The 48,581-nt window shown below is 41.0% G+C and carries 46 protein-coding genes and 1 tRNA gene (1 of these 47 cut by a window edge); 11 read left to right on the top strand and 36 right to left on the bottom strand.

The genetic code is table 11. From position 1 onward, the window contains the following. Positions 1 to 1,149 precede the first annotated feature (1,149 nt). The 7 genes from ED605_RS10980 to ykzS form a co-directional block, all read right to left on the bottom strand. On the bottom strand, positions 1,150 to 3,213 hold the full coding sequence (locus ED605_RS10980; protein ID WP_121978927.1) for an LTA synthase family protein: 2,064 nt from the start codon (positions 3,211 to 3,213) through the stop codon (positions 1,150 to 1,152). 130 nt (positions 3,214 to 3,343) lie between these two features. Further along, on the bottom strand, positions 3,344 to 4,384 hold the full coding sequence (locus ED605_RS10975) for a lysylphosphatidylglycerol synthase transmembrane domain-containing protein (protein WP_121978926.1): 1,041 nt from the start codon (positions 4,382 to 4,384) through the stop codon (positions 3,344 to 3,346). A 2-nt stretch (positions 4,385 to 4,386) separates the two neighbouring features. Next, positions 4,387 to 5,409: a glycosyltransferase family 4 protein gene (locus tag ED605_RS10970; protein WP_121978925.1), complete on the bottom strand. Its 1,023-nt coding sequence runs from the start codon at positions 5,407 to 5,409 to the stop codon at positions 4,387 to 4,389. A 20-nt stretch (positions 5,410 to 5,429) separates the two neighbouring features. Beyond that, positions 5,430 to 6,617, bottom strand: a complete 1,188-nt coding sequence (locus ED605_RS10965; RefSeq protein ID WP_121978924.1) for a glycosyltransferase family 4 protein — start codon at positions 6,615 to 6,617, stop codon at positions 5,430 to 5,432. A gap of 248 nt (positions 6,618 to 6,865) precedes the next feature. Further along, positions 6,866 to 8,587: a phosphoenolpyruvate--protein phosphotransferase gene (gene ptsP, locus ED605_RS10960; protein ID WP_121978923.1), complete on the bottom strand. Its 1,722-nt coding sequence runs from the start codon at positions 8,585 to 8,587 to the stop codon at positions 6,866 to 6,868. A 4-nt stretch (positions 8,588 to 8,591) separates the two neighbouring features. Then, positions 8,592 to 8,858 (bottom strand): phosphocarrier protein HPr, encoded by a 267-nt coding sequence (locus ED605_RS10955; protein ID WP_121978922.1) that lies wholly within the window; start codon positions 8,856 to 8,858, stop codon positions 8,592 to 8,594. Positions 8,859 to 9,029: 171 nt separating this feature from the next. Then, positions 9,030 to 9,245 carry a protein YkzS gene (ykzS, locus tag ED605_RS10950; protein ID WP_370824996.1) on the bottom strand — a complete coding sequence of 72 codons (216 nt, stop codon included), beginning with the start codon at positions 9,243 to 9,245 and terminating at the stop codon, positions 9,030 to 9,032. 449 nt (positions 9,246 to 9,694) lie between these two features. On the opposite strand from ykzS, the gene ED605_RS10945 reads away from it, so the two are divergent. After that, positions 9,695 to 11,929, top strand: a complete 2,235-nt coding sequence (locus ED605_RS10945) for an ATP-dependent Clp protease ATP-binding subunit (protein ID WP_121978920.1) — start codon at positions 9,695 to 9,697, stop codon at positions 11,927 to 11,929. Positions 11,930 to 12,097: 168 nt separating this feature from the next. Then, positions 12,098 to 13,216 carry a MucBP domain-containing protein gene (locus tag ED605_RS10940; RefSeq protein WP_121978919.1) on the top strand — a complete coding sequence of 373 codons (1,119 nt, stop codon included), beginning with the start codon at positions 12,098 to 12,100 and terminating at the stop codon, positions 13,214 to 13,216. Positions 13,217 to 13,253: 37 nt separating this feature from the next. Here ED605_RS10940 and ED605_RS10935 read toward each other — a convergent pair whose 3' ends face one another. The 8 genes from ED605_RS10935 to recX all read right to left on the bottom strand — a co-directional run bounded on the left by ED605_RS10935 (position 13,254) and on the right by recX (position 22,768). Further along, positions 13,254 to 14,681: a C69 family dipeptidase gene (locus ED605_RS10935; RefSeq protein ID WP_121978918.1), complete on the bottom strand. Its 1,428-nt coding sequence runs from the start codon at positions 14,679 to 14,681 to the stop codon at positions 13,254 to 13,256. A 29-nt stretch (positions 14,682 to 14,710) separates the two neighbouring features. Further along, the gene (locus ED605_RS10930; RefSeq protein ID WP_121978917.1) at positions 14,711 to 16,285 is read right to left on the bottom strand and encodes a peptide chain release factor 3; all 1,575 of its coding nucleotides are present in this window, start codon (positions 16,283 to 16,285) and stop codon (positions 14,711 to 14,713) included. 105 nt (positions 16,286 to 16,390) lie between these two features. Then, positions 16,391 to 18,415 (bottom strand): CDP-glycerol glycerophosphotransferase family protein, encoded by a 2,025-nt coding sequence (locus ED605_RS10925; protein WP_121978916.1) that lies wholly within the window; start codon positions 18,413 to 18,415, stop codon positions 16,391 to 16,393. 13 nt (positions 18,416 to 18,428) lie between these two features. After that, a complete protein-coding gene (locus ED605_RS10920; RefSeq protein WP_121978915.1) occupies positions 18,429 to 19,277 on the bottom strand; it encodes a hypothetical protein in 849 nt (282 codons plus the stop codon). A gap of 89 nt (positions 19,278 to 19,366) precedes the next feature. Further along, on the bottom strand, positions 19,367 to 19,777 hold the full coding sequence (gene tagD, locus ED605_RS10915; protein WP_035179120.1) for a glycerol-3-phosphate cytidylyltransferase: 411 nt from the start codon (positions 19,775 to 19,777) through the stop codon (positions 19,367 to 19,369). A 108-nt stretch (positions 19,778 to 19,885) separates the two neighbouring features. Continuing rightward, positions 19,886 to 20,995 (bottom strand): AI-2E family transporter, encoded by a 1,110-nt coding sequence (locus ED605_RS10910; protein ID WP_370824990.1) that lies wholly within the window; start codon positions 20,993 to 20,995, stop codon positions 19,886 to 19,888. Between the two features lie 123 nt (positions 20,996 to 21,118). Next, complete coding sequence (gene ntdP / locus ED605_RS10905; protein ID WP_121978914.1) at positions 21,119 to 21,670, bottom strand: nucleoside tri-diphosphate phosphatase; 552 nt, start codon at positions 21,668 to 21,670, stop codon at positions 21,119 to 21,121. Positions 21,671 to 21,964: 294 nt separating this feature from the next. Then, positions 21,965 to 22,768, bottom strand: coding sequence for a recombination regulator RecX (gene recX / locus ED605_RS10900; protein ID WP_121978913.1), 804 nt, complete (start codon positions 22,766 to 22,768; stop codon positions 21,965 to 21,967). Positions 22,769 to 22,912: 144 nt separating this feature from the next. Between recX and ED605_RS10895 the strand changes: the two genes are divergently transcribed. Next, positions 22,913 to 23,368 carry a flavodoxin gene (locus ED605_RS10895; RefSeq protein ID WP_162919797.1) on the top strand — a complete coding sequence of 152 codons (456 nt, stop codon included), beginning with the start codon at positions 22,913 to 22,915 and terminating at the stop codon, positions 23,366 to 23,368. 70 nt (positions 23,369 to 23,438) lie between these two features. Here the strand turns inward: ED605_RS10895 and ED605_RS10890 are convergent, their stop codons facing one another. Next, positions 23,439 to 24,338 (bottom strand): YihY/virulence factor BrkB family protein, encoded by a 900-nt coding sequence (locus tag ED605_RS10890; protein WP_121978911.1) that lies wholly within the window; start codon positions 24,336 to 24,338, stop codon positions 23,439 to 23,441. 21 nt (positions 24,339 to 24,359) lie between these two features. After that, positions 24,360 to 25,457: a non-hydrolyzing UDP-N-acetylglucosamine 2-epimerase gene (wecB, locus tag ED605_RS10885; RefSeq protein WP_121978936.1), complete on the bottom strand. Its 1,098-nt coding sequence runs from the start codon at positions 25,455 to 25,457 to the stop codon at positions 24,360 to 24,362. A gap of 428 nt (positions 25,458 to 25,885) precedes the next feature. Between wecB and ED605_RS10880 the strand changes: the two genes are divergently transcribed. After that, positions 25,886 to 26,833, top strand: a complete 948-nt coding sequence (locus tag ED605_RS10880) for a glycosyltransferase family 2 protein (RefSeq protein ID WP_121978910.1) — start codon at positions 25,886 to 25,888, stop codon at positions 26,831 to 26,833. A 142-nt stretch (positions 26,834 to 26,975) separates the two neighbouring features. Here ED605_RS10880 and ED605_RS10875 read toward each other — a convergent pair whose 3' ends face one another. Further along, entirely contained in the window at positions 26,976 to 28,154 is a 1,179-nt protein-coding gene (locus ED605_RS10875) for an RNA-guided endonuclease TnpB family protein (RefSeq protein WP_306419371.1), read from the bottom strand. 157 nt (positions 28,155 to 28,311) lie between these two features. Between ED605_RS10875 and ED605_RS10870 the strand changes: the two genes are divergently transcribed. The 4 genes from ED605_RS10870 to ED605_RS10860 all read left to right on the top strand — a co-directional run bounded on the left by ED605_RS10870 (position 28,312) and on the right by ED605_RS10860 (position 29,737). Beyond that, positions 28,312 to 28,737 carry a GtrA family protein gene (locus tag ED605_RS10870; protein ID WP_121978909.1) on the top strand — a complete coding sequence of 142 codons (426 nt, stop codon included), beginning with the start codon at positions 28,312 to 28,314 and terminating at the stop codon, positions 28,735 to 28,737. Between the two features lie 30 nt (positions 28,738 to 28,767). Then, positions 28,768 to 28,920: a hypothetical protein gene (locus ED605_RS14645; RefSeq protein WP_162919795.1), complete on the top strand. Its 153-nt coding sequence runs from the start codon at positions 28,768 to 28,770 to the stop codon at positions 28,918 to 28,920. A 248-nt stretch (positions 28,921 to 29,168) separates the two neighbouring features. After that, positions 29,169 to 29,390 (top strand): type II toxin-antitoxin system PemI/MazE family antitoxin, encoded by a 222-nt coding sequence (gene mazE, locus ED605_RS10865; protein ID WP_121978908.1) that lies wholly within the window; start codon positions 29,169 to 29,171, stop codon positions 29,388 to 29,390. Further along, on the top strand, positions 29,390 to 29,737 hold the full coding sequence (locus ED605_RS10860; protein WP_121978907.1) for a type II toxin-antitoxin system PemK/MazF family toxin: 348 nt from the start codon (positions 29,390 to 29,392) through the stop codon (positions 29,735 to 29,737). The genes mazE and ED605_RS10860 overlap by 1 nt, the downstream gene beginning before the upstream one ends. Before the next feature lie 293 nt (positions 29,738 to 30,030). On the opposite strand, the gene ED605_RS10855 is transcribed toward ED605_RS10860, so the two are convergent. The 3 genes from ED605_RS10855 to ED605_RS10845 form a co-directional block, all read right to left on the bottom strand. Beyond that, positions 30,031 to 30,103 (bottom strand) — tRNA-Arg (locus ED605_RS10855). 113 nt (positions 30,104 to 30,216) lie between these two features. Then, the gene (locus ED605_RS10850) at positions 30,217 to 31,506 is read right to left on the bottom strand and encodes a DEAD/DEAH box helicase (protein ID WP_121978906.1); all 1,290 of its coding nucleotides are present in this window, start codon (positions 31,504 to 31,506) and stop codon (positions 30,217 to 30,219) included. Between the two features lie 18 nt (positions 31,507 to 31,524). Then, entirely contained in the window at positions 31,525 to 32,526 is a 1,002-nt protein-coding gene (locus ED605_RS10845) for a Gfo/Idh/MocA family protein (protein ID WP_121978905.1), read from the bottom strand. Between the two features lie 169 nt (positions 32,527 to 32,695). Here ED605_RS10845 and ED605_RS10840 point away from each other — a divergent pair, with 169 nt between their 5' ends. After that, entirely contained in the window at positions 32,696 to 33,073 is a 378-nt protein-coding gene (locus ED605_RS10840; RefSeq protein ID WP_121978904.1) for a DUF4828 domain-containing protein, read from the top strand. Between the two features lie 31 nt (positions 33,074 to 33,104). Here the strand turns inward: ED605_RS10840 and ED605_RS10835 are convergent, their stop codons facing one another. After that, positions 33,105 to 33,866: a GH25 family lysozyme gene (locus tag ED605_RS10835; protein ID WP_121978903.1), complete on the bottom strand. Its 762-nt coding sequence runs from the start codon at positions 33,864 to 33,866 to the stop codon at positions 33,105 to 33,107. Between the two features lie 34 nt (positions 33,867 to 33,900). Further along, positions 33,901 to 34,746: a MurR/RpiR family transcriptional regulator gene (locus ED605_RS10830; protein WP_121978902.1), complete on the bottom strand. Its 846-nt coding sequence runs from the start codon at positions 34,744 to 34,746 to the stop codon at positions 33,901 to 33,903. A gap of 314 nt (positions 34,747 to 35,060) precedes the next feature. On the opposite strand from ED605_RS10830, the gene gntK reads away from it, so the two are divergent. Then, positions 35,061 to 36,617, top strand: a complete 1,557-nt coding sequence (gene gntK / locus ED605_RS10825) for a gluconokinase (protein WP_121978901.1) — start codon at positions 35,061 to 35,063, stop codon at positions 36,615 to 36,617. Between the two features lie 70 nt (positions 36,618 to 36,687). Beyond that, positions 36,688 to 38,043, top strand: coding sequence for a gluconate:H+ symporter (locus ED605_RS10820; protein ID WP_121978900.1), 1,356 nt, complete (start codon positions 36,688 to 36,690; stop codon positions 38,041 to 38,043). A 96-nt stretch (positions 38,044 to 38,139) separates the two neighbouring features. On the opposite strand, the gene ED605_RS10815 is transcribed toward ED605_RS10820, so the two are convergent. The 13 genes from ED605_RS10815 to ED605_RS10755 form a co-directional block, all read right to left on the bottom strand. Then, on the bottom strand, positions 38,140 to 38,676 hold the full coding sequence (locus tag ED605_RS10815; RefSeq protein WP_121978899.1) for a biotin transporter BioY: 537 nt from the start codon (positions 38,674 to 38,676) through the stop codon (positions 38,140 to 38,142). Between the two features lie 73 nt (positions 38,677 to 38,749). Further along, the gene (locus tag ED605_RS10810) at positions 38,750 to 39,742 is read right to left on the bottom strand and encodes a biotin--[acetyl-CoA-carboxylase] ligase (protein ID WP_121978898.1); all 993 of its coding nucleotides are present in this window, start codon (positions 39,740 to 39,742) and stop codon (positions 38,750 to 38,752) included. Positions 39,743 to 39,823: 81 nt separating this feature from the next. Next, entirely contained in the window at positions 39,824 to 40,582 is a 759-nt protein-coding gene (gene fabI / locus ED605_RS10805) for an enoyl-ACP reductase FabI (RefSeq protein WP_121978897.1), read from the bottom strand. Positions 40,583 to 40,609: 27 nt separating this feature from the next. Then, positions 40,610 to 41,380 (bottom strand): carboxyltransferase subunit alpha, encoded by a 771-nt coding sequence (accA, locus tag ED605_RS10800; RefSeq protein ID WP_121978896.1) that lies wholly within the window; start codon positions 41,378 to 41,380, stop codon positions 40,610 to 40,612. Further along, complete coding sequence (locus ED605_RS10795) at positions 41,373 to 42,215, bottom strand: acetyl-CoA carboxylase carboxyltransferase subunit beta (protein ID WP_121978895.1); 843 nt, start codon at positions 42,213 to 42,215, stop codon at positions 41,373 to 41,375. The genes accA and ED605_RS10795 overlap by 8 nt, the downstream gene beginning before the upstream one ends. Further along, positions 42,196 to 43,575 carry an acetyl-CoA carboxylase biotin carboxylase subunit gene (gene accC, locus ED605_RS10790; protein WP_121978894.1) on the bottom strand — a complete coding sequence of 460 codons (1,380 nt, stop codon included), beginning with the start codon at positions 43,573 to 43,575 and terminating at the stop codon, positions 42,196 to 42,198. The genes ED605_RS10795 and accC overlap by 20 nt, the downstream gene beginning before the upstream one ends. A 40-nt stretch (positions 43,576 to 43,615) precedes the next feature. After that, positions 43,616 to 44,032 carry a 3-hydroxyacyl-ACP dehydratase FabZ family protein gene (locus tag ED605_RS10785; protein WP_121978893.1) on the bottom strand — a complete coding sequence of 139 codons (417 nt, stop codon included), beginning with the start codon at positions 44,030 to 44,032 and terminating at the stop codon, positions 43,616 to 43,618. A 5-nt stretch (positions 44,033 to 44,037) separates the two neighbouring features. After that, on the bottom strand, positions 44,038 to 44,532 hold the full coding sequence (gene accB / locus ED605_RS10780; protein WP_121978934.1) for an acetyl-CoA carboxylase biotin carboxyl carrier protein: 495 nt from the start codon (positions 44,530 to 44,532) through the stop codon (positions 44,038 to 44,040). A gap of 4 nt (positions 44,533 to 44,536) precedes the next feature. Continuing rightward, positions 44,537 to 45,766, bottom strand: coding sequence for a beta-ketoacyl-ACP synthase II (fabF, locus tag ED605_RS10775; RefSeq protein WP_121978892.1), 1,230 nt, complete (start codon positions 45,764 to 45,766; stop codon positions 44,537 to 44,539). Positions 45,767 to 45,785: 19 nt separating this feature from the next. Next, positions 45,786 to 46,517, bottom strand: coding sequence for a 3-oxoacyl-ACP reductase FabG (gene fabG, locus ED605_RS10770; RefSeq protein WP_121978891.1), 732 nt, complete (start codon positions 46,515 to 46,517; stop codon positions 45,786 to 45,788). Between the two features lie 4 nt (positions 46,518 to 46,521). Continuing rightward, the gene (locus tag ED605_RS10765) at positions 46,522 to 47,439 is read right to left on the bottom strand and encodes an ACP S-malonyltransferase (protein WP_121978890.1); all 918 of its coding nucleotides are present in this window, start codon (positions 47,437 to 47,439) and stop codon (positions 46,522 to 46,524) included. A gap of 13 nt (positions 47,440 to 47,452) precedes the next feature. After that, positions 47,453 to 47,692 (bottom strand): acyl carrier protein, encoded by a 240-nt coding sequence (locus ED605_RS10760; protein WP_121978889.1) that lies wholly within the window; start codon positions 47,690 to 47,692, stop codon positions 47,453 to 47,455. 69 nt (positions 47,693 to 47,761) lie between these two features. Then, positions 47,762 to 48,581: the 3' portion of a beta-ketoacyl-ACP synthase III gene (locus ED605_RS10755; protein WP_121978888.1), read on the bottom strand. 164 nt of this gene lie beyond the right edge of the window; only the last 820 of its 984 coding nucleotides appear in the window; the start codon falls outside the window, past its right edge; the stop codon is at positions 47,762 to 47,764.

The following is a 48,581-nucleotide window of genomic DNA, read 5'->3' as shown; positions in this document are numbered from 1 at the left end:
ACGCCGCCAGCGTTCGTCCTGAGCCAGGATCAAACTCTCATCTTAAAATGAGTAATTTGTGACTCATTGATTGTTGTTCTTAATTTACTAGCGAATTGACTTCGCAATTTGTTAATTGGCTCCGATTAAGATCGAAGCACCCTACACAATTGTTTGTCGAAAATTTTGTTCAGTTTTCAAAGGTCTACCTGTGTTATCCGCAACGATCACTCGCTGTCGACAACTATTTAATATTACCATGCTGCTCAATCAGTGTCAACTACTTTTTTAACTACCGAAGCGGCAGTGGCAATCGCAACCGATCACTCTCTGAAACAGCATAAATAAATATACCCGATAAACCGCAATTCGTCAAGCGATAATCTCAAAATAATCGGGCATTTTTTGTTTTGAATTAAAAAACTATTTTCTAAAAACAATTTTAACAATTAAAACACAAACAATTTTTATTCTTAACATAAAATAGTTCGCATATAAAACTGGTATAGTCTAAAAAAGCTGGATTATCCGATACTGAAGTTCGTTTTTATATTTGACCGCGTCTCAAAATGATTAAATGATTAAAAAATAAATATTTACCAAAAAATCAATTTCATTCTGGCAAGTCAGTGCTTTTAACAATAACCTACACATCGATTAAGCTTAAACTTTTGAAAATTTCTGATAATATTTAAGACTTATCAACTCTTATCAACTGGTAGAAACAATCCTTTCACCAATGCCAATCATAAATCCGTAGTGTTGATCCCCTAAGACAGCCTTTAGGGGGATATAATTGCTACTGTCCGTAAAGAAGGCCTGACATTAAAAGCGAGCCCTCTCACGATGGGCCGGGACTTTCAACTGATTTTGGAAACCCATACCACAGATACTGCTGACTTGGCAGCGGGGATTAATAATGATCGATTGCCACATTAGGCACATCTCTGAGCCAACAATCAACGAAAATGCCACTCCAGCATTAAAATTAGCAAAACAAAAACGCCCAATGAGACCTAATGGACTCTGTAGGGCGTTAATCAATCCTTATGCAAATTACCAATTTAGATACCGGCCAAAAAAGATTGAATTCAGATACGTAACCGATTCTCCTAAAATACCACTAACCTTTCAGTTACTAAAATTAACCAGCTTTTTATTCAAACCAATTTACTTTAACTCGGGTGCATCAGTTTTATAAAAGTTCATGGTCGATTTACCATTATTCTTATCTTCAATACTCGTTGGGTGTTTCTGGTTAGCTTTCTTTAAATTCTCCAATCCCTTGGTTGGCTGATACGTAAACGCTTTTTTATTAACTTTTTGGAAGCCTTTGGGTGTGTAGAACCGAAGCAGATCCCCATAGATCACCCGATCTGAAAGAGTTAATTCTGTCGTGACATGGTTCTGAATGGCTGCTATTTCCTTCTTTTGAGTTGCATTGGGCGTGATTTCTTTACCAGTTTTAGTTAAATAAACGGTGCTGCCAACCTTGGTATATTTTGGTGTGACGAAATCACCATCTCTAAATGCTACCCGCTGATCATGCTGCTTAGATAATAAATCTGTTCCAAACTGAATCGTATTATTATCTTTAATTCCTAAAAGATGAAGTAGGGTTGGCAAGACGTCAATTTCACCGCCATATGTGTGGCGAATCCCGCCTTTTAAGCCTGGTGCATGAATCATAAACGGAACTTTTTGGAACTGGGCTAAATCATAGCTATTGACACTCTTTTTATGAAGCAACTGAGCAATGGCCGGTCGATGATTATTCGAAATACCGTAATGATCGCCATAGAGGACGATCATACTGTTTTTGTATAGACCAGTCTTCTTAAGATAATTCAAAAATTCCGCAAATGCCTGATCCAGATAATGCGCTGTTTGAACATAAGGATCCACCGTCTTATCACCCGTTGTTGTTGCCGGGAAATCCTTATTCTGCTTATCCAAAAGATACGGATAATGGTTAGTCAATGTAATTAATTTTGCATAGAACGGCTGGGGCAGCTGTTGAATATAATTGGCAGCATCTTTAAAAAAGATTTTATCCTTCATACCATAGCCAACGTTATATGACGGCTTTGTTTTATAGTACTCGGAACTGAAGAAATACTGATATCCCCAAGATTTATAGGTGCTATCCCGATTCCAAAAACTCGGGACATCCCCATGGAACGCTGCCGTCGTATAGCCATGCTGGTCAAGAATTGCTGGGGCAGCTTGGAAAGTATTTTGGCCCCCGTAAGTGACCATCGCCGATCCCTGTGGCAATCCATATAGCGAATTTTCAAGCATCATTTCAGCATCTGAGGTTTTTCCTTGTGCAACTTGATGATAAAAGTTATCAAAACTAAGGGTGTGTTTATTCTTATAAAAAGCGTTCAAATGTGGTGTAACTGCTTTACCATCTACTTTATAGTTAATCAGGAATTGCTGAAAACTCTCCAAGTGGATAATAAAAACATTCTTACCCTTTTCTTTGCCAAAATACTCAGGATTGGCTGCTGCCCGATTATTTTTTAAGTATTTTAAAATTGAATCCATATCACTGGCTTTAGCATGGGAACGCGTTGCCGATTCTTTATGTGTTTGGTAAGCGTTAAAAGCCGCATATTCGTTTAACCCCAAATACTTAACAATGTAATTATTATCAAACGTTCGAGTCAACAAACCTGATCGGTCAGTGTTAGCCAAGCCATATTCTCCCACCATTAAAATAAGAGATAAGCCGGAAATAGCGATTGCATACCGTTTCTTAAACGGTTTAGCATCAATGCGAATCACTTTAAAAATCAGTAGTAGAATTAACACGACGATATCCAAGAAAGCAAAGAAATCCGTAAAATGAATGATTTCCATCAAACTCTTGCCCAAATTATTTTGAACGTTACCGCTGCCTTTAATAATCCCCATCGATAGGAAATCTGAAAATTCACGATAGTAAACGATATTGGCAAAAATCCAAATACTTTCAAGAAAATCAATGATCAGCATTAACCAGTAAGATAGCCGACCACTGAAATACAGTGCAATTCCCAAAGTCAATAATGCTGCGGGAATGGGATTTACTGCCAAAAGAAATTGCTGCATGCCACCCTTGGCGCCAAGCGTAAATTTAGTTTGATAAATAATATATGTTTTAAGACAAAACAGGATAACAACCAGAAGAAAGAAGCCCAATCTGGTGTTAAAGAAATTTAAAATACGAGATTTCTTTGTCGACATCATTTTTGTTCCTCCAAATTTTCCCACAATCGTTTTTTAAGTTGGCCCCAATTCTGCAAGTTTATTATACGTGCTAGTTTTTAATCCTTTTTCAGGGATAACAACCACCCGCGTTAATAATGAAATCATCGGATTATTTTTTTGGACTAACTTTATTGTGAGAATCATTCACTTTGTCTGGTTTAATTAATAATGCAGCAGCGCCAACTACCATTCCAAAATAATACGTTAAAATCCGCCATAAAATCATCGCTAAAACCAGTTTACTGTTACTGGTAATGTAACTCTTAAATAATGACTCAAAGCTGAACTCGGCACCACCTGAACCACCGGGGATTGGGAATAATGAAATAATCATCACAATCATGATATGCAAACTTGTCACCATAAAAATGTTCGCATTATCGTAGCCAAGGGCTAACATGATAAAATATGGGATTAGGTAGTAAAAGCCAAGTTGAAAAAATGTTAATAAGACAACCTTTAGCATTAGCTTAGGCTGTCGGCCAATCCGAATGCTTTCCTCATACAAATTGTCAATTTTTTCGAGCAATGTCACCCGCAGCCGGTCATATCTTTCATCCTTTACAAACCATTTTACCGGACGAAACAATATTTGAGTAATTCTTTTTGTAAAAGAAGGCCAGTACATAATCATCAATAGCCCAACAATAACGAAAAAATGGATTAAGAAGCCAAACAAGACAAACAACGATAGGTAATGCATTTTAGTCGCCACATAGTGAAACCCAATCAACAGGCTAATAAAAAAATTGACAACGATCATGGCTTGATATACCACAAACTTCATCAACAAAACAGAGCTTGCCCGCCCACCGTCAACGCCTGTTTGTAACATGACAACCAGTTGACCGGGCTGTCCACCTGACGAAAACGGCGTAATCCCATTGAATAGTTGCTCAACCAGCGGCACCCTTAGGGCATCCTTAAAAGTAAATGCCGCAACCCGGTTTGAAACCAATACTTTTGTGATAATGGCTTCAATCAGCAGATACACACAAATACAAGCAAATGCGATGATTAACCAAAAGGGATTTAGTGAAAAAAAATCATGGATCAAAACACTAAGCTTAACATTTCTCATTGAATACCAGATGATGCCAATTCCAATCAATACCATCAGCATAAAGGTAAATTTATTTTTCCGTGACATATTTAACCTTTCCTTGCTTGTTGATTATAAAAGTCGTGCCAAATCTTGGCTAGTCGACTTTCTGAATAACGTTCGCTGGCTTCCTCAGCTTTTCTGGTGAGTTTAGCCAGCTCATCTGGGTGATGAACTAATAGAGCCAGTTTCTGATTCATCTCCTCAACGTTTGCAGCTGCCAAATAATCACCATCAATAATTGATTTATAAAGATCCAAGTCCCGCAGCATGACCGGTGTTTGAGTCGAAAACGCTTCAAGGACCGACATTGGAAATAGCTCATTGTACGATGGTAAAATGAATAAATCTGCCATATTGTAGTACTCAACCATCTTAGCTCGATCAATAATCCCAGGAAAGCTTAAATTGCTCGGCGGATCCTTCACAATTCTTTCAAGTTCAGCATATCCTTCCGTCATCTTTCCAAAAGAAAAGCCACCGGTCCAAATAAATTGAAGCGTCGGATTTTGCTTAGCCAATGTGACAAAATCCAAAACTCCTTTCCGTGTTTGAATTTGGCCGCTTCCTAAAACCGTAAACCGATCAGGATCATAACCCCGCTTTTTTCTTAAAGATCGTTTGACATCACGATTGGCAGGATGAAACTCATCACGATTCACAAAGTTTGGAATATAAGTAATTGTTTGACGATCAATGCCGTATTTTTCAAGTTTTGGAATGAACGATGGATTCACAACCACAATATGGTCCATTCGCTTATAAAAAGCAATCACATAGCGATAAACCAATCCCTTAACCAACTTGGGAATCTTTAAGCTACCCTCCAAAGTTTCCGGTAAAAAATGGACATAGCCAATTTTCCGTCCTCTTTTTTTAAAAAAGGTCGACACAAAAAAAGTGGGATTAATTGTATGATAATGGCTAATATCCGATTGTGAATAGTCGTTAATTTTAATATCAAATTCTTCTGGAAAGTACCTTTTCAACATATTAATCAGTTCAGAATAAGCACTCCCAACGCCTTGGCCTTTAACTTTAGTCGCCGTTGAAAACATATTGATCTTAAGCATACAATCTCCTTCAAGCATCATTATTCAATATTGGTTGCAGTTGGATCCTTTTGCAGCTGCTGTTCAACAGTCACACTGCGGTAAAAATCAATTACCCGATTAGCAAACGTTTCAGCGGAAATTTCTTTTAATTTCTGGGCCAGAACTCGTTTAGCCTGACTGGTTCCAACATCAATCGATCTAGTGAGGTACTGAGTAATAATATCCACAAATTGTTCTGGCTCTTTAAACGTTTGACCAAGGGTGACACTGCTTAACAAACCATCCGTATAATCACTTGAAGTCACAACCACAGGTAATCCGGCTGCCATCGCCTCAATATAAGTTAGTCCCTGAGATTCAGAATTGGAAGTTGAAGCAAAAACATCGGCAGCTCGATAAAATGCATTAACGTGATCATTATCGACTTCTCCAGTAAAAATAACGTGATCAGCAATTCCAAGCTCATCAACTTGGTTCATCAGATCGTCCTTAGCGGGACCATCCCCAACAATCATCAATTTCACTTCCGGCACCCGTTTAATAATGGCCGGTAAAGCGGCAAGCATCTCTGAGATATTCTTTTCATAAGCCAGCCGACTGACTGACAGCATGAGCGGTGTTTGTTTTGAAAGATGATATTTTTGCCGAATATCTGTCGTTATTTTTTCAGTGTACAGCCCAACATCGACGCCGGTTGGAATAATTCGCATCTGACATTTAACGCCATACTCAGTCAACTTATCAAGAACCCGATCAGACGGCGCAATCACCCCAGCTAAGTGATAACAAAAAGCCAAAGTCCCCTCTTTAACATGAACCGGTTTAAGCAGCTTGCCATTCGCAACGTAGTGAAGGTAATCCTCATACATTGTGTGGTACGTGTGGATGCAAGGAATGTTCAAATTCTTAGCCACAAACTTTCCAATCATCCCCATTGAAAATTCCGTCTGCGTATGAACAATATCCAGATTAAGTTCCTTGGCGATTTCGTATGCTTGAAATAAACCTCTCACTGCAATTCGCCGATCCGTAAACGAAATAAACGGAATACTGGAAAATCGGAAAATGTTTCGTTCATATGTATCCTTATCAACATGGGGATCGGTTGTCGTGAAAATATAAACCTGATTACCTTGACGTTCCAATTCATTTCGCAATGTTTTGATGGAAGTCGCAACACCACTTACTTGTGGAAAATAGGTATCCGTAAAAATTCCGACATTCATGAATAGTCCCTCCTCTCCGTGGAAAATGCAAATTTAACTTTCCAAAATGTTAGCGATTATTTTTCATCTTTTATTAACCCCCGATTAACCATGCTAGTCGGGGGAAACCGTTCTACTGACGGCTTTGACAATCATTGTAATTATATTTGTTTATACAAATGAATGCAAACCGATGACATTAGTAAAACAAGCTGTCAAAAGGCACCCAATCGCCATTGACAGCTTGTTTTTAAGTTATTTATAAGACTTTAAGGTTCTGCAAGTGCCTGATGGACATACTTAAGAACTTGATTGCTGGTACTTGCCAAACTAACAGTTTTGTTTGCCAATGTCACCATTTTTCTTGAATCCAACTGTTTAATCAATGCTCTGGATTTTAAAATTGATGTCGCACTCATTGAAAATTCATCCAGACCCATCCCAACCAAAATTGGAATGGCTCTTTGATCGCCAGCCATTTCGCCGCACATATAAGCCGGCTTACCACTTGAATGGCAGGCATCGATCACTGACTTGATTAACCTCAGCACCGAAGGGTTATAAGGCTGATATAGATAGGAAATTCGTCGATTACCACGATCTGCAGCCATAACATATTGGATTAAATCATTGGTCCCAATACTCATAAAATCAACTACATTGACAAATTGATCAGCCAATAACGCAGCTGCCGGAACCTCGACCATAATGCCCAGTCGAATCCGGCCAACCGAAACGCCAGCTGCAATTAACTTTGCTCGTTCATCTTCATAAATTTGTTTTGCATGTTCAAATTCGGTAATTGTGGCAATCATTGGAAACATAATTGACAGGTTTCCATAAGCAGATGCCCGAATCATCGCTCGGAGTTGTGTTCGGAAAATGCCGGGCTGATCCAGACTCATCCGAATGGCTCGGTACCCTAAAAACGGATTTGCTTCATGGGGGGTGTGTAAATAGGGCAATTCTTTATCACCACCAATATCGGCTGTCCGAAAAATGACTGGCTTAGACCCCATCTTTTTAACAACTGTTTTATAAATATTAAATTGTGCCTGCTCTGAAGGAAGCTGTTGGGCATCCATGTAAATAAATTCAGTTCGAAATAAGCCAATGCCCTCGGCACCATTATCAACAGCTGCCTGCAGGTCGGCCAACGTGCCAATGTTGGCAGCCAAAATTGGATGCTTACCATCTGACGAGGCAGTCGCAACATTTTTAAGCGACGTCAGATGAGCATTTTGCTGCTGGTAATCATGTAATTTTCTCAGATAAACATTTCTTTCGTCAGCCGTCGGATTCACAATCACATTGCCGGTTAACCCGTCAACGATGACTTCGTCCCCATCCTTAATTTCGGACAAAGAACCTTGAAAACCAACGACAGCCGGAATTTCCATTGTTCTGGACATAATCGCCGAATGAGATGTCCGACCACCCATATCCGAAACAATGCCCTTTACGAAATTAGGGACAAACTGTGCCGTATCACTAGGTGTTAAATCATGCGCAATTACGATTACTTGGTGATCAATCAACGCCGGATCAGTTAATGTAACGCCTAATAAGTGACTCAACACCCGCTTCGTCACATCCTTAATGTCCGTCGACCGTTGCTTAAGATAATCATTATCAGTCATTGAATTAAAAATTTGGATATAACCGTCTGAAACAGCTTTCAATGCATACTCTGCATTCACATGTTGCGTTTTAATCATCGTTTCGATTCGTTTCAACAATTCCGGGTCCGATAAAATGGCAATATGTGCTCTAAAGACCTCAGCTTCATGTCTACCGAGGTCTTTAAAGGTTCTTTGTTGGATGACACGAAGCTCTTGCTTTGAAACGTCAATTGAGTGTCTCAATCGCTCAATTTCCGCATCGGTGTTCGTGATCGTTTTTTTGTTGAAACTCAGATCAGGTTCAGTCAACCGAAATGCAGATGCAATGGCAATTCCGTCACTTGCGGCGATCCCCTTAAACTTTGTCATGAACTTAGTCAGTCAATCCTTCTGTCTTCATAGTTTCAGTAATGGCATCAAGCGCTTCTTTTTCATCATCGCCATCTGCAGTAATCGTCACAGATGCACTTTGACCAACACCTAATGACATCACACCCATAATTGATTTTAAATTAACGGATTTTTCTTGATACTCGAGGGTGATGTCCGAGTTGAATTTGCTTGCTGTTTGAACTAATAAAGTCGCCGGGCGAGCATGAATCCCTGTTTCTGCAGTGATATTGTACTGACGTTTTTCCATTTCAATCATTCTCCTCTGGTCATATTATAAGAAGATAAGTCAAACCATTCGCAGTCTAAATGCAAATTCAATCATTACCTGTCTGACTTTCTAAAATTATTCCTTACTCATCTAAGAATAGCAATATATCAGCGAAAATACAAGCTTTACCTTAACCGCTTACAGGATTTCTTAAGATTTTTTAGTCTGTTCATCCCGTTCAAAAACATAAGTCACGACACCACCCTGTCCAGCAGTCCCGATAAGTCGCTTCCGCTTATCAAAATTCATATAAGCCGCCTGAAAGGTCATAAATTCCTCAGGGTGAATTACAATCTTGTCAATTTCACCAGCTTCTAATTGAGCCAATTGTTTCTCATAATTAGGAGCCGCTTTTTCATCTGCCAAACACACATCCCCAGTCTACCAAAATTATTACAATATCAAGTGGTACCTTGATATTGTAACTCAAAACAAAAAATTCTCAATCTCATAATTAACACTTTTCTTTTCTTTTACCACACTTTTTAAAAATTAAGTCGACTTACTTGAAGAAACTTGGGTTCATACGTCGTCTACTTTTCGAAATTGAATTCAAAAGATCAATTCAACTATTGTTAGCACGCGAATGATGACTTACTCAATTACTTTTTCCAAGGAGTAAGTTGGACGAACCTAAATGTAAAAAGCTTTTGACCAATATTGTTTGACAACAATAAGTGACCCTACCACTGAGTTCAATTACTTGATTCAAACTCAGCTTGTTGTATAATTACAGTCAAAGGTCAAAGTTGGTCAGTGTTTAAGCTATTAAATTTTGTCCTTTTACTTTCAATAATTAAGGAGGAAAGCAATTAATGCTATGTCAGAATTGCCATAAGAATCCAGCAACCATTCATCTTTACACAAATGTGAATGGTCGAAAGCAAACCATTAATCTTTGCCAAAATTGCTATCAACTCCTCTCAAACAAACAACGTAACACAGGAGGTGCTCAAGATATGGCTCAAGATCCATTCGGTTTTGGTGGGTTGGATGATATTTTCCGTGCAATGCAAGGCGGAAATATGAATCCAAATCCACAGCAGCAAATTCCACCAACCCAACCACAAGGCCCGGGAAATGGCCGCGGTAATGGAAACCGTCAAGGCGGCAATACACTACTTGGTCAATACGGCATTAACATGACACAAATGGCTAAGGACGGTAAAATTGATCCAGTCATTGGCCGTGATAATGAAATTCAACGGGTCATTGAAATCCTAAACCGGCGAACCAAGAACAATCCAGTTTTAATTGGTGAGGCTGGGGTTGGTAAAACAGCCGTTGTTGAGGGGCTTGCCGAAGAAATTGTCTCTGGCAACGTGCCTGCCAAACTTCAAAACAAACAAATTATTAGACTCGATGTTGTTTCCCTTGTTCAGGGGACAGGTATTCGTGGTCAATTTGAACAAAGAATGCAGCAACTAATTAAAGAAGTTCAAGATAACCCTGACATCATTTTGTTCATCGATGAAATCCATGAAATTGTTGGGGCCGGTAATGCCGAAGGTGGCATGGACGCGGGTAACGTTCTTAAACCTGCTTTGGCCCGTGGTGAATTCCAGTTAATTGGTGCGACAACTCTTAAAGAATATCGTGATATTGAAAAAGACTCGGCGCTTGCACGGCGACTTCAACCTGTCACAGTTGATGAACCATCACCAGAAGAATCCGTCAAGATTCTAAAAGGCATTCAAAAACGCTACGAGGATTATCATCACGTTAAATACACGGACGATGCTATTAAAGCAGCTGTTAAGCTTTCGGACCGTTATATTCAAGATCGATTCTTGCCTGATAAAGCGATCGACTTACTTGATGAGGCCGGTTCTCGAAAGAATCTTACAATTAATGCAGTTGACCCACGAACAGTTGAAGAAAAAATTCAAAATGCTGAAAAGCAAAAGCAAGCTGCTTTAAAGAGTGAAGACTATGAAAAGGCTGCTTACTATCGTGACCAGGTCAACAAGCTTGAAAAGAATGCCAAATCAGATAGTCTTGACAGTGCTGAGACACCACAAGTAACCGCTGAAGACATGGAAAAGATTGTTGAAGAAAAGACCGAAATTCCAGTTGGTGAACTTCAAGCTAAGGAACAAAGTCAACTCAAGAATTTGGGCCCTAATCTGGAAAAACACGTCATTGGTCAAAATGAAGCGGTTGAAAAAGTGGCACGTGCTATTCGTCGTAATCGAGTCGGTTTTAATGGAACCGGGCGTCCAATTGGGTCGTTTCTTTTCGTTGGGCCTACCGGAGTTGGTAAGACCGAGTTGGCTAAACAACTAGCTTATGAACTCTTTGGCTCGAAAGATGCAATGATCCGGTTTGACATGTCTGAGTACATGGAACCACATTCAGTGGCTAAATTGATCGGATCACCTCCTGGCTATGTCGGCTACGAAGAAGCTGGTCAATTAACGGAACAGGTTCGTCGTCATCCTTACAGTTTGATTCTGTTGGATGAAGTTGAGAAGGCTCATCCGGACGTTTTGCATATGTTCCTGCAAATCCTTGACGATGGTCGTTTAACTGACAGTCAAGGCCGAACCGTTTCGTTTAAGGACACAATTATCATCATGACTAGTAACGCTGGTCAAGGTGATGCTGAAGCCAATGTTGGTTTTGGGGCAGCGGCTTCTGGCAAGACTCACTCCATTATCGATAAACTCACCGATTACTTCAAACCAGAGCTCTTAAACCGGTTCGACGATATTGTTGAGTTTAACCCATTAACTAAAGAAAACCTTCAGAAGATCGTTGGCTTAATGATTGATGAGGTAAACGGGATGCTTGCTCAGCAAGGACTATTCATTGACGTGACTGATAAGGCCAAGGCAAAATTAGTTGACTTAGGTTACAATCCAGCAATGGGTGCTCGTCCACTTCGACGTGTCATTCAAGAGCAGATTGAAGATAAGGTAGCTGATTTCTACCTTGATCACGAAGGGGCTGCAAGGTTGGTTGCCGATGTTGATAGTCATGGTAACATCACAATTTCGACCGATAGCAATCAAACCAGTTCCTCAGTCAGTTCTGATCAAGCAAAATAATCGACATTATCATCTAAATTAAAAAAACTCGGAGTAAACGATTATCTCGTTTATTTCGAGTTTTTTTGTCTCCCAGTTGAAAAAACGTTAAAAAATTCCATCAGTTGTTTTTCCAAGTAATCATTATGATATAATTTTCTTTAGAATGTTCGATGGGGGCCAGTCAAGATGACATTTTTTAGTTGGATAAAAAAACAATTGCAAATAATCTCACCAACGATTCGACCTCACCAGGAGCGGCGGCACAATCGCCATTCCGATTATCATCAAAAAAAACGCCGCTCCTTTAAAAATCAACCAGAATCAAGTCAAACAGATGATCTCAAATCTAAATTGCCAGAATCCAGTACTCAAGCCGAGACAACCGAACCACCAACAATTGTGACCCCTGCCGATACCACTGACAATGTCCAGCAAGCTCAAGTCATTTTTTCCTACTTGGATGAGCAAAACCAGCCAATCGCAAAAGCAGATATTGTTCGAGGCAATCTTGGACAAACTTTTCACTTTAGAATTCCTGATTTTTCGGATTATTACTTAACTTCAATTGAAAATTTTACTTACCAATTCAAAAAAACTAATCAGGAAGTCACTTTACACTTTGCATTAAAAGATGGTTTACCCGTTATGATCTACTGCTTGGATACCGATACAGGTCAACTTTTAAAGTCGGTTCAACTACTATCAGGCAAAATCGGGCAAGCCTTTCATATTGAGGCACCGACAATTAATGGTTATCGCGTCATTAATAGTATCGGTGACGTTTATGGCCACTTTGATCAGCAGACTCACGGCCTCATTTTTGCTTATCGGCGACAACACTGGGAAACGGTTCAACCTGTTGAGTACTTTGTTAAATTAAAAAGATCTCACAATGTTTTTGATTATCCACAAGGGCGACCGCTACGAACCGGCTTACCAGCAAACGTGATCATCAAAATTTTCGCCCGAGTTGATTTAACTGATCAAACAAGCTGGTTGAATATTGGCGGCTTCGAATGGATTAAAAATATTAATCTTGAGCCGAGTGATCCGCCCAGCCACCATTTAATTGAAACGATCACTAAAACCTCTCGTAATCCCGTGAGGTTATCCGGAACAATCGACTTTGTCCCTAATAAAAAGATTGCGTATTTCAATCAACCATATGGGCATAAAATCGGCTCACTCCCACACGGCAGCCGGGTGTCAATTTCAGCGACCATTGTCGACGATCAGGGTCTTATTTGGTATGAATTGGCTAACTATGGCATCATTCCCAAAGCCTATGTGATCGTTGATCGCTAAGTAAACAAAAAAGCTGAGGTGCACTCAGCTTTTTTGTTTACAGATTTTTATCCATATTAAACGTTAATTTTGACAACGTCAGGCTCTTTTCGAAGAGTTGATGAATTTTCTGCTCAGTCGCAATTCGCATCATTTTAACGACCTGATGGTTTTGCTCAGTTAGATAATTTGTCAATTCATCTCCAGCCAACCCACGCGCTTCGTCAATCGTTGCCTGAACATGACGACGGAGCTTTTCCTTCACATCTGTTAGGAAATCAACATCGTCTTGAATAAATTCAGCATAATGCGACTCTACCAACACAGAGAGTTTTCGATACATCCAGTAAGCACTTTTATCATCACAGTGAATCGGTGTCGTTTCATAACTCTCATCCGTATCGTTGGCATTGCCAAAGAACGGGACATAGGGAGAAAATGCCGGAACTCCGAAATTAAGCCACATAATGGCCGAACAATCATTGGTAACATCATTTCGAATTTGTAAAACATGTGAATTTTGAGTACGGTTCATTGAAATTGGTCGAAAAAGTGTTTTTGTGGCTTCATTTCCCCTACTCAGAGGATCATAACTGGTTTCATTGTAATGGGAACTGAGGATATATTCGACGTCCTCAACGCTAATTTTCTTATCTGTGTGACAGATAAATGGCAAATCTGAAGAAATCGGTGACTGTTCAATCTCCGGATTGAGATACTTTTGACCAAACCAAACCCGTGGCGTATTATAATGACGATCTTTTTCGTTATCGGTGCCAAAAATTTTCCTGAAATTAAAGCCACTTCGGCTGGGATTCAAATGATACTTTTCGACAAATTCTTGAATGCCATCCGAATACATAAAATTATCCGGATCGTCAAAATCAACTTGCTGAATTGCAACCTGATTAGCCGTAATTGCGTAAGCATCATCCGGAATTCGTTGCGCAACCCAGTGATGGCCCGTGACAATCTCCATGTACCAAACTTCATCATGATCACTAAACAGAACCCCATTTCCTTCTGGAGAACCGTATTTTTTAATTAACTTGCCAAGGTAGTTAACGCCTTCACGAGCAGAATTAATGTATGGTAATACCATTGATTGTAAGGAATCTTCAGCCAGTCCATTTTCTACCAACGGATCAAAGGCCAGTGTCCGTTCATTACCATAAACACTTTCTGTTGCACTCATAGCAACGTTTTTCTCGTTAAAACCACTTTCTGCATAGACACCCTCTTTATCGACTTCAACATTCGGTGTCAATGAGTAACGGTAACCCTTTTCAGGCAATGGTGCCGTGAACCCGTTCTGATTTGACTTCCATGTTTCATGACGATTGGAAACTGCCGGTTCTACATAAAACCGTTGCGGTGTTAATGGTAAAAAGGTATCATCATTTCTGGCGATCATCGTCGATCCGTCAATTGATGCTTTTTTTCCAACTAAAACTGAAGTACAAGCTGATAAGCGCTTTGAAACCATTTAAAAATCTCTTCTTTCAAAAATTGTCATTATAATTTAGCTGTCAACGTCACATTTGGATACTTATCTTTAAACCAACGCATGGCAAATTCATTTTCAAATAGGAACAATGGCTGACCTGCTCGATCCTTAACCAATAAGTTTCGCGAAGATGACATTTTTTCATCAAGCTGATCCGGATCAATCCAGCGGGCAATTTTGTGCCCCAGTGGTTCCATATTAACGTCAGAATTATATTCATTCTTCATTCTGAACTGGAAAACTTCAAATTGTAATTGACCTACCGCCCCAAGAATATAATCATTTGTTGTATAGGACTTATATAACTGAATGGCCCCTTCTTGAACTAATTGATCGATTCCCTTGTGAAAGGACTTCTGCTTCATGACGTTCTTAGCTGAGACTCGAACAAACAATTCCGGCGTAAACTGGGGCAGTTTTTCAAAAGCAATTGGCGTCTTACCTGTATAGACAGTATCCCCAATCTGAAAATTACCTGTATCATAAAGCCCAATAATGTCACCGGCAACAGCTGTATTAACGTTTTCACGAGTATTGGCCATAAATTCGGTCACGTTGGCCAGTCGCATTTTTTTGCCAGTTCGATAAAGGGTGACATCCATTCCCTTCTCAAATTCTCCTGAGCAAATCCGGACAAACGCAATTCGATCTCGGTGATTTGGGTTCATATTGGCCTGGATTTTAAAGACAAAACCGGAAAATTGATTGGCATCCGGTTCAACAGTTGTTCCCGCTTGAGTTTTGTGAGCACTGGGAGCCGGCGCATACTTCAAATAAGCTTCAAAAAAGGTTTTAACACCAAAATTGACCAACGCAGAACCAAAAAATACCGGCGTTAAATCACCCGTTGCAATTTTTGATTCATCAAATTGATTTCCTGCCATATCAAGTAGCTCAATGCTGTCTTTAACTTCTTTGAATTGATCATCTTCAGCTAACTGTTTATCACCAATTGGATTATTATCCTTATCCAACCCAACCATGCGACTTTCCTGGGCGTGAGTATACAATTCAACACGATGATTGTAACGGTCAAAAATACCTTCCAACGTTTTGCCCATCCCAATCGGCCAGTTCATCGGGTAAGCTTGAACACCCAACACGGTTTCCAATTCATCAATTAAATCCATGGGATCTCGGCCATCGCGGTCCAGTTTATTCATGAAAGTAAAGATCGGAATTCCCCGCATCTTACAAATCTGAAACAGTTTTTTAGTTTGCGGCTCAATTCCCTTGGCAGAATCAATGACCATGACCGCTGAGTCAACCGCCATTAACGTTCGGTAAGTATCTTCGGAAAAGTCCGCGTGTCCCGGGGTATCCAAAATGTTGATTCGTTTACCGCCATAGTCAAACTGCATGACAGAACTGGTAACGGAAATGCCACGTTTTTGTTCAATTTCCATCCAATCAGACTTGGCAAAGTTACCAGTTTTGCGAGCTTTAACCGTCCCGGCCTGCCTAACCACCCCACCAAACAGTAACAGCTGTTCGGTAATCGTTGTTTTCCCGGCATCAGGGTGGGAAATAATCGCAAACGTTCGCCGTGTGCTGTCCCTTGTCTGTAATTTTTGATTGCTCATGTTAACTTCCTTTCAAACGCAAAAATAACTTATTAAGTTTAACATATTCAGATCATAAAAAGCCACCAATCACATGACCGGCAGCTCAATTAACTCGTTGTATCGTTAAACACCACTTTCAATTTGATGCATGACGTAATTCACAACTTTCAGCGAACTTAGTCCATCATTAATGGCACAGAAGCGATTATAGAAAGCCATAAATCGCTGATTGGCACTCATATCGGGATGGTTAAGCGCGTGATGAATTTCTGCCAGTAATTCTCGCGAGTTATGCGCAATTTTCCCAGGTAAGTCACGCTCATAATTTAAATAAAAGCCCCTTAACTCTTCTTTGTACAAATGATAATCGTATGGGTAGAAAAGAATTGGCCGTTTTAAGTAAGCGTAGTCGAAAAAGACCGATGAATAGTCCGTAATCAATAAATTAGACACCAGATAAAGATCACTGATATTTGGATAATTTGAAAAATCATAAACGAAATCCGAATAATCTGTAATATCCAAAGCATTGGAAATCAGATAATGCATTCGCAAAATCAACACTGTCTCATTACCAAACGACTTTCGAAAATCGTCAAGACTAAACGGCAATTCAAAAGTATACTTACCCTTTTCTGCAAATTGATTATCCCGGTAGGTTGGCGCATACATAACAACTTTTTTATCCAGTGGAATACCTAATTTATTTTTTATTTCAGTAATCTCATCTGGCTGCGTATTAATCAACTCATCGTTTCTTGGATACCCGATCTTTAAAATCTGGTTATTAAAGCCAAATGCCGATCGAAAAATCTGAGTTGAGTAATCATTGGGTGATACTAATGCATCCCAGCGATTAGCCTCTCTCACAAAATTTCTGTGATACTTGGCAGTTGTCGTACCTGGCATCGAAACATTTTCGATATCCAATCCCAATTTTTTAAGCGGTGTCCCGTGCCAAGTCTGAATGTACGTCACATAATTTGGCTTCTTGACCCAAGATGGGAAGCGCGCATTGCTAATCCAAAATTGAGATTTCTCTAACAGTCTGACCCACTTTGATGTCCGCCGAATGACATAGGGAATTTGATTCTCTTTACAAAATGCTTTTTGAGAACGGTCAATCGACCAGACCATTCGAATACCTGGATATAACGTTTGAAAAAGTCGATAGATAGCATATGGGCTATCACTCACCTGGCGTCCGCCAAAACTTTCAAAGATAATAGTCGTATTTTCATAGGGGGAGTGTCCTGCCTTAAATAAGAACCGCATTCGAGCCAAGTTTAGCTTATCCTGCACCATTCGACAAACGTCAAGTAATCCATGTGCCTTGCCGCCAGCTGCAGCGACTTTTTCAATCAGCGAAGCGCCCTGGAATTCTTTCACTACGATGCCATTATCAAAGCGCTTTTCAATCGTAATCACTCGATTACCAGGTAAATCCGCTTCAACGGATTGACCACTTAACGATTTGGAAATAATCAACCGTTGAGTAATTTCACGACCATCAAGCTCATATTTAATAAATAATTCACCAGCTGAATCTTGGGGGATATCCGTTAACGGGATGCCCACTTTAAACATTCCCTTAAACATCGTTTGTGAAACTGGATAATCCAGTTTCCCCTGATTAGAGTGATTCTGCAAAATGATCCGCTGATTCTTAATGGGAGTCCCGTTGATCTTATTATAACCGGTAATCTCCAAATCAGTATCTGTCAGGTTAATCGAATTAATCATGAAGTCCTGATCTGATTGATGCGTTCGAATATTAAACAACGCCATTCCGGAAGCATCACTGTTAAATTGATAATAACTAGTTAATTCCAATTGATGACGATCACTCAAATACTCACTTTCAACCTGGACAACGTTTTTAAAATTAGCCGCGTTGTCAACCAAAAAAATTTGCCACTCAAATTCCGTTTGATCAGCGGATTCAAAGTGAAATTCCTGGGCATCAATTTTGACTCGGACGATGTTATGATTCAAAACTTTAGTAATCGGTTTCATCAAGGATGCCAAGCTATTTTTTTCAACAAACAGCATATAAGCATGCTCAAGAGAACTGGCAACGTCCAATAACTCAAACTCTAGCACTTGGAGTCCTTTTCTCTGATGAACTCCTGATAAGATCGCTCGCAATTTTGATTTCCCCTTAATAATTAAAGATTTGTTTTCCTGGTAAATATTTAGATGCATCAATTATATTATTAATATCTAAATAGATTCTGGCGTCGTCCGTGTTCATGTTCAATAATACCTGGTGATAAAAAGAATTAATATCATCGTATCGATGATAATCACTGTATGAGGTCACTTTGGTAATCACCGACTGCCCTTTTGCTTCATAGTGCGTAAGCGGATCTTCCTTTTTATTCCCGGAAATCACGGACAAACTGGTTGGAACTGGAATTAATGACGTGGCTGCCACCCCATAATGAACTTTTTGATCTGTTACGTAATTGGTAAAGCGAAAAATCAGTTCTGATTTGGTATTTAATAACAAGCTCTCGTCAACGACGTCGTCACGACACTTTTCAATTCCATAAAGTCGATTCTCATGATCATAATTGTTAATTTGGATCACTCGACTCTGCTGATCAAATAAAATCGTATGTAACCGAACTTGATCGTCCCCAAAAAGTGTTTCAGCGACAATATTTCCTTCATGATCCACATAACGACTGATCTTAGCATGATTTAACGAAGATTCATGAGGTGTTAGCTTCGTCAAATCAACCTTAAGATAATCATTAGTTTTTAATGGGACACCCGGATGTTCTGTGTAAACGTCTCCGAGTGTGATCATCCGAACACTTTGAAGGTGTTCTCTTTCCTGAATGGTCCCAAACTCACGTCTAGCCTGCCAAACTTCATCAAAGTTAGTCATTGCAAATAAGATTGCGACTTCGTAGTGATCATTAATCAGTGCCAGCAATTGTTTTAAAAAAGTTGGTTTTCGAATACCTTGGATTGTGGTCACCAAGAAAATTGCCCGTTTCATTAGTTGCCTCCTAAAAATAATTGATAATAAAAGGGGGCTGGTGCAAAACACCCTGTTTTGCGAACAGCCTCTCTCGTAGTCCGAACGACTTAAGCTTGCCAATCCTTTGAATCTGTCAGTCCTAAGTCTTCCTTAATTTTGGTAGTTGAAATACCCTCTGTTCTTGGCAAATAAACGACTTCGCAATAGTCTTTTAAAAAATCAAACTTGCCTTTCCAGTCATCGCCCATGACAAACACATCAATGTTTCGCTCTTGAACATCATGAATTTTTTGATCCCAATTAGTTTCAGGGATCACTTCATCAACATACTTAATTGCTTCTAAAATGTATTTCCGATCTTCATAGGACGTGTAAGCTTTCTTTCCCTTTTCTGCATTAAATTCATCAGAAGATAAGCACACGGTCAAATGATCACCAAGAGCCTTAGCCCGCTTCAATAGCCTAACGTGACCCTTGTGTAATAGATCAAACGTCCCGTAAGTAATTACTTTTTTCATAAAATCTCCTACAATCTGTTACTAGAAATTAAAATAAACACAACTTAAATAGTAGCATAATCAGCTTCAACGTCAATATGAATTAATAATTATTAGAAATAATTAAAGTTAGTCCAGCTGGTAGATGTTGTATAAGTGAACAACGATCACCTTGACAATGGCGTATAGCGGCACCGCCAAAATCATCCCCATCAAGCCAGCAATATTTCCTGCAGCCAATAAGATAATAATAATTGTCAATGGGTGAATTTGAAGAGACTTCCCAATGACATTTGGATAAACCAGATTTCCATCAATTTGCTGAACGATAATCACAATAATGATATTGTAAACCAGACTCAGCCAACCACCGTGAGAGAAAGAAACCATTAATGCCGGTGCAATGCCGATATACGGGCCAAGATAGGGAATGATATTGCAAATGCCAGCAACCACGCCCAATAGTAACGCATATGGTAACCCAATCATTAAATAGCCGATTGCCGTAAAAGTACCAACAAATAAGCATTCAATCATTTGACCGGAAATATATTTGGCAATGGTCTTGTTCATCGCCGAAAGTAATTCCATGCTTTGTTCGCGATGTTGTTCCGGTAACCAAGATTTTATGTTTGGCGCCAATCGATAGCCATCTTTTAACATATAGAAAAGTACCACCGGCACCGTTACCGCAATGATAATGGCATTGGCGGCGGCCGAAATAACTCCGCCAATCCCACTGGTTAACCCATTAAAAAAACTATTCGCATAATCCGTCAAATTAGTAGTAAATTTTTTAGTCAGTTGAGTAAAATCAATTTTTTTAAGTAGTTGCTGAGAATTCATTTCTTTAATCGCTTTTTCAAGCAATTTTTGCCCATCATTAACGGCTCCTGGAACATTATTCGCCAAGTTAACTAATTGATTCAATACTTTGGGAATAAACACCGTCGCCAGTAAAACAATCAGTCCCAATAACAGTAGGAAAACAATGACAACCGCCCATGTCCGCGAAACTTTCTTTCGACCTATCGGGATCTTCGTCAACGCATTCACAATTGGATTCAACATATAATACAGGATGCCGGCCAATAAAACCGGAATGAAAATTGTTGAAAAAAAGATAGCGATTGGTGAAAAGATAAACCCAATTTGTGTGCATCCCCAAATAATACCCACAACCAGCAAAATTTCCAGGGACCAAAACATGAGCGAAGAACTTTTTAATCTTTCAAACAATGGCAACGTCCCCCTTATTAATAGTCAAATAATTATTTCAATTGTATCATGAATTCTTCCGACGAAAAAATAGTCGCCAAGTAAATCTTTCATTTACCAAACGACCATTATAACCAGTGACTCTCATTTACGTTGGCGAGACAAAGTAAGATAACGCTCATACCAGATTGCAATAAATTCTTTTGAAAAAGGCCCCTTTTGGTTGTCAATCCAATCCACAATAATCCGGACATTCTTCTTCAAAATACGGTCAATTTCAGGCCCGTAATCCCACTTTTTGCTAAAGGCCAGGTACTCATCAACATCCAAAAGCTTTCGCCGACCATCCGGAAATACTTTAACGTCTAAATCGTAATCAATGTATTTTAAGGCCTCTTTGTCCAAAACATAGGGAGAGGCCAGATTACAGTAATAAGCAATGCCGTCATCTCTAATCATCGCGACAACGTTAAACCAATAATGCTTATGGAAATAAACTAAAGCAGGTTCCCTGGTTACCCAATGACGACCGTCATCTTCAGTAACCAATGTGTGATTATTACATCCAATAAGTGAGTTTTCGTTATTTTTTAACACCATCGTATCTCGCCAAATCCGATGCAAGCTGCCATCATGCTTGTAGCTTTGAATCGCAATGAAGTCACCCTCCTTTGGCTTTTTTTGTCCACGTGGCATTTGTGGTACCCACTTTCTGAATAAGCTGTCAATTGCGACTGTATCCAATCCAATGATTATTATATCAAAGTGAGGACGGTTTGCCGAATGGATTAAAAAAAGTGAACGGATTCAAGCGGTTAGGCCGCGGAATGTAGGACGTTAATTTTGGAAAGCCCGTTCTTGGATTTCTAAAATTAATCTCCTACATGTAGAGGCCTGCTTGAAGGAGTTGTCCTAAGTAAGTGAGCGGATTCAAGCGGTTAGGCCGCGGAATGTAAGGCGCTGAGTCGATGGGTGAGTCGGCTTCCCAACTCAGTTTATTTCTTTAAGCTTAGCCAAAGCTGACTCGATGTCATCCATCAAAAAGCCCTTTCGAAAAAGCGCCTGTTTGGTTTTTTGAATCTGTTGATAGCTTTCTAAGCGTCTATATTTTCGCCAATACTTTGTCGCCACTTCTTGAATAATCGCTTCATCATGCTGTGTTGGGTTACCAACCTTAATTTGAGCCATAATTTCAGTCACCATCTCTGAATCAAATCCTCTTCTAATTAGCAGCTGTTTTGTCTTATTGATCATCATTTTTTGGGAATCGTTTCGATAATGTCGAAGTTGCTTCTGGGCAACCAACCGCCCATTTTGAATGACTTGTTCTTCAGGGAAGAAATCTGTAAGTGCCGCCTCGATCAGATTTTTGGGGACCTTTTTAGCAAGTAGTTTTTGCCGAATCCAATTTGGCCCATTCTTTTTTTGGCGCACCACGGTTCGAACATAACTACCGGCATATTTTTGATCATTGAGCAGTTGTTGCGCTTTTAATTGCGAAATAACTTGATCAATGGCCCCTTCATCTTCAGTAAACTCCTGTAGTTTGCTTCTGACTTCAAATTCGGTCCGTAATTGATGGGCCAAGTAATTCAGTGCTTTCGCGTGTAATTTTGATAGTCGGTCGGCATCTTTTAAAGTTTCAATTAAAGCTTGATTTAGTTCCATTCCCTTGAATAAGCGGTATTTTACAAAAACATCTTCACTTACAGGAAAAGCATACTGACCGTCCACATAAACGTTAAACCGGCCCTTACGCTTTTGAGCTTCAATTTTAGTAATTATTTGTGCCATAAGTTCACTTCTTTCCTGTCTCTTCCAATTCACTATGAGCGTGATAGCCAAACTGGCTGATAGTAGGCTCGTTTTCACTTCGAATTCACTTTAGTCGGTGAATTTGCTATACTGAAATCAAAATAAAATAGAGGAATGACTAATATGATAACTGCTCATGTCGTATATGCAACCATCACCGGTAACAATGAAGATATCGCGGACATTGTAACCGAACGGTTGGAAGATGCCGGTGTTAAAGTTACCGAAACCGAAATTTCGCAAACCGACCCATCCGTCTTTGAAAATGTTGATATTTGCGTGGTTTGCCCTTATACATACGATGAAGGCGCCCTGCCAGAAGAAGGCCTTGATTTTTATGAAGATTTGGCCGATGAAAAGTTGACTGGAAAAGTGTTCGGCGTGGCCGGATCCGGAGATACTTTTTACGAGGAATATTATAACGTTTCGGTTGATAAATTTGAGGAAACCTTTGAGAAGACCGGCGCTACTAAAGGATCTGAGAGTGTCAAAATCAACTTGGAACCGGATGAAGACGATATAAAAAAGTTAGATGCCTTTACGGATCAACTGATTGAAAAAGCCAAAAGTTTAAACTAACCCGTTAACAAGATATAAAAGACCAGCCAGTCAATTTTTGCGCTGGCCTTTTTGTTATTCTTTCACTAGCTTAACTACGCTTATGTCGTTTTCGAGCCCTTTTTAAAACCGAATCGATGGTATCCTGTTCTTGAATTTTTCCTAGCCGTAACTCTTGAATCGTCGCGTTAATAACACCGCCTAACAACATGATCAAGGCCGAAAAGTCCAACCAAAACATCAGGACAATAAACGTGCCAATCGTTTTATACGTATCAATTCGATGAGCAAAAAACGAGACATAAATTGAAAACGCCTGGCCTAAAACAATCAACCCAATGGTGGTAAATAAAGCCCCAACCCAAACGTATCTGAATTTAACCTTGGCATTTGGCACAATGTAAAACAATACGCTAAGCAGCAACCAAACAAGCACGATGGTTGTCGGCCATTTAACGGTTGAAATAAACTCAATAACAGAAGCCGGCACCCGAATAATCGGCGACAGCCAGTTAAACACAAACTGGCTTAAGGTAAAAGCAACCATAATGGCGACGACCACTACAATTAATAACAACATCCATAGAAAGGACAAAATCCGATTAGAAATGGCTGTTTGATTTTCCGCAACGCCATATGCCTTGTTGATACTCCGTTGAAACGCAGCAATTGCCCGGCTGGCAGACCAAATTGTCACAACCAACCCAATGGATAGCTGACTGGCGCCACCACTTTTCAGCGTTGAATCAATCATTGGTTCAAGTGTTGTATAGATTCGGTCCGGAAAAATTGGTCGGACGTAAGCCATGATATCCCCAGTGTGAATGTTAAAAAGGTTCAGAATGCTACCAGCAATAAATAGGATCGGAAAAATTGCCAATAATGAATAGAAAGCCAGGACAGCCGCAGAATCAGAAACATCCCCCTGCGAATAATGACCAATCACCGTTTGGATAAACTGTTTTGCTTTTAAAAAAATTGATTTAATCACTGCTCGCCTCGCTTAGCCGATTTATTTTGAAAATCGCTCAAAAATTGCTTTCAGAATCCGATCGGAAGCATGACCATCACCGTATGGGTTCTTGGCCGTTGCCATTTTTTGATAGATAGTTGAGTTATCCAACAACTGAGTCATCCCCGTTTTGATCATTGAAGGATCTGTCCCAACCAAACGTAGCGTACCAGCTTTTATACCTTCAGGTCGTTCAGTGGTATCACGTAACACCAAAACCGGTTTTCCCAGTGATGGTGCTTCTTCTTGAACACCACCTGAATCTGTCATAATGAAGTAACTGCGTGCAGCCATATTGTGAAAGTCAAGAACATCTAACGGATCAATCAAATGCACCTGAGGCTGGCCGTCAAAAACCTCATGGGCAACTTTTTGGACAGCTGGGCTTAAATGAACCGGATAGACAACTTCAACATCTGGATGATTTTTAAGGACGTCAACAATTGTCTGAAAAGTCCGTTTCATTGGGGCCCCTTGATTTTCACGACGGTGCATGGTTAAAAGAATCATTTTCGAATGGGGGTTTAATTCATCAAAAACCGTATGTTGATAATCCTTAGAAACCGTCTGTTTAAGCGCATCAATGGCAGTATTGCCCGTCACAAAAATTGATTCTTGCGGATGATTTTCTTTAAGTAGATTATCTCGACTTAAAGCCGTCGGTGCAAAATATAAGTCTGCCAAAACATCCGTTAATTGCCGATTCATTTCTTCAGGATAGGGTGACCACTTATTCCACGTCCGTAACCCCGCTTCAACGTGTCCAATTGCAACCTGGTGGTAGAAGGTACTCACACTGGCCGCAAAAGTCGTTGTTGTATCACCATGGACTAATATAATGTCTGGCCCAACTTTTTCAATAACAGCATCTAAAGCCGTTAATACGCGGGTTGTAATATCGCTTAAAGTTTGTCCTTTTTTCATTATATTCAAATCATAGTCAGGTTGAATCCGAAAAACATCCAGCACCTGATCAAGCATTTCACGATGTTGGGCCGACACAACCGTGATCGGTGTAAAACGGTCCAAATGCTGGTTCATCATTAAAATAACCGGGGCCATTTTAATAGCTTCGGGTCGAGTTCCAAAAATCGTCATCACTTTGATAGGTTTCACTTTTTAACTCTCCTTTGACAAGTGCTTTCATTATACCAAAAATGCCTGAAACAAATCCCCTCATCTCTAAAAGTTTTTGGTTATCAATAAAAAGAATGTTAATCTTCTCTGTGGGGTGTTGCTAATTTTTTAGCTTAGTGTACAATTTTTCTCGATGGGGTTAATTTTCGTGTTTAAATCTTTCAACTATCTTAAAAGCTAATTCCCTATTGAAAAGTATTTATTTATTCGTATGTTATAATTTAATAATGTACATATCACTAAGGACATTGGGAGGTGAGCTGTTTGAGGCATAACTTCAAGCTCAGCTTGCAAGAGAATTGTTTTTCACACCGGCGCAAGATACCGGTGAAGACTGCTCAAAAAAAATAAAGTATATGATTGGATATTGAAATATTGGAGGATCTATTTTGAAGACAATTAGTCTAATCGTTCCTTGCTACAACGAGGAACCGACTGTTGAACTTTTCTTTAACACCACAGAAAAAGTCTTTAAACAATTAAACGAAACGCGTAGTGGCGATTACCAACCAGATTACCTGTTTGTCAATGACGGGTCAGCGGATAAAACTTTGGATATCATGAGAAGACTTCACGACCAGCATCCAGATACCGTTCATTACCTATCATTTTCAAGAAACTTCGGCAAGGAATCTGCTTTGGCAGCTGGTTTAAGCAATGCTAAAGGGGATTATATTGCCGTGATGGACGTTGACCTACAGGACCCACCAGAATTACTTCTTCAAATGATTGACATTCTTGAGGATCCCAAACAAGATTACGAAGTCGTCGGTTGCGTTCAGACATCTCGAAAGCAAAATCCAATTCGGGGCTTTCTTTCAGCCAGCTTCTATAAAATTATCAATAAAATGTCACGGGTTCAATTAAAACAAAATGTCCGTGATTATCGGTTAATGACGCGAAAATACGTTGACGCCCTGTTGGAGCTGCCGGAATATAACCGGTTCAGTAAAGGGATGTTCTCTTGGGTTGGTTTCAACACTAAGTACCTAAAGTACGAAGGTGTTCCAAGAGCGGCTGGGACAAGTTCTTGGTCAATTTTTCAACTCTTCGAATACTCGTTGGAGGCCATCGTTGATTTCTCGGATGTGCCTCTGAAAATGGCTACTTTAGTGGGTGGCCTCATTTGCTTCTTATCCATCATTGGATTAATATTTGTTGTTGTCCGAGCACTATTTTTTGGTGGCTCTGTAAACGGCTGGGCTTCGTTAGTTTCAATTATTTTGTTTTTGAGCGGTGTTCAACTATTTTGCTTAGGGATTGTCGGAAAGTATATAGGGAAAATTTATCTTGAAACAAAGCACAGACCAAAATTTATCATTGCAGAAAGAAAATAAACGACTCATCAACTACCGGTCACTAAAGTAACCGATTTGTCACTCACGCCCAACTATGGCAGTAGTCCAAACGCTTTTCAGCTCCTACTAAAGTGGTGACATGCGGGTGGTTGACGGACACCCGGCTGGTAGCCGCCAGGATTTACCCGGCGCTTCTAAGGTGGTACTTCGGATGTTTTTGCCCAGCTAGCCATTGATTCCCCAACTGCTGAATATTCATGGCTCCGACGCGATCATCATTAGAGCGGTAGCCACACTGACACTGATACTCGTGAACTTCATGATGGCGTTGTTCCTTAACGATCACGGTACATTTAGGACAGCGTTGGCTGGTATAGTTAGCCGCAACCTTAAGCACCTGACTGCCCATGGCATTAGCTTTGTAAGTTAAAAATTCTTCTAACTGATAGAACGCCCAACTAACGGTTTCATAGCGCCGATCTTTGGCGACTTTTTCGGTGGCGAAGCGGACATGCGTGAGGTCCTCCATGACAAACAAGGTCTGCGGGCCGAAGTGGTGAACGAGTGCCTGACTGAGCCGATGATTGAGATCGGTCATCCAACGGTTCTCTCGTTGCCGTAATTGGCGTAACTTCCGTTTGGCCGCCTTGGTGCCCTTACTTTGTAATTCACTGCGGAGGTGCTTAAACTTTCGCCGAGTGCGAAGAATCGCCTGCCCATCCAAGAAACTAGTTTGGCCGGTCTCGTCATAGACGGTGGTTAAGAAACGTAAGCCGCGATCAATCCCGACGACATGGGTCGTTTGCGCTTTATCATAGTCGGGGACGACTTTCGTGACACTGATATGTAAATACCACTTGTGACCGCTCTTAACCACTTTCGCGGTCCCCAGTTTCCAAGAGCCATCAAAGTAGCTGTCCCAATGTTTCGTTGGTACGGGAGTCACCACGATCCGGCCTCGAAGCGTATTTAATGATAAGCGGCCGTCTTTCTTTAAAGACCAGTCTCGGCCACGGACCAAGTCGAGCTGTGGGCGACGAAATTGTACGGGCTGCCATAACCAGGTTAAGTCTTTGGGCGTCTGCTGCCACTTCCCCTGGTCATCCCGGTACCGGTAGGGTCGTTCCTTTAGCTGGGTTTGAATCGCGTCATAGCGCGCCTTGACCGTGCGAAAGACGGATTGCGCCATCTGGGAACGCAAGTCAAATTCTCCACGCAGGAAATAATACAGAGCTTGATGCAATTTAATCAGCCTTAATTCAAACGCGTGGTCAAAGACGTATTGTGAAACTTTTTGACAGGCCTGCCGGTACTGTTCCATGGTCTCGCTGAGGGCCGTCGCGTCAGCTGAATGACTCACTTTGAACTGGACCTTAATGGTCTGGGTTATTTCGATGTTACTCACCACCTTGTTAACTAGTTTACGAACAAACGTGCTCTAAAATTATATCAGAAAGTGAGGGACAAGGCAATTCCTCCCGTCACTAAAGTAACGGGTTTCTTTGCCTCAACTTTAAATGAAAAAAATAACAACACTTTATGATAACTATCGTGAAATCATTGCTTACCTTTTTTGGGGCGTCATTACCACCGTTGTTAACCTCGGCGTTTTTGCAGGCTTCCATCTTTTGACCAATTGGAACTATATGATTAATAACACGATTGCCTGGTTTGTCAGCGTGTTGGTTGCCTATCTTTCAAATCGCGCTTACGTTTTTCACTCCAACACAACCGGCATTATCGCGTATTTAAATGAGATGGTTTCCTTTTTCGGCGGACGGGTCTTAGTTTTGATTCTCGAACAGGGAATTCTGTTCGTCGGCATTACCCTGTTGAGTGGTAATCAACTGATTGTTAAAATAATTGATAACGTCATCGTGGTTATCCTTAACTACTTCTGGTCAAAGTGGGCGGTCTTTCGAGACCAGAAATCAAAATCATAATTTTGCTTAATTACTGAAAGGAAAATTGGCATGCAAAAACCAAATCTGGATCGACAAACGTTGCGTAAACGTAAGGCTGAATTCCCAGACGGTCTGTACACAACAGCTGATGGATTCAAGCTTTTAGGCATGGCTGTTATTTTAATCGCCATTGTCGTAGCTTGCGCAAAATACTTAATGTAATAATAAACCAAGCGTGTCTGAGTGAACTGACCCTAAGTGGGTAAAAGCAGTTTACGTAGACACGCTTGGTTTATTTTACTTATTAATTGCTAAGGGGTTCTTAAAACATAAGTTCACCAAATTGTATCCAAAATGCTAGGTGGGCAAATACATAAGATTCTATAAAAAGTTTAATAACAAAGCCAAACTAAATAACTTGTTTTTTGTATTACATGTTAAACTTAGTTAAAAGATGAGGAGGTTATCTTATGATTGAAGTTAAAACTGTTTCTAGAGGTAATTCACTGGCACTTAGCCTTCCAAAAAATGGCCCATTTAAGAAAGGGCAAAAATGGCTGCTAATCCCTTCTTCAGACGGTAAATCCTTTACTTTGATACCACGAATTAGCAATCCCTATGCCAAGTCCAAGTCTTCTAACACCCGAATGCCCGAAGAATGGGGCGATATTGATTTTAGTGAGTTTGAATAATGACCTACTCACCTAAACAAAAAGATATGGTTTGGATTGACTTTAACCCACAACGCGGACGTGAAATAAAAAAACGCCGTCCGGTAATTATTCTTAGCAGCAACGAATACAATAAGACCACTGGCTTTGTAATTGTATCACCAATCACTTCAACCACTCGTAATTTACCAGGATATATGACGCTAAATAATTATGAAATTCATGGTCAAGTTGTCGCTGCACAAGTATATTCGCTTGATGCATCGGAAAATGCCCATCGAGAAATATCGTTTGTTGAAAAAATGCGCGATGAAGATTTTTACCGCATTGCTCAAATTATTTATTATAATTTTGGCTTTGAATTTTAAAAATAAACGACCTTGCCCGAATTAATTTCGAGTAAGGTTTTTTCATTGATACATCCTACCTATATTCTGAAAAACAATTAATAATGATCAATCAAGTCAAATACAGCCTATATCATATTTAAAAAAGCCCTTCACCTCAATTGCTACCAAGATGAAGGGCTTTGTCGTTACTCTACAAATTTGTTAATCAATTTATTTCCATCAACTATCTTTTTAATTCCCTTCCATAAAACAACAAATCCCCTTAAATCAAGGATTCAAAGGGATTAAAGAGTATAAAAAGTTATTAAATATGACCTCACCCGGACTCGAACCGGGATCAACCGCTTAGGAGGCGGGTGCCCTATCCAGTTGTGCTATGAGGCCGAAAACAGTACATGTCAATTTTCTCATTTATCTATCGACATGTAAAGCAAAAATTAGGTGGGCAGCCATTCCTCAAGCAGACTTAGACACGGGCAGTCAAAAAAATTAAATGGTTATCCTTTGGCCTTTCGTTTATGGCGCATCCCCTTACGCTTCAGGTGCTTGCGCTTTTTATGATGCTTATTAGAATGTGCGAGCGGTTCTTGATGTGGTTGACGCGGTTGTTTATGGGCTTCAACAGGCTTTCTATCCGAAGATTCCTGTATATAACTTGTTTCATCAGGATGATCAGTTTGGACCGGTTTAGTATCCGAGAGCTGATTACCATTAAAATAAATTGGTGAAAGGTCAAACTGATCCCGAACCAACTGTTTTATACGCCTTAAATCATGATCATCCCCCATATTGATCACTAACCCAGCTTGATGCATCCGACCGGTTCGACCAACTCGGTGTGTGTAAGTTTTCTCATCCCGCGGGAGATCGAAATTAATCACCGCCGGAAGTTTGGGAATGTCGATTCCTCGAGCAGCAACATCCGTCGTTAAGAGTAGTCTAACCTTTCCCTTACGAAAATCCCTTAACGCATTTTGTCGGCTGGTCTGATTTTGCTCACTTGTTAGTTTTGCTGTCTCACGCACGTGTCGATGAATCAAGAAGCCCGACACCTTTTGCAAGGTACTGACCTGATTAAAAAAAACCAGTGCTTTAAAATCGTCTAAATGAAGAAATCGCAATAGCATCTGCTCTTTTTTTCGATTTGAGACCTCAAGTTGACCATGACGAACCTTTCCCCGGGTATCGTCAATTGAAGTCACATCAATGGTCGTCATTTTTTGATTAAACCAACGATTAACGTGTCTCAAGCTGTCATTTTGAGTCGCTGAAAAGAACCCCAACTGAACTTCATCCGGTGCCCGGTCAACCAAAGTTCGAATAGGATCCAGTGTCTCTTCACTTAATAAATTGTCCGCTTCATCAATCACGATTGCTTGAACGGTCTCCAACTTTAATTTATCCAACTCAAGCAGGTTCATTAACCGGCCAGTAGTTCCAACCAAAACGTTAGGGTGGTCCTTTAACCGATCAATTTGGCGGCCAAGGTTGGCCCCACCAACGACTCCTTGGACTGTTAGGCCAATTAGTTTTCCCCATTCAAGCAATGTTTTTTGGGTCTGCATCGCTAACTCAGCAGAAGGTTCGATGACAATTAATCCGAGTCCCTGACTTCCCCTTAAGCGCTCAAGCAATGGTAAAGTAAACGCCACGGTTTTCCCAGATCCCGTTGGCGCAATACCAACCACGTTTTCACCAGATATTAAGGGAGTATAAACAGCTTTTTGAATAGCTGTCCATTGTTGGTAGCCCAACTTTTTAGCATATTCTTTAAATTCACTAATCACTAGCGGTTCTCCGTTCTATCAAGCTTTCTCGCCTACAAAATAAATATGAGCGTCTTGACGTAAGTTAAACAAGACCTTATTAACATAGACGCTTAGTTGCTGCCAATAAACGTAATCCTTTTTATTCTGTTTATCGTTTGGATCATTAATCACTCTGGCAAAATCAAGGGCTTCCGGAATCATTGGATTTCGTCCCTCATCATTTCCCAAGGTCTGTCGCTTACCTTGTGAATCAACATAGTCAACGTGCTGAATTTCACCAGCATCATCAAGTTCGATAAAATCCTTTAATCCATAAATTTCGGAGGTCATGTGGGAATTGGAAATTTTTGAAAAGTTCAATACAATCGTATATTCCGGATAACTCAAAACGGCTGTCCCTTTTCCATCAACACCGGTCCGAATTAATTGTGGATAATAAGCAACTTCCTCAGGCATCCCAAATAGGGTGACGGCATCATAAACCGTATAGACGCCCAAGTCCTGTAAAGCCCCACCGCCAAATTTAGGTGAAAAGACGTTTGGAATTTCACCAGCTAAAACCTTGTCGTATCGCGATGAGTATTTCGAATAAGTGAATTCAGCTCCGGAAACAGTCTTTAATTTCCCGAGCTGTTTTTCAATTGCATGAAAGTTTGGCGTATGAATGTTGCGCGCAGCTTCAAAATATAAAACATCTGGATGCTGCGTTAATAACCGTTGAATTTCAGCCATTTGCTTCTGATTCATAAACGCCGGCTTTTCAACAATAAGGTTTTTGTCATGTTCAATGGCCGTTTTAGCTTGTTCAAAATGAATGCTATTGGGTGATGCAATATAAACCGTATCAAAGGTGTCACTTGAAAATAATTGAGTTAAATCATCAAAAGTATGAGGTACATCATTCTTGGCTGCAAATTGCTTAGCAGTTTCCAGATGCCTTGAATACACGGCTGCTACGTCATATTTCCCGGTCTCTTTAACAGCGTCAACAAATTGTTGGGTAATCCAGTTTGTACCAATAGTTGCTAATTTAATCATTTAGAAAACCGCCTTTCCTAAGTTAAATTGTAACAATTTTTTTGATCGATTAACATACGAATGATTTAATTCTTGATTAAATCCCGATATTTTGGAGTGGCCAATTCCCTTTTCAGTCCATTGTTCATGATATAATGTGGTGCAAGTATAAATGCAGGAGATGTTATGATTGCACAAACGGAGTATTGCTATTTTTATAATTTCTTTTTTAATTGGTTTTTTTCACACCCCTAGGAAAAAGAACCAAGTTAATCATTCTGATCCAATGTTTTTTGTTGGCACGTGGTATTTCAAAGATCAACATGGTCATCAACATAAACTCGAAATTGGCCCTGATCTTCAACTGACCGTTGATGGTGCAAAATCATCAGCTACCGTTTCAAGTATTAAAGACTATCAAGTATCCTATGTCGATCGCTATGGCTACGTCCTGGAGGTGCGGGCTAATGAAGCTCGACCAATCCTTCTCTATGACGAATCCGATAATACCACCTATGAATTATCACCAGCCCTGGAAGTGTCACAACATAAACGGCAACGACCTTAAAAATCAGTCATCGCTGTTTTTATTTTTATCTTCAACTCTCCAAATATCGTGCCCATTGTCGAGCATTACCGTTAAAAACCGACATTGGCAAAAAGACCACTTGGCGATCCAAACTATAATGCTGCTTGGGATTAGCCAAAATAAAGGTTGCATCACCGTTGGGCTTTCCAAGTTGGGCATCTGTCACCCAAAATTGATGATTTCCGGTTGCCTGAATTTTTAAATGCTGAATGATTTCCTGATTAGCAGAAATCACTACCGGCCGTTTGTAATAGTTTCTCATATCAGCGATTAATTGACGAACGTTTTTTCGAACCGTTTGCCAGTGTAGTGAGTTCTCATCATAACTGCCATAATACTGAATTGAAATACAGATCGGTAAGCTTCCGGTATTTGTGGCGACTTGGCGAACAAAGTTTTTGAATTGGGCCGTTGGTGAACTGCTAAAACTAAAGTAATGATAAACCCCAACCGGTAATTGTGATCCCTGGCTTCGCTGAAAATTGCTTAAAAAACTGTCATCCGTATAAGTTGCTCCCTGAGTTGCTTTCAAATACACAAACCTGACCCCATCGTTTTTTAAGCTTTCAAAATCGATGTACCCATTACTTTGATCAATTGAAACGCCCCGAATTGGATATTTTTTTAGTTCTTGTTGCGTATGCCATTGCCAAGCCACAAAAATCGACACTGCTAGAATTATCAACAAAAAAACGCCAAAAATCACCTTTCGGGTTCGTACCCGTCTTCGGTAAGTTTCAGCATAAATTGGTTGAACATCTTTTCGTCGCATAAATCATCATCTCAGTTAGCGGATTAACACGAGGTTATCCCCTGGTACTTTCAATTATATTTTGGACGTTGTGAATCGTATCCTCGGTTGCCGGTCCCATTCTAACAGTTGCCATCATAAATAGCGTGTCAATAATGGTCATCTGAGCCAACAATGAATACATTCCTTCAGATCGATAGTTGGATTCATCACTTGATGAGATAAACGTAATGTCACTATGGCTGGCCAATGGTGAATCCCGGTAACTGGTAATACCAATAACCGGCACTTTTCGGCGCTTCAACGTTTCAGCAATTTTAATTGTTTGCCGATTTTTCCCGGAATGGGAAATGACAACCGCACAATCATCCTCTCCCAATTTTACAGCTTGCATCAGTTGTACGTCAAAGTCTGGATAATAAAAGCAATCAATCGAGGTTCGTAAGAATTTATGATAACCATCCAGTGCGGCAACGGACGACCCGCCAAGGCCAAAGAAGCCCAATCGGCGGCAATGAATAATTCGAAGAACGGATCGGGCAAATTCCGATTCCTCAATGCCCTCCCGCGTATCTTGAAGTGCCCGCTGCGAACTGGTAAAGATTTTATCCGCAATGGTTGACAGTGTATCGTTAGCATCAATGTCTTTAAAAATTGGCAAGTTTTGAGGCCTAAGCTGAGTATAGGCTAACGATAGCGTAAATTCCCGAAAATTTGAATATCCCAAGGTTTTTACCAAACGGGAAACCGACGCCGTTGATGTCTCCGTCACAGCAGCCAAATCCTCAATGTTGGCTTCCGAAGCAGCTTGAGGATTGTCAATCACGTACTTTGCGATTTTTTTGTTTGTCCGACTTAAATTATCAAAAGACTGTTTTAATATTTGAACTGGCGAACTCATTTTAATCACCCTTCACTTTTTAAAATTGCTTGAGGTACCGTTTTTTAATTGCTTGTAAATATTTTACAACAAAATAGTTGCATTGTGAAATTGTTTTTCATATAATATTGTAGTCGCTTACATCAACACAAAAGAAAGATGCTTATGTTTGATGCAGCGCCAGAGGCATGGTAAATTTAGTTGAAAGCGATATCGGAACTGTGATAACGCCACTTCTTGGCACTTATGAAACCAACTAGTTTTTATTTTAGCGTGTATTTTCAGATTCGAAAACCGATATTTCTAACTTTAAACACGGAAAGGAAGTTGTATTGATGGATTACACATTGGGTGTTGATATTGGCACAACCAGTGTCAAAACTGTCCTCTATGACACCAAGGGCAAAGTGCACGGGTATTCGAATAACGGCTACCCATTATATCAGGATACACCGGACATGGCAGAGGAGGACCCTGAAGAAATTTTTTCTGCAATGCAGGATGGCATTACAGAATTGATTCGAAAGGCACGGCTTAAACCGGGAGAGCTGAAAGGAGTTGCGTTTTCATGTGCCATGCACAGCTTGATTTTGCTGGATTCAGACCATCAACCACTTACTCGTGCGATTACTTGGGGTGATAACCGTGCTATCAAATATGCAGATGAACTAAAAGCAAGTCCTCAAGGTATGGAGATTTATCAGCATACCGGAACGCCAATCCACCCGATGACCCCGCTAACAAAGTTAATTTGGCTTCGGCATGATCATCCGGATTTGTTTAAACAAGCTCGTTGGTTTGTCGGCATTAAAGAATATATCCTTTATAAATTATTTGGCACATTAAAAGAAGATTATTCGATTGCCAATGCTACCGGCATGTTCAATATTTATAACATGGACTGGGACGATCAAGCCCTTAAATTAGCAGGGGTTACTCGAAAACAACTTCCCGAATTAGTTGACACGACCTATCAATTAAAAGGCATGCGCGATCAATATGCAAAGGTGTTGGGAATTGATGCCGAAACGCCATTTATTATCGGTGCTTCTGATGGTCCTTTAGCCAATTTGGGTGTGAATGCGATTCAGCCGGGAGTTGTTGCCGTCACAATTGGCACTTCGGGGGCTGTTCGAGTGGTAACTGATAAGCCACATACCGATCCTAAAGCACGTGTTTTCTGTTACTATCTAGCCAAAAATATGTGGGTAGTCGGTGGTCCAGTCAATAACGGTGGTGTCGTCTTCCGATGGGTCCGTGATCAACTTTGCGCTCCTGAAAAGGTAACCGCAGAACAGATGCACATTGATCCGTATGATCTTTTAACTCAGATTGCGGCTAAAATACCAGCCGGGTCCGACGGCCTGTTGTTCTTCCCATTTCTTGGTGGCGAACGCGCCCCAATTTGGGATGCCAACGCTCGTGGTTCCTTCTTCGGCTTAAATCGAACCCATACGCGTGCCCACATGATTCGCGCTGTTTTGGAAGGCATCGTTTACAATCTATACACGGTAATGTTGGCACTTGAAGAAGTGGTCGGCAGACCAACCAGTATTCAAGCAAATGGTGGGTTTGCCCGTTCTGAACTCTGGCGACAGATGCTAACTGACATCTTTGAGCAGGACGTCGCAATTCCCGAGAGCTTTGAAAGTACCGCTTTAGGTGCAGCAACTTTGGGCATGTACAGTTTGGGCTTGATTAACAGCTTAACCGACGTTTCAAATTTTGTCGGAACAACCGTTGTGCATCATCCAGATCCAAAGAACTTTCCTGCCTACCGTGAACTCATTCCAATTTACATTCGGTTGAGTCGGTCACTGGAACCAGAATATAAGAATATTGCTGATTACCAGCGACGTCATGAACATGAAGATGATTTCTCAGGTAAGTGATCGTCTTTTACTACCTGATGCTTTACAAAAAGAAATCAAAAGCTGATAAATTTGAAGGGAGATCGATGACATGCAACTAATTGCACTTTTAATCGGTATTATCATCCTACTGGTTTTAATCATTAAGTTTAAAATTAATACCTTTGTTTCCCTGGTATTAACTGCTGCTGTTACTGCAGTCATGCTGGGAATGCCACTTGGCAAAATTACCGATTCGATTACGAACGGAATTGGTAGTCAACTAGGCGAGCTATCCATGGTCTTTGGCTTTGGTGCGATGCTGGGTCGGTTAGTTTCTGACTCCGGTGGTGCCTACATGATTGCCAATACCTTGATTAAGCGATTTGGTAAACAGCGGCTGCAAATTGCCGTTATGATTGCTTCGTTTATTCTTGGAATTGCACTGTTCTTTGAAGTCGGCATGGTCTTGCTGGTCCCAATTGTCTTTGCGATTGCCGTTGAAGCCGGCGTGCCAATTCTTTATTTAGGAATTCCAATGGCGGCCGCTCTATCGGTTACTCATGGCTTTCTGCCACCACACCCGGCACCAGTTGCCATTGCCCAAGTATTGGGCGCCAACGATGGCCGTGTGCTGTTATTCGGCTTTATCATTGCCATCATTGCCGCTTACATCGCTGGTCCGTTTTTTTCAAAACTAGCTCAAAAATTCGCACCGGATGCTTTCAACAGAAAGGGAAACCTTTCTTCAATTGGTGAAGTTAAACAGTTTAGCCCGGAAGAATCTCCTTCATTTGGTCTTTCAGTGCTGACTGCTTTGTTCCCAGTTATTCTACTAGCCATTGCTACTATTTACAAAATGACGGTAAATGGTGGTGTTGATCCTAAACACCCATCAACTTTGGATTCAATCATTGAATTTATCGGTTCTCCAAGTATTGCAATGTTAATTTCACTATTCTTTGCAATGTGGACAATGGGATGGGCACGTAAACGGACGACTGCTCAAATCATGGAATCGCTTGAAAATGCTGTTAAGTCAATTGCGATGCTACTTCTGGTTATCGGTGGTGGCGGCGCCTTTAAACAAGTTTTAATTGATGGTGGCGTTGGAAAAGAAGTTGCCAAGATTTTCTTAGGGTCCTCAATCTCACCTTTGATTCTTGGCTGGCTAATCGCTGTTGTTTTACGAATTGCACTTGGTTCAGCTACGGTCGCTTCGCTTACCGCAGCAGGCATTGTTGCCCCATTGATGGCTCAGTCAGGCGTTGACCCGGCTTTAATGGTCCTCGCCATCGGTGCCGGTTCACTAGCCGCTTCTCACGTTAACGATGCCGGCTTCTGGATGTTCAGAGAATATTTCGATTTGACCATCAAGCAAACACTGGAAACTTGGACCGTTTTGGAATCCGTTATTTCCGTTGTCGGAATTGTGCTGGTCATGGTATTAAATCTATTTTTCCAATAATTTATTTTAGAAAACATCATTTTATAATTAAAGAGGCTGGTCGATAAAAGTCGATCAACCTCTTTTTTAATCCGAGTGTTTACAAAAGTCATTATTTTAAATATGTTTGGCCTTAGGAACCCGTACCCGTTCAGCGATCAAACAAGCAAGTACAATCTTTAACGTATCACCAGGAAGAAAGACAAGATTTGAAGCTAAGGCAGTCAGCATTGGCGTATTGGCACTGATGGCCAACCAGATCGAGCCGATCACATCCACAATCAGAACCGCCCCAAGCCAGCCACCAACCATTCTTCCCCAAGGATGTCTCATGAAGCTGATTGTCAGAAAACTATTAACCAGCGCTGGTGTTAGCAACCACCCGATCAGATAGCCTCCTGTTGGGCCTACAAAAACAGCTGGGCCAGCCTGGCCACCACTAAGTACCGGAAACCCAATTAACGCTAACAGGAGAAATAAGCCGACTGCGAGCGTGCCACGTTTTGGCCCTAGTACGACTGCAGCCAACATAATTCCCAGATTTTGAAGGACGATTGGTACCGGAATAAAGCCTAATGGGATCGGTGGCATTAATCCCAAAACAATGATCATCGCCGTTACGAGTGCAACTTGGGTTATTTCTCGAATTTTCACAGCAACATCTCCATTTTAATTTATTCGTTAACTTTTTCTGAATAATTGTTAACCAATACTTGACAACAAAGGATCACCCATGATAAGGACTTTCGGGTAGAAAGACCTTTTTAACTTCGCCACTCGAAATGGTCATTGTTTCACCGGTCTTTTTCCGAATCACCAGTGCTCCTTCATCGTTAAACTTTAGTGCCGTGCCGATCACGGTTTGATTGCCCATCACAACTTCTATCTTTTGACCGAGTGTCTCAGAAAGTGCCGAGTACTCCGGTAGAAAACTTCCGGTTCGATAAGTTTGATACATGTAAAAAAAGTTATCAATAATGGCTGCCACAATCTGATTCAGGTCAATATTATTCTGAGCCACAATTGACCCGGCTTTTTGTTGAATATCGGTTGGAAATCCTTGAGAATTGATGTTTAGCCCAATTCCGACAATGACATTTTCATAAACCCCATCTTCCAAACTGGAAATGGTTTCTGTTAAAATGCCACCGCATTTTTTATGATGCGCCAAAATATCGTTAACCCATTTCACGCGAAACTCAACTTTTGGGAAAAATTGTTTGAGCGTTCGAACCACACAAACCGCTGTCCCTGTCGTAATCAAGCCTGAATGAATGGTTTTTCGATTTTGTAAAGGAATTAAGATACTCATATAGATACCGGTTTTAGCGGGCGAATAAAACGATCGATTAAGGCGTCCCCGGCCATTAGTTTGAGTATCCGTCACAAAGACTTGGGGACGATCAGCGCTAAAGTGGCTGCTATACGCTTTAGCATAATCATTAGTTGAAGTTAATTTTCTAAAATCGTGAATGTCAACGGGAAAGGTTGTCATTCGATAATGGTCAATCACTTGGGCATCAAAACATTTTGAACACTGGTATTGATATCCCAAGCCTTTTTTACTGATGATCCGATGCCCATGACGTTCCAATTTCAAAATATTATTGTAAACAGCCGGTCGACTAATTTTTAATCGTTTTGCCAGTTCATTTCCAGAGACATAACGACTGTTGGAAGACAACAGCTCATGTAAAATTTTCGATTGATGATCTGCCATTATCTTGATTACCTCGCTAACCCGTTAAAATAAGCCATTATGCTAAGCTAAAGCAACATTTACTGATGACGCTCATAACTTTTAAATTAAATGAACGCCTTTATCAACGTACACAATGTCACCTGTCATACCAGTCGATAAGTCACTCATCAAAAAGGCAGCGACGTTTCCAATTTCAGAAGTTGTCACACTCTTTTGATCAACAGTTCGTGACTCGGATTCCTTAAGTAATTCACTATGATGCTTAATTCCCGTAACAGCCAATGTCTTAACGGCACCAGCCGAAATGGCATTGACCCGGATTCCTTTTTCACCTAAATCCGAAGCTAAGTAACGAACGCTTGACTCCAAAGCAGCTTTAGCGACACCCATCATATTGTAATTAGGAATTGCGCGAGTTGAGCCAAAGTAGGTCAACGTCAAAATACTTCCTGGATTACTTAAAATTGGTTGGGCGTATCGACTGACTGCGATAAGTGAGTACGCACTAATGTTTTGGGCCAAATCATAACCGTCTCGAGACGTATTCACCAATCCCGAGGTCAAAGTTTCTTTATCAGCATACGCAATGGCATGAATGACACCATCAATTTGATGATATTTTTCACCAATCTTTTCGAATGCCTGTTTAATGTTTTCATCATCTGAAACATCACATTCAACCAAATCAGCATTTTCAGGTACAAATCGTTCCAAGCTCTTCTTAATACGGTCGTTTTGATAAGTCAACACGATCTGTGCACCCTGCTTCAGAATTGCTTGGGTACATCCCCAAGCAATACTTCGTTTATTTGCGACCCCCATAATGACAATCGTTTTTCCATCTAAAAAGCCACTCATTTCTTCGGCCTCCAAATTAAATTTTCGTTAAAACTTCCGATATCGTTCCTGACGTTGACGGAGTAATTCATCAATCGGCAAATTTTTTAATTCATTAAACTGATTATAAAGAAAACTCCTTAAAGGTTTTAAATTATCACCAGGGCGATATTCATGAATAATTTGATCAATAATACCACTTTTTAATAATAACTCTGGTGTTAATTTGAGCTCTTCAGCCGCCTGAGCAACCTTTGAGGAGTCTTTCCACATAATGCTTGCATACCCCTCAGGTGACAAGACTGAATAGATGCTGTCTTCAAACATAAAGACTTTATCACCGCATGCCAGCGCAATTGCGCCACCACTACCGCCTTCACCGACAATAATGCTGATGTACGGAACTTTGAGCTGCATCCCAACCTGTAAACATTGCGCAATTGCTGAACCAACACCGTGATACTCTGCCTCAACATCCGGCCAAGCCCCCGGCGTATTAACCAATGTCAGAATCGGTCTTTGAAACTTTTCCGCTTGCTTCATCAACCGTAACGCCTTTCGATAGCCTTCCGGTTCCGGACTACCAAAATGGCGTTTCACATTTTCCTCGGTATCCGCTCCCTTACGAATGCCAACTACCGTGATCGGTTGATCCTTTAGCAGCCCAATCCCACCAATAATTGCCTGATCATCGCCATCTGAACGATCACCATGCAATTCAAAAAAATCGGTCACTAGCCCGTTAATTAGTTCATCAGTTGAAATTTTTTGAGTGCTTCGGGCTGCCTGAACACGCTCATAAGCTGTTTTCTTAACCATTTGCGACCTCCTTTTTATGCAAGGAAAGCAAGTTGGTCAAGACTTGCTTTAAATCACTTCGTTGGACAATGGCATCCACAAAGCCGTGCTCCAAAACGGTCTCTGCGCGTTGAAAGTCTTTTGGCGGTTGCTTCATAATGGTTTGTTCAATCACTCGACGACCGGCAAATCCTACCAATGCATGTGACTCTGCCAAAATGATGTCACCTTGCATAGCAAAACTCGCTGTTACCCCACCAGTTGTCGGATCACAAAGAACAACGATGTACAACAAACCGGCTTTATTATGAGCTTCAACGGCTTGAGAAACCTTAGCCATCTGCATCAAAGAATGAATTCCCTCCTGCATTCTGGCACCTCCGGAGGCAGTAAACATGACCATCGGTAGTTTTTCAGCCGTTGCTTTTTCGAACAATCGAGTAATTTTTTCGCCAGTGGCACTTCCCAGACTTCCCATCACAAAGAATGGATCCATGATGCCAGCCGCCACTTTCATTTCAGCCAAAGTTCCGATGCCAGTCAAAACACTCTCTTTAATGCCAGTTACTTTTTTAGCTTTAGCAACTTTCGCCCGATACTTCTCATCTGTATATTGTTTTGGAACTGTGATACCCGCATCGATCTCTTTAAAAGAATCAAACGTAATCTTAGCTCGACGCTTAGCCGTAATTCGAAAGCCAAAGCCACAATTTGGACATGTCCGCTGCTTTCCAGCACGCATTGAAAAAAAAGTTGTATGACAAACTGGACATTCCTTCATAATATTATCAGGGATGTTGTCCATGCGTTTTTTCAATTCATCGCGACTGGGCATTTTAAACCGACTTTGCAGCATTTAATCCCCTCCTATTGGCTAGAACATCGTCTTCAATAAAGTCGGTGCCGTACGTCCCTTGTTTAAATCTATTGGTATTGACCAATTCATACAAAAAGGACTGGTTAGTAGTCACACCGGTAATTTCCAGCTCGCCTAGAACCCGCTTCATTTTTGCAATAACCATCTCACGATCATTTAAATGAACAATCAGCTTGGCAATCATTGAATCATAAAACGGTGAAATAAAGCTCCCATTTGTCACGCCAGAATCAATTCGAACACCTAAGGAACCGTCTGGGAAAAAGAGATGCCTAATTTTCCCGGGTTGAGGAGCAAAATGATGTTCAGGATCTTCAGCATTCAACCGGCACTCCAAAGCATGCCCTTTCACAGCCGCATCTGCCTGAGTAAATGGCAACTTCTGCCCACTGGCAACCGCTAACTGGGCCTTAACCAACTCAATGCCCGTGACTTCTTCAGTGATAGTGTGTTCAACCTGCAATCGCGTATTCATTTCCATAAAGTAAAAATGATGCGCTTCATCCATCAAAAATTCATAGGTCCCAGTATTCGTATAGCCAAGCTTTAGTGTCGCATTTGCCACAATTTCACCTAATTTCTGGCGCTCAGTCGGTGAAATTAAAACACATGGACTTTCTTCGATCACTTTTTGATGATTTCGCTGCAGTGAACAATCCCGTTCCGGTAAATAGACAACGTTGCCAAAATTATCCGCAACAACCTGCATCTCGACGTGTTTAGCATGGCGAATTAATTTTTCGACATACATACTGTCATCATTAAATGAAGCTTGGGCTTCCTGTTGGGCCTGTTGAAAAGCATCGGGCAGGTCTTCTGGCCGGTCAACTTCACGAATGCCCTTACCACCGCCACCAGCAGCAGATTTCAGCAGGACCGGAAAACCAATTTCTTTGGCGATTTTTTGTGCTTGATCGACTGATGTCACGTCACCCTGACTTCCAGGAATGACAGGCACACCAGCCGATTTCATTGCCTTTCTGGCGTTAGCTTTATCACCCATCAAGGAAATCAGTTGATGACTTGGCCCGATAAATTTAATATGACACGTCTCACATAACTCAGCAAATTCTGCATTTTCAGAAAGAAACCCATATCCGGGATGAATGGCTTCACATCCGGTTAAGGTGGCTGCACTGACGATCTGAGTCATATTTAAATAAGAGTCATTCGGTTGAGGACCGCCAATACAAATTGCCTCATCTGCCAGGTGAACAAATAAACTGTCTTTATCAGCGCTTGAATAAACCGCTACAGCTTCAATGTCCATATCATGAAGCGCTCTGATAATCTGCACGGCAATTTCCCCACGATTTGCCACTAAAACTTTCTTAAACATATGCTCACCTCTCATTATCCCAATTGACTTTAACCATTAACTATTCCACTGCAAATATTAAGTCGGCTTCACAGATCACTTGGCCGTCGCGGGTAATCGAGCCGTGACCCAGACCAATATTAGCCCGCAATTTTTTCATTTCCACCTTAAAAATCAATCGATCTCCCGGAAAAAAGTCATCTTTAAATTCAGCGTTTTTAATGCCACCAAAGAAGACATTTTTACCGTGATATACCGGTAGTGTCAAGATAGCAGCAACGCCGGTTTGTGCCATTGCTTCAATCATGATCGGCCGAGGAACCCTTAGTTGACCCGCTTTCTGGTTTGCAAAAAACCATTCGTTGATCGAAATCAACTTAACCGCAGTTGCCGTCTTCCCTGCTTCTACATCGAGAAACCGATCAATCATTTGAAAGGGATATCTTTGAGGAATTAGATCGTTTACTTCTGGCTTCATTCAATTTACCCCTTCGTTACTTGAAAAATCGGTTGTCCATATTCAACCATGCTACCATCTTTGACCAAAACATTTGAAATTGTTCCTGAAACTTCGCTTTTAACCTCATTGATCATTTTCATGGCTTCAATGACACAAACGACGTCTCCTTTTTTAACCTTGTCTCCCTGTTTCTTAAACGGCGGCTTATCTGGATTAGGTGCAAAGTAAACCACGCCAACCAGTGGTGCCGTAATTTCAGCAACCTGATCATTTGCTTCTGGTTTATCAGACTGCTTCGAGTCATCAGCAGATCGAGTTGCCGATTGAGCGGTGTTGCTTGACTCCTTTTGGACGCTTTGATCCACAACCGGTTCAGTTACCCGAGGCTGGGCAATCACTTGATCCGCTTGGTCACGCTTGCTTAATGATAATTTAAAATCATCTTGAGTTAACTCAAAATTTTTCAACGTTGATTTATCAAATTTATCTAATAACCGTTCAATTTCTTTCTCATCCATTAATTTACTCACATCCCTTAAATGCAATCACGGCATTGTGGCCCCCAAAACCAAACGAGTTACTAATTGCATAATTGACAGGTGCTTTCTTATTGGTTTCATTGACCAAGTTAACCGTGCATTCTTCGTCTTGGTTAACAACCCCAACGTTAACCGGCATTTGGTTATGACGAATAGCGCCAATTGTTGCCACTGCTTCAATCGCTCCGGCAGCGCCAAGTGCATGACCAGTCATTCCTTTGGTACTGCTTACTTTTACGTGATCATTATCAGAAAAGACTTCACTAATTGCTTTGGCTTCAGCACTATCGTTGGCATGGGTACTAGTTCCATGAGCATTAATGTAATCAACTTGAGAAGCTTTAATGCCGGCTTCGTCAATGGCCATTTGCATTGCCCGCTTGGCGCCATTGCCATCCGGATCCGGGGCTGTCATATGATAGGCATCACTGGTAGTCCCATAGCCGACAATTTCGGCCAAAATGTTCGCACCACGCTTTTTAGCATGGTCATAGCTTTCCAAGATCAGCGTTCCGGCACCTTCACCCATTACAAACCCATTACGATCCTTGTCAAATGGAATGGAAGCCCGGTTTGGATCAGCTGTTTTCGAAAGCGCAGTAATGGCCGCAAAACCCGAAATGCCAATTTCATTAACTGAAGCTTCGGAACCCCCTGCAATCATCGCCTCGGCTTTACCATCTTTAATGTACTCAAAGGCATTTCCAATAGCGTTGGTCCCGGTTGAACAAGCAGTCACAATTGCCTGACTGGTATTTCGAGCATTAAAAGTAATTGAAATGTCGCCGGCCGCCATATTGACAATTGAATTTGGGACAAAAAGTGGTGAGACCCGCTTTGGCCCTTTATCGTGCATCTTGATGACCTGTTGCTCAATGGTCGTCAGGCCACCAATTCCGGAGCCATAAATAACACCCAATTCTTCCGGCTTAATATTTTGATCATTCAAGCCAGCCATTTCCATTGCTTCGTGAGCACTGTAAAGAGCGTAATTAACAAAAAGATCATTTCGCTTAGCTGCTTTTTTATCAAGTCGATTTAATGGCTCAAAATTCTTAACTTCACCGGCAACCGAAATCCCAGTAGGTTCTGAATCAAACTTAGTGATTTTGTTAATCCCGACTTTTGAATCAAATAAATTCTGAAGGAAACTTTTAACATCGTTTCCAATCGGTGTCACAGCACCCATTCCAGTGATAACTACTCTGTTCATGAAATTACTCCTTCAATACTTAAATTGTGAGCCCGCCGTCTACTGTGATGACCTGTCCGGTTATATACTGATTATCGATTAAAAAGGCCACAGTCTCAGCCACTTCTTCCGCCTCACCGAAACGTTTCAACGGAATTTGGTCAGCAAATTCTTTTTGACGTCGTTCACTCATTTTTTCAGTCATATCAGTTCGAATCATCCCGGGGGCAACCGCGTTACACCGAATATGTCTCAGTGCACCTTCGCGAGCCGCCGTTTTGGTTAATCCGACCAGCCCGGCCTTACTTGCTGAATAATTTGCCTGTCCAAGATTCCCGTGCAAGCCAGAAATACTGGAGATATTCACAATTGCACCTTGGCGGGCTTTCTGCATCACTTTCATCGCAAATTTAGTCATGTTAAAAGCCCCAACCAAATTCGTTTGAATCACAGCTTCAAAATCAGCCAAACTTAAGCGACTTAACAATTTATCTTTCGTAATGCCGGCATTGTTCACCAAAACATCAAGTTGGCCCTGTTTCTCAACAACTGTGTTGACCATTGCTTTGGCATCATCTTCATTTGAAACATCACCCGTTAAACTATCGTATCGGTCCTGATATGCCAACAATTGTCTCTTAGCAGATTCTGACAACTCGTGATGTGTATTGAGAACCACAAAGAAACCATCATTTAACAATCGTTTAGCAATGGCCAAACCGATCCCTTTACCGGCACCAGTTACCAACGCTACTTGTTTTGCTTCACTCATTATTTCATTTCACCAACTTTACATTTGCTCTGACGTTATTCAGCGTTTCAACACTGTCGATATGATAGGTCGTCACATTGGGAATGGTTTTAGCAGCAAACTTCATTAATGTATCACCAGGGCCAATTTCGATCATTGCCTGACTGTCCATTTTGTGGAGTAGCTGAAGGCAATCGACAAAGTGTGTCGGCTTAACTAACTGCTCAGTCAGTGTTTGCTTAATTTCTTCTAACTTGAACGGTTGCTTTGTGGTATTACTAATTACCGGAAATTTTAAGTCATGAAAAGCCACTTTTTTGATTCGATCAGCTAATAACTCACTAGCTTCCTGCATAAACGGCGTGTGCGAGGCAACACTCATTTTTAGCGGCACCACACGTTTAATCCCATGTTCATGTAAGTAATCCGTTGCAGCAGCCAGACCGTCTTCTGAACCACCGATCACAATCTGTGAGGTTGTATTATAATTAGCCGGATAGATATCACCAGCTTGAGAGCCTACCCGACAAGCTTCTTCGACCACATCAGGATTAGCCTTTAAAACTGCTGCCATCTTACCCGGGTGATGTTGACCGGCTTGAGCCATATAACGGCTTCGATCACGAACCAACGGCAAAGCAGCTTCAAATTGAATGCCGCGAGCAGCAATTAAGGCACTGTATTCACCAAGACTTAATCCAGCAGCGCCAACAGGAGCCCCGATTTCGGCTTCAAGAATCCGGTAGATTCCGGTACTCATTGCGACAATGGCGACTTGCGTATTTTCCGGCGCATCCATCACCGCTGGATCACTGAGCTGTAGTCCAAGAATTTCTGATGCTTCATCAATGGTGTGCCGATAAAGCGGCTCTTGACGGTAAAGATCTTGGCCCATTTCCGCAAACTGTTTTCCTTGCCCGCTAAATAAATAACTTAGTTTCAAAATATCAACCCACTTATTCAGCTTTTTGCTTCAACACGTAGTTCACCAAATCGTCGACAGTTTCCATTCCATCGTCCGTTTCAATTTCGATGTCATAAGTATCTTCAATCTTGTCAACAACTTCGAAAATGTCCAAGCTGTCCAAATCAAGATCATTTTTGAAGTTGGTGTCTTCTTTGATTTTGTCTGCGTCAACGTCCAACTGATCTACGATAATATCCTTAACTTTGTTAAATACTTCTTCTTTTGTCATTTTTAAATTCCTCCGAATTGTTTTTGTTTGATTGAGTTTACTCAAGTTCATTAATAGTCTGTGTATGTGTTAAAATTTCAAAATCATTGTCCCAACTGTTAGTCCGCCGCCAAAACCTGACAGCAAAACGACATCCCCCCTTTGAATGGAACCAGTCCGCACCAATTCATCCAGTAAAATCGGTTCGCTGGCTGCTGCGGTATTCCCATACTCATCAATATTAATCGGAAACTTTTCCATGGGGACACCCAATGTTTCAGCAATTTTCTCAATAATTCGACGATTGGCTTGATGAAGGACAAAATGGTCAATTTCATCAGCCTTGAGGGAAGCTTGGTTAAGTGCCTGGTTAATCGATTCTGGAACCTTGTTAACCGCAAATCGATAAACCCGCCGCCCGTTCATCTGGAAGAACGGTGAAAATTTGGCTGACTGAGTCATAAAGGGCGTTGGGACGCCAGTTTGCCCAGCTGTTAAGTGATGCCCAAGCTCACCAAAAGTTTTTAAATTTTCGGAAATAAATGAACCGGCTGATTTGGAGGCATTCTCGAGTAGGACACCACCAGCACCATCGCCAAATAAGACAGCCGTCGAACGATCATGCCAATCGACCAATTTACTTAAGGTTTCACCCCCAATTAAAATGGCCTTTTTAGGTGTTTCAGCCATCAACAACTGCTTAGCTGCTTTCAGGCCATAGACAAAGCCTGAACACGCCGCATCAATGTCCATTGCGACGGCGTTTGTGGCACCTAGATTGCCTTGAATCATCGCGCTTACCGAAGGCGTTAAGTAATCTGGTGACATTGTCGCTACCATAATTAAATCGATTTCAGTTGCTAAAACACCGCTTTTTTTCAAAAGTTGTTTAGCAACAGCGGTACACAAG

It is taken from the genome of Lentilactobacillus raoultii (genome assembly GCF_900411375.1).
In the GTDB taxonomy this organism is placed as follows: Bacteria; Bacillota; Bacilli; order Lactobacillales; family Lactobacillaceae; genus Lentilactobacillus; species Lentilactobacillus raoultii.
Note: the sequence above shows the minus strand (reverse complement) of the source record. Positions and strands in the feature narration are given on the sequence as shown.

Coding starts and splice junctions, on each gene's coding strand:
- ED605_RS10975 (WP_121978926.1), bottom strand. CDS start 4,384: ATGTCACGGAAAAATAAATTTACCTTTATGCTGATGGTATTGATTGGA.
- accC (WP_121978894.1), bottom strand. CDS start 43,575: ATGTTTAAGAAAGTTTTAGTGGCAAATCGTGGGGAAATTGCCGTGCAG.
- ED605_RS10830 (WP_121978902.1), bottom strand. CDS start 34,746: ATGAGTTCGCCAGTTCAAATATTAAAACAGTCTTTTGATAATTTAAGT.
- ED605_RS10920 (WP_121978915.1), bottom strand. CDS start 19,277: ATGAAACGGGCAATTTTCTTGGTGACCACAATCCAAGGTATTCGAAAA.
- tagD (WP_035179120.1), bottom strand. CDS start 19,777: ATGAAAAAAGTAATTACTTACGGGACGTTTGATCTATTACACAAGGGT.
- ntdP (WP_121978914.1), bottom strand. CDS start 21,670: ATGCCACGTGGACAAAAAAAGCCAAAGGAGGGTGACTTCATTGCGATT.
- ED605_RS10870 (WP_121978909.1), top strand. CDS start 28,312: ATGAAAAAAATAACAACACTTTATGATAACTATCGTGAAATCATTGCT.
- wecB (WP_121978936.1), bottom strand. CDS start 25,457: ATGACGATTTTTGGAACTCGACCCGAAGCTATTAAAATGGCCCCGGTT.
- ED605_RS10935 (WP_121978918.1), bottom strand. CDS start 14,681: ATGGTTTCAAAGCGCTTATCAGCTTGTACTTCAGTTTTAGTTGGAAAA.
- ED605_RS10820 (WP_121978900.1), top strand. CDS start 36,688: ATGCAACTAATTGCACTTTTAATCGGTATTATCATCCTACTGGTTTTA.
- ED605_RS10895 (WP_162919797.1), top strand. CDS start 22,913: ATGATAACTGCTCATGTCGTATATGCAACCATCACCGGTAACAATGAA.
- ED605_RS10835 (WP_121978903.1), bottom strand. CDS start 33,866: ATGCGACGAAAAGATGTTCAACCAATTTATGCTGAAACTTACCGAAGA.
- accB (WP_121978934.1), bottom strand. CDS start 44,532: ATGGATGAGAAAGAAATTGAACGGTTATTAGATAAATTTGATAAATCA.
- ED605_RS10810 (WP_121978898.1), bottom strand. CDS start 39,742: ATGGCAGATCATCAATCGAAAATTTTACATGAGCTGTTGTCTTCCAAC.
- ED605_RS10860 (WP_121978907.1), top strand. CDS start 29,390: ATGACCTACTCACCTAAACAAAAAGATATGGTTTGGATTGACTTTAAC.
- ED605_RS10970 (WP_121978925.1), bottom strand. CDS start 5,409: ATGCTTAAGATCAATATGTTTTCAACGGCGACTAAAGTTAAAGGCCAA.
- ptsP (WP_121978923.1), bottom strand. CDS start 8,587: ATGACAAAGTTTAAGGGGATCGCCGCAAGTGACGGAATTGCCATTGCA.
- ED605_RS10955 (WP_121978922.1), bottom strand. CDS start 8,858: ATGGAAAAACGTCAGTACAATATCACTGCAGAAACAGGGATTCATGCT.
- ED605_RS14645 (WP_162919795.1), top strand. CDS start 28,768: ATGCAAAAACCAAATCTGGATCGACAAACGTTGCGTAAACGTAAGGCT.
- ED605_RS10940 (WP_121978919.1), top strand. CDS start 12,098: ATGACATTTTTTAGTTGGATAAAAAAACAATTGCAAATAATCTCACCA.
- mazE (WP_121978908.1), top strand. CDS start 29,169: ATGATTGAAGTTAAAACTGTTTCTAGAGGTAATTCACTGGCACTTAGC.
- ED605_RS10930 (WP_121978917.1), bottom strand. CDS start 16,285: ATGAGCAATCAAAAATTACAGACAAGGGACAGCACACGGCGAACGTTT.
- fabG (WP_121978891.1), bottom strand. CDS start 46,517: ATGAGTGAAGCAAAACAAGTAGCGTTGGTAACTGGTGCCGGTAAAGGG.
- recX (WP_121978913.1), bottom strand. CDS start 22,768: ATGGCACAAATAATTACTAAAATTGAAGCTCAAAAGCGTAAGGGCCGG.
- ED605_RS10980 (WP_121978927.1), bottom strand. CDS start 3,213: ATGATGTCGACAAAGAAATCTCGTATTTTAAATTTCTTTAACACCAGA.
- ED605_RS10965 (WP_121978924.1), bottom strand. CDS start 6,617: ATGAATGTCGGAATTTTTACGGATACCTATTTTCCACAAGTAAGTGGT.
- accA (WP_121978896.1), bottom strand. CDS start 41,380: ATGGTTAAGAAAACAGCTTATGAGCGTGTTCAGGCAGCCCGAAGCACT.
- ED605_RS10760 (WP_121978889.1), bottom strand. CDS start 47,692: ATGACAAAAGAAGAAGTATTTAACAAAGTTAAGGATATTATCGTAGAT.
- ED605_RS10845 (WP_121978905.1), bottom strand. CDS start 32,526: ATGATTAAATTAGCAACTATTGGTACAAACTGGATTACCCAACAATTT.
- ED605_RS10945 (WP_121978920.1), top strand. CDS start 9,695: ATGCTATGTCAGAATTGCCATAAGAATCCAGCAACCATTCATCTTTAC.
- fabI (WP_121978897.1), bottom strand. CDS start 40,582: ATGAGTGGCTTTTTAGATGGAAAAACGATTGTCATTATGGGGGTCGCA.
- ED605_RS10785 (WP_121978893.1), bottom strand. CDS start 44,032: ATGAAGCCAGAAGTAAACGATCTAATTCCTCAAAGATATCCCTTTCAA.
- ED605_RS10795 (WP_121978895.1), bottom strand. CDS start 42,215: ATGCTGCAAAGTCGGTTTAAAATGCCCAGTCGCGATGAATTGAAAAAA.
- gntK (WP_121978901.1), top strand. CDS start 35,061: ATGGATTACACATTGGGTGTTGATATTGGCACAACCAGTGTCAAAACT.
- fabF (WP_121978892.1), bottom strand. CDS start 45,766: ATGAACAGAGTAGTTATCACTGGAATGGGTGCTGTGACACCGATTGGA.